The 57,671-nt window shown below is 59.8% G+C and carries 48 protein-coding genes, 1 tRNA gene and 1 pseudogene (1 of these 50 running past the window's edge); 28 read left to right on the top strand and 22 right to left on the bottom strand.

Going from position 1 to position 57,671, the window contains the following annotated elements:
* The first annotated feature begins 106 nt into the window (after positions 1–106).
* From rpsU to rpoD, 4 genes and pseudogenes are all read left to right on the top strand, one after another.
* Positions 107–322, top strand: a complete 216-nt coding sequence (rpsU, locus tag J2T60_RS12190) for a 30S ribosomal protein S21 (RefSeq protein ID WP_253450665.1) — start codon at positions 107–109, stop codon at positions 320–322.
* 59 nt (positions 323–381) lie between these two features.
* Positions 382–825: a GatB/YqeY domain-containing protein gene (locus J2T60_RS12185; RefSeq protein ID WP_253450662.1), complete on the top strand. Its 444-nt coding sequence runs from the start codon at positions 382–384 to the stop codon at positions 823–825.
* A gap of 151 nt (positions 826–976) precedes the next feature.
* Positions 977–2,779: a DNA primase gene (gene dnaG / locus J2T60_RS12180; protein ID WP_253450659.1), complete on the top strand. Its 1,803-nt coding sequence runs from the start codon at positions 977–979 to the stop codon at positions 2,777–2,779.
* 161 nt (positions 2,780–2,940) lie between these two features.
* Positions 2,941–4,731 (top strand): annotated as a pseudogene (gene rpoD, locus J2T60_RS12175) (RNA polymerase sigma factor RpoD); the annotation flags it as partial.
* 214 nt (positions 4,732–4,945) lie between these two features.
* On the opposite strand, the gene J2T60_RS12170 reads toward rpoD, so the two are convergent.
* Positions 4,946–6,541: an FMN-binding glutamate synthase family protein gene (locus tag J2T60_RS12170; protein WP_253450653.1), complete on the bottom strand. Its 1,596-nt coding sequence runs from the start codon at positions 6,539–6,541 to the stop codon at positions 4,946–4,948.
* A gap of 154 nt (positions 6,542–6,695) precedes the next feature.
* Positions 6,696–7,394 (bottom strand): energy transducer TonB, encoded by a 699-nt coding sequence (locus J2T60_RS12165; protein WP_253450650.1) that lies wholly within the window; start codon positions 7,392–7,394, stop codon positions 6,696–6,698.
* A gap of 176 nt (positions 7,395–7,570) precedes the next feature.
* Here J2T60_RS12165 and J2T60_RS12160 point away from each other — a divergent pair, with 176 nt between their 5' ends.
* From J2T60_RS12160 to J2T60_RS12145, 4 genes are all read left to right on the top strand, one after another.
* Positions 7,571–9,349 (top strand): M28 family metallopeptidase, encoded by a 1,779-nt coding sequence (locus J2T60_RS12160; protein ID WP_253450647.1) that lies wholly within the window; start codon positions 7,571–7,573, stop codon positions 9,347–9,349.
* Between the two features lie 205 nt (positions 9,350–9,554).
* On the top strand, positions 9,555–10,862 hold the full coding sequence (locus tag J2T60_RS12155) for a diguanylate cyclase (RefSeq protein ID WP_253450644.1): 1,308 nt from the start codon (positions 9,555–9,557) through the stop codon (positions 10,860–10,862).
* A gap of 77 nt (positions 10,863–10,939) precedes the next feature.
* Positions 10,940–12,085, top strand: coding sequence for a trans-sulfuration enzyme family protein (locus J2T60_RS12150; protein ID WP_253450641.1), 1,146 nt, complete (start codon positions 10,940–10,942; stop codon positions 12,083–12,085).
* 24 nt (positions 12,086–12,109) lie between these two features.
* Positions 12,110–14,542 (top strand): S9 family peptidase, encoded by a 2,433-nt coding sequence (locus tag J2T60_RS12145; RefSeq protein ID WP_253450638.1) that lies wholly within the window; start codon positions 12,110–12,112, stop codon positions 14,540–14,542.
* A 146-nt stretch (positions 14,543–14,688) separates the two neighbouring features.
* Here J2T60_RS12145 and J2T60_RS12140 read toward each other — a convergent pair whose 3' ends face one another.
* Genes J2T60_RS12140 through J2T60_RS12130 form a run of 3 tightly spaced genes read right to left on the bottom strand, consistent with a single transcriptional unit; the run spans position 14,689 to position 18,352 of the window.
* Entirely contained in the window at positions 14,689–15,909 is a 1,221-nt protein-coding gene (locus tag J2T60_RS12140; RefSeq protein ID WP_253450635.1) for a hypothetical protein, read from the bottom strand.
* Positions 15,906–17,141 carry a multifunctional CCA addition/repair protein gene (locus J2T60_RS12135; RefSeq protein ID WP_253450858.1) on the bottom strand — a complete coding sequence of 412 codons (1,236 nt, stop codon included), beginning with the start codon at positions 17,139–17,141 and terminating at the stop codon, positions 15,906–15,908. The genes J2T60_RS12140 and J2T60_RS12135 overlap by 4 nt, the downstream gene beginning before the upstream one ends.
* A gap of 8 nt (positions 17,142–17,149) precedes the next feature.
* The gene (locus tag J2T60_RS12130; RefSeq protein ID WP_253450632.1) at positions 17,150–18,352 is read right to left on the bottom strand and encodes a class I SAM-dependent methyltransferase; all 1,203 of its coding nucleotides are present in this window, start codon (positions 18,350–18,352) and stop codon (positions 17,150–17,152) included.
* Between the two features lie 45 nt (positions 18,353–18,397).
* Between J2T60_RS12130 and J2T60_RS12125 the strand changes: the two genes are divergently transcribed.
* The 7 genes from J2T60_RS12125 to J2T60_RS12095 all read left to right on the top strand — a co-directional run bounded on the left by J2T60_RS12125 (position 18,398) and on the right by J2T60_RS12095 (position 23,650).
* The gene (locus J2T60_RS12125; RefSeq protein WP_253450629.1) at positions 18,398–19,150 is read left to right on the top strand and encodes a pteridine reductase; all 753 of its coding nucleotides are present in this window, start codon (positions 18,398–18,400) and stop codon (positions 19,148–19,150) included.
* Between the two features lie 89 nt (positions 19,151–19,239).
* Positions 19,240–19,863 carry a DUF4136 domain-containing protein gene (locus tag J2T60_RS12120; RefSeq protein ID WP_253450626.1) on the top strand — a complete coding sequence of 208 codons (624 nt, stop codon included), beginning with the start codon at positions 19,240–19,242 and terminating at the stop codon, positions 19,861–19,863.
* Between the two features lie 80 nt (positions 19,864–19,943).
* Positions 19,944–20,462: a DUF4136 domain-containing protein gene (locus J2T60_RS12115; RefSeq protein WP_253450623.1), complete on the top strand. Its 519-nt coding sequence runs from the start codon at positions 19,944–19,946 to the stop codon at positions 20,460–20,462.
* Positions 20,462–20,734, top strand: coding sequence for a hypothetical protein (locus tag J2T60_RS12110; protein WP_253450620.1), 273 nt, complete (start codon positions 20,462–20,464; stop codon positions 20,732–20,734). The genes J2T60_RS12115 and J2T60_RS12110 overlap by 1 nt, the downstream gene beginning before the upstream one ends.
* Positions 20,731–21,951: a DNA polymerase IV gene (gene dinB / locus J2T60_RS12105; RefSeq protein ID WP_253450616.1), complete on the top strand. Its 1,221-nt coding sequence runs from the start codon at positions 20,731–20,733 to the stop codon at positions 21,949–21,951. The genes J2T60_RS12110 and dinB overlap by 4 nt, the downstream gene beginning before the upstream one ends.
* 4 nt (positions 21,952–21,955) lie before the next feature.
* Entirely contained in the window at positions 21,956–23,485 is a 1,530-nt protein-coding gene (locus J2T60_RS12100) for a M61 metallopeptidase family protein (protein WP_253450600.1), read from the top strand.
* 88 nt (positions 23,486–23,573) lie between these two features.
* Positions 23,574–23,650, top strand: a tRNA-Ile gene (locus J2T60_RS12095).
* A gap of 411 nt (positions 23,651–24,061) precedes the next feature.
* Here J2T60_RS12095 and J2T60_RS12090 read toward each other — a convergent pair.
* The 11 genes from J2T60_RS12090 to J2T60_RS12040 all read right to left on the bottom strand — a co-directional run bounded on the left by J2T60_RS12090 (position 24,062) and on the right by J2T60_RS12040 (position 37,022).
* A complete protein-coding gene (locus J2T60_RS12090; protein ID WP_253450597.1) occupies positions 24,062–24,922 on the bottom strand; it encodes a hypothetical protein in 861 nt (286 codons plus the stop codon).
* Positions 24,923–25,381: 459 nt separating this feature from the next.
* On the bottom strand, positions 25,382–26,140 hold the full coding sequence (locus J2T60_RS12085) for a M48 family metallopeptidase (RefSeq protein ID WP_253450594.1): 759 nt from the start codon (positions 26,138–26,140) through the stop codon (positions 25,382–25,384).
* A complete protein-coding gene (locus J2T60_RS12080; protein WP_253450591.1) occupies positions 26,133–29,420 on the bottom strand; it encodes a type I restriction endonuclease subunit R in 3,288 nt (1,095 codons plus the stop codon). The genes J2T60_RS12085 and J2T60_RS12080 overlap by 8 nt, the downstream gene beginning before the upstream one ends.
* Before the next feature lie 29 nt (positions 29,421–29,449).
* Positions 29,450–30,691 carry a restriction endonuclease subunit S gene (locus J2T60_RS12075; RefSeq protein WP_253450588.1) on the bottom strand — a complete coding sequence of 414 codons (1,242 nt, stop codon included), beginning with the start codon at positions 30,689–30,691 and terminating at the stop codon, positions 29,450–29,452.
* Positions 30,681–32,195, bottom strand: a complete 1,515-nt coding sequence (locus J2T60_RS12070; protein ID WP_253450585.1) for a type I restriction-modification system subunit M — start codon at positions 32,193–32,195, stop codon at positions 30,681–30,683. Before J2T60_RS12070 ends, J2T60_RS12075 begins: the two co-directional genes overlap by 11 nt.
* A gap of 13 nt (positions 32,196–32,208) precedes the next feature.
* Positions 32,209–32,832: a restriction endonuclease subunit S domain-containing protein gene (locus J2T60_RS12065; protein WP_253450582.1), complete on the bottom strand. Its 624-nt coding sequence runs from the start codon at positions 32,830–32,832 to the stop codon at positions 32,209–32,211.
* A gap of 189 nt (positions 32,833–33,021) precedes the next feature.
* Positions 33,022–33,177 (bottom strand): hypothetical protein, encoded by a 156-nt coding sequence (locus J2T60_RS12060; protein WP_253450579.1) that lies wholly within the window; start codon positions 33,175–33,177, stop codon positions 33,022–33,024.
* 10 nt (positions 33,178–33,187) lie between these two features.
* Positions 33,188–33,904, bottom strand: coding sequence for a zeta toxin family protein (locus J2T60_RS12055; RefSeq protein WP_253450576.1), 717 nt, complete (start codon positions 33,902–33,904; stop codon positions 33,188–33,190).
* 28 nt (positions 33,905–33,932) lie between these two features.
* Complete coding sequence (locus J2T60_RS12050) at positions 33,933–35,369, bottom strand: FGGY family carbohydrate kinase (RefSeq protein WP_253450573.1); 1,437 nt, start codon at positions 35,367–35,369, stop codon at positions 33,933–33,935.
* Positions 35,356–36,102 (bottom strand): glycerophosphodiester phosphodiesterase family protein, encoded by a 747-nt coding sequence (locus J2T60_RS12045; RefSeq protein ID WP_253450570.1) that lies wholly within the window; start codon positions 36,100–36,102, stop codon positions 35,356–35,358. Before J2T60_RS12045 ends, J2T60_RS12050 begins: the two co-directional genes overlap by 14 nt.
* On the bottom strand, positions 36,099–37,022 hold the full coding sequence (locus J2T60_RS12040; protein ID WP_253450567.1) for an NAD(P)H-dependent glycerol-3-phosphate dehydrogenase: 924 nt from the start codon (positions 37,020–37,022) through the stop codon (positions 36,099–36,101). The genes J2T60_RS12045 and J2T60_RS12040 overlap by 4 nt, the downstream gene beginning before the upstream one ends.
* A 134-nt stretch (positions 37,023–37,156) precedes the next feature.
* Here J2T60_RS12040 and J2T60_RS12035 point away from each other — a divergent pair, with 134 nt between their 5' ends.
* Positions 37,157–37,954 carry a hypothetical protein gene (locus J2T60_RS12035; protein ID WP_253450564.1) on the top strand — a complete coding sequence of 266 codons (798 nt, stop codon included), beginning with the start codon at positions 37,157–37,159 and terminating at the stop codon, positions 37,952–37,954.
* A gap of 19 nt (positions 37,955–37,973) precedes the next feature.
* On the opposite strand, the gene J2T60_RS12030 is transcribed toward J2T60_RS12035, so the two are convergent.
* Positions 37,974–38,153 (bottom strand): PLDc N-terminal domain-containing protein, encoded by a 180-nt coding sequence (locus J2T60_RS12030; RefSeq protein WP_253450561.1) that lies wholly within the window; start codon positions 38,151–38,153, stop codon positions 37,974–37,976.
* Between the two features lie 122 nt (positions 38,154–38,275).
* Between J2T60_RS12030 and J2T60_RS12025 the strand changes: the two genes are divergently transcribed.
* From J2T60_RS12025 to J2T60_RS12005, 5 genes are all read left to right on the top strand, one after another.
* On the top strand, positions 38,276–38,677 hold the full coding sequence (locus J2T60_RS12025; protein WP_253450558.1) for a DUF423 domain-containing protein: 402 nt from the start codon (positions 38,276–38,278) through the stop codon (positions 38,675–38,677).
* Positions 38,678–38,903: 226 nt separating this feature from the next.
* Complete coding sequence (locus tag J2T60_RS12020) at positions 38,904–39,314, top strand: OsmC family protein (protein ID WP_253450555.1); 411 nt, start codon at positions 38,904–38,906, stop codon at positions 39,312–39,314.
* A gap of 173 nt (positions 39,315–39,487) precedes the next feature.
* Positions 39,488–40,114, top strand: coding sequence for an energy transducer TonB (locus tag J2T60_RS12015; protein WP_253450552.1), 627 nt, complete (start codon positions 39,488–39,490; stop codon positions 40,112–40,114).
* 147 nt (positions 40,115–40,261) lie between these two features.
* Positions 40,262–42,241 (top strand): acetate--CoA ligase, encoded by a 1,980-nt coding sequence (acs, locus tag J2T60_RS12010; protein ID WP_253450549.1) that lies wholly within the window; start codon positions 40,262–40,264, stop codon positions 42,239–42,241.
* A 16-nt stretch (positions 42,242–42,257) separates the two neighbouring features.
* Positions 42,258–42,908, top strand: a complete 651-nt coding sequence (locus tag J2T60_RS12005) for a response regulator transcription factor (protein ID WP_253450546.1) — start codon at positions 42,258–42,260, stop codon at positions 42,906–42,908.
* A 6-nt stretch (positions 42,909–42,914) separates the two neighbouring features.
* On the opposite strand, the gene J2T60_RS12000 is transcribed toward J2T60_RS12005, so the two are convergent.
* Entirely contained in the window at positions 42,915–46,364 is a 3,450-nt protein-coding gene (locus J2T60_RS12000) for a hybrid sensor histidine kinase/response regulator (RefSeq protein WP_253450543.1), read from the bottom strand.
* Between the two features lie 212 nt (positions 46,365–46,576).
* Here J2T60_RS12000 and J2T60_RS11995 point away from each other — a divergent pair, with 212 nt between their 5' ends.
* Genes J2T60_RS11995 through J2T60_RS11980 form a run of 4 tightly spaced genes read left to right on the top strand, consistent with a single transcriptional unit; the run spans position 46,577 to position 51,095 of the window.
* Positions 46,577–46,843 (top strand): DUF4212 domain-containing protein, encoded by a 267-nt coding sequence (locus J2T60_RS11995; RefSeq protein WP_253450540.1) that lies wholly within the window; start codon positions 46,577–46,579, stop codon positions 46,841–46,843.
* Between the two features lie 3 nt (positions 46,844–46,846).
* The gene (locus tag J2T60_RS11990; protein ID WP_253450537.1) at positions 46,847–48,553 is read left to right on the top strand and encodes a sodium:solute symporter family protein; all 1,707 of its coding nucleotides are present in this window, start codon (positions 46,847–46,849) and stop codon (positions 48,551–48,553) included.
* Positions 48,554–48,580: 27 nt separating this feature from the next.
* Positions 48,581–50,422 (top strand): DUF294 nucleotidyltransferase-like domain-containing protein, encoded by a 1,842-nt coding sequence (locus J2T60_RS11985; protein ID WP_253450534.1) that lies wholly within the window; start codon positions 48,581–48,583, stop codon positions 50,420–50,422.
* Between the two features lie 19 nt (positions 50,423–50,441).
* Complete coding sequence (locus J2T60_RS11980) at positions 50,442–51,095, top strand: 3'-5' exonuclease (protein ID WP_253450531.1); 654 nt, start codon at positions 50,442–50,444, stop codon at positions 51,093–51,095.
* On the opposite strand, the gene J2T60_RS11975 is transcribed toward J2T60_RS11980, so the two are convergent.
* Positions 51,096–52,289 carry a DcaP family trimeric outer membrane transporter gene (locus J2T60_RS11975; protein ID WP_253450528.1) on the bottom strand — a complete coding sequence of 398 codons (1,194 nt, stop codon included), beginning with the start codon at positions 52,287–52,289 and terminating at the stop codon, positions 51,096–51,098.
* Positions 52,290–52,350: 61 nt separating this feature from the next.
* A complete protein-coding gene (locus J2T60_RS11970) occupies positions 52,351–52,515 on the bottom strand; it encodes a hypothetical protein (protein WP_253450526.1) in 165 nt (54 codons plus the stop codon).
* A 297-nt stretch (positions 52,516–52,812) separates the two neighbouring features.
* On the opposite strand from J2T60_RS11970, the gene J2T60_RS11965 reads away from it, so the two are divergent.
* The gene (locus tag J2T60_RS11965; RefSeq protein WP_253450523.1) at positions 52,813–53,373 is read left to right on the top strand and encodes a cob(I)yrinic acid a,c-diamide adenosyltransferase; all 561 of its coding nucleotides are present in this window, start codon (positions 52,813–52,815) and stop codon (positions 53,371–53,373) included.
* Between the two features lie 383 nt (positions 53,374–53,756).
* On the opposite strand, the gene ampE is transcribed toward J2T60_RS11965, so the two are convergent.
* The gene (gene ampE, locus J2T60_RS11960) at positions 53,757–54,647 is read right to left on the bottom strand and encodes a regulatory signaling modulator protein AmpE (RefSeq protein WP_253450520.1); all 891 of its coding nucleotides are present in this window, start codon (positions 54,645–54,647) and stop codon (positions 53,757–53,759) included.
* Positions 54,648–54,725: 78 nt separating this feature from the next.
* Entirely contained in the window at positions 54,726–55,325 is a 600-nt protein-coding gene (ampD, locus tag J2T60_RS11955) for a 1,6-anhydro-N-acetylmuramyl-L-alanine amidase AmpD (protein WP_445376062.1), read from the bottom strand.
* 66 nt (positions 55,326–55,391) lie between these two features.
* Between ampD and argE the strand changes: the two genes are divergently transcribed.
* Positions 55,392–56,549 (top strand): acetylornithine deacetylase, encoded by a 1,158-nt coding sequence (gene argE, locus J2T60_RS11950; protein WP_253450515.1) that lies wholly within the window; start codon positions 55,392–55,394, stop codon positions 56,547–56,549.
* Between the two features lie 97 nt (positions 56,550–56,646).
* Positions 56,647–57,671: the 5' portion of an adenosylmethionine--8-amino-7-oxononanoate transaminase gene (locus J2T60_RS11945; RefSeq protein ID WP_253450513.1), read on the top strand. The gene runs 328 nt beyond the window's last position; the window shows 1,025 of its 1,353 coding nt (coding positions 1–1,025); its start codon is at positions 56,647–56,649; its stop codon lies off the right edge, out of view.

The raw sequence follows: 57,671 nt of genomic DNA, 5'->3' as shown, positions 1-57,671 counted from the left end.
CCAATGGTTATAAAATTGCGCGCCTTTCCCCGGCGGCGTCCGGATTTTGCCCTGTGGGCAAATCAACGGCGAGCCAGGAAACTTCGAATCAGAGGTGAGAGTTTACATGCCCAGCGTACGCGTTAAAGAGAACGAACCCTTTGAGGTGGCCCTGCGCCGCTTCAAGCGCTCCTGTGAAAAGGCCGGTGTGCTGACTGAAGTGCGTCGTCGCGAGCACTATGAAAAGCCGACCCAGGAACGCAAGCGCAAGCGGGCGGCAGCGGTGAAACGGCATATGAAAAAGCTGTCCCGCGAAAAGACACGCCGTCAGCGTCCTTACTAAAGACGCGGCCTGACGGCCGGCCTGCTGCCCAGACCCTGCAATCACACGGCCCGGACATCATGAGTCTTCGCGAGCGCATCCAGGATGACATCAAGACCGCCATGCGGAACAAGGACCGTGAGCGGTTGACTCTGTTGCGCATGCTCTCCGCTGCCATCAAGCAGAAGGAAGTGGATGAGCGCGTGGACCTGGATGAAACCGGTGTCACGGCCGTGGTGGAAAAGATGGTCAAGCAGCGGCGGGATTCGGTAAAGCAGTACCGGGAAGGGGGCCGTGACGACCTGGCCGACCAGGAAGCCGCTGAAATCACGGTGCTGGAAGACTACCTTCCCGAGCAGCTCGGCGAGGCCGAGCTGGGCAAGCTGGTGGATCAGGCCATCAGCGAATCCGGCGCCGAGTCCATGAAGGACATGGGCAAGGTCATGGGCCTGCTCAAGCCCAAGATTCAGGGCCGTGCCGACATGGGTGCGGTCAGCCAGCAGGTGAAGGCCCGCCTGGCTTAAGCGTCTCCGCCTTGCCGGGCCCGGCGGATGGCATCCGCCCCGACTGCTCTCCCCCACCGGAAAATTTCGACTATCCTGTCTGTCTGGTAGCGGTGGCCTGGCCATTGGGCCTGTCTAAGGACCCGCCGCATGCAAAAGGTAACAAGGGCAGATGGCGAGGATTCCCCAGCAATTCATTGATGACCTTCTGGACCGGGTGGACATTGTCGATCTGATCGACAGCCGTGTGCCGCTCAAAAAAAAGGGGCGCGAATTTGCCGCCTGCTGCCCCTTTCACAGCGAAAAGACCCCCTCCTTCTATGTCTCCCCCGAGAAGCAGTTCTACCACTGCTTCGGTTGCGGCGCCCACGGCACCGCCATCAGCTTCTTGATGGAGTTCGAACACCAGGATTTTCGAGAGGCGGTGAAAGAATTAGCGGACCGGAGCGGCTTGGAGGTTCCCGATGACGGGCCCAGCCACCGCCCCGATCCGGATGGTGCCCTGCGCGATGCCTTGGACCATGCGGACCGCTATTTTCAGACCCAATTGCGTCAATCCGACAGCGCCAAGCAATACCTCAAGGGGCGGGGGCTTTCGGGCAAAACCGCGGCGGACTTCGGCCTGGGCTTTGCGCCCGATCAGTGGAGCGGTCTGATGGACAGCGCCCGGGATCAGGGCCAGCGGGATGCCCTGCTCAAAACGGGCATGTTCATCAAGAGTGACAAGGGCCGGATTTACGACCGCTTTCGCGGCCGGATCATGTTTCCCATCCGGGATAACCGCGGTCGCACCATCGCCTTCGGCGGACGGATCATCGGTAATGGCAAGCCCAAATACCTCAACAGCCCGGAACACCCGCTGTTCCACAAGGGCCATGAGCTATACGGGCTCTACGAGGCCCGCACCGCCCTGCGTCACATTCCGCGCCTGCTGGTGGTGGAAGGCTATATGGATGTCATCGCCCTGGCCGAGGCGGGGATTCGATGGGCCACCGCCACCCTGGGCACCGCCGCCACCCCGGATCACCTGAACAAGGCCTTTCGTGTGACCCGCGAGGTGGTCTGCTGCTTCGACGGGGACGATGCCGGTCGGCGGGCAGCCTGGCGGGCCCTGGAAAACGCCCTGCCCACCCTGCGATCGGGACGGGAAATGCGTTTTCTCTTCCTGCCCGAGGGGGAAGACCCGGATACCATGGTGCGCCAGGAAGGCGCGGAGGCCTTTACCCGCCGAGTGGAATCGGCCATGACCCTGTCACGCTTTCTGCGCCAGGGCCTGAGCGAGGGGCTGGATCTGGGCAGTGCCGAGGGGCGAGCGGGCCTGGTGGCCCGGGCTCGGCCACTGCTGAGCAAGGTGGAAGACGGTGTCTATCGAACCCTGCTCTCGGATGAACTGGCCGATGCCGCCGGCCTGGATCCGGTCCGCTGGACCGCCATGCTGGAGACAAGCAAACCGGCCCCCCAAGCCGGGACCGCGCGCGGCACCAGCCAGGCCGAAGCGGCACCCAAGCCCAAGGGGCCAAGGCGGACCCGGGCGCCGTCGCCCAAACCCCGGATGACACCGGTTCGAGAGGCCATTGCCCTGGTGTTGCAGCACCCCCGGCTGGCCGCGCATATCCCCCAGACCGGCGAGGTGGCGGCCCTGGACGTCAAGGGGGCGGAGACATTGGCGGCCTTGCTGGAAGCCGGCCAGAATGAACCGGACATCACCACGGCCACGCTACTGGAACGATGGCGAGATCAACCGGAACACCCCCACTTGGAACGCCTGGCGGGCAGTGAGATTCCCGGGGACCAGGAAACCCTGGGTCGGCATCTGGCGGAAATCATCCAGCGATTGACCGGCCCCCATGCCATTGAGGCCCGTTTGGACGCATTGAACCGCAAGGCAGCCGAAACCGAGCTGAACCAGGCCGAGAAGCAGGAAATGCGGGAATTACACCAAGCACGACTAAAACTGGAAAAACAGGAGGGATAGCGGGAACTTGCGGACTCGCTAGCTGCCTGAACCCCTGTCGGGAACAAAGCAGGAAGCCTGCTGAAACTGGAAAGATTCGGCATCCACCGATATACTGGTCTGTTTCACTGTCCGCGAAAAGCGCTCAGTGAGACTCCGTCCACGAACTCAAACAGTACCGGACTATGGCACAGGATCGCAAGAAGCAGCTCAAACGATTGATCGCCGTCGGCAAGGAAAAGGGGTTTCTGACCTATGCCGAAGTGAATGATGCACTGCCGGACGACATCGTCGATCCGGAGCAGGTGGAAGACATCATCAATATGATCAACGATATGGGCATCGCGGTGCACGAAGTGGCGCCCGACTCTGACCAGCTCCTGATGTCGGATGCGGCCGTGTCACCGGACGAGGATGCTGCCGAGGAGGCTGCTGCTGCCCTGGCCGCGGTGGACAATGAATTCGGTCGCACCACCGACCCGGTTCGCATGTACATGCGGGAAATGGGCTCGGTGGAATTGCTGACCCGTGAAGGCGAGATCAAGATCGCCAAGCGCATCGAAGAAGGCCTCAACGAGTCGCTGGAATCCCTGGCCCGCTTCCCCCGCTCGGCCGGCTTGCTGCTGGCGGAATTTGCGGCAGTTCAGGAAGGGGAAGTCCGCCTGCCGGACGTGCTCACCGGTTTCCGGGACCCGGAAACCATGGAAGAGGAAGTCCAGGCCCAGCCGGAAGAAGAAGACGATGAGGAGCCGCAGGACACCGGCCCCGACCCGGAAGAAGTCGAAAAGCGCATGACCGCCCTGCGACGGGCCCACGACAAGGCCCTGCGTGCCCTTAAGAAAAACGGCTTCGACGATGAAAAGAGCAAAGAGCTGGTCAATAAGGCCGCCCAGTGCTTTTTGTCCTTCAAGCTCAATGTCCGCTTCGTGAACCGGGCTTCCGCCGAGCTGCGGGAAGTGATGACCGCTATCCGCAAGCTGGAACGGGAAATCATGCGGATCTGCGTCAAACAGGCCGGCATGCCCCGCAAGGAGTTCATCAAGTGCTTCCCGGACAATGAAACCTCCAGCGAATGGCTGGATCGCCAGATCCGTGCCAAGCGCAAGTGGTCCTCCGGCCTGAATCGCCATCGGGATGAAATCATCCGGGTCAAGGACATGCTCAAGGAGTTGGAAACGGAAAACCACCTGCCCATCGCCGAGATCAAGGAAATCAATCGGCGCATGTCCATCGGCGAGGCCAAAGCCCGCCGGGCCAAGAAGGAAATGGTGGAGGCCAATCTGCGGCTGGTGATTTCCATTGCCAAGAAGTACACCAACCGGGGCCTACAGTTCCTGGACCTGATCCAGGAAGGCAATATCGGCCTGATGAAGGCCGTGGACAAGTTCGAATACCGCCGGGGCTACAAGTTCTCCACCTATGCCACCTGGTGGATCCGCCAGGCCATCACCCGCTCCATCGCGGACCAGGCCCGGACCATCCGGATCCCGGTGCATATGATCGAGACCATCAACAAGCTCAACCGCATCTCCCGGCAAATGCTGCAGGAGATGGGCCGTGAGCCCCAGCCGGATGAGCTGGCCGAACGCATGGAAATGCCGGAGGAGAAGGTCCGCAAGGTGATGAAGATCGCCAAGGAACCCATCTCCATGGAAACTCCCATTGGCGATGATGAAGACTCCCATCTGGGCGACTTCATTGAGGACATCACCGTGATCAGCCCGGTGGATTCAGCCACCGCTTTCGGTCTGCGCCAGGCCACCGGCAATGTGCTGGCGGGTCTGACGCCACGGGAAGCCAAGGTCCTGCGGATGCGCTTCGGCATCGACATGAACACCGACCACACCCTCGAGGAAGTGGGCAAGCAGTTCGATGTCACCCGGGAGCGGATTCGTCAGATCGAGGCCAAGGCCCTGCGCAAGCTGCGCCATCCCACCCGCTCGGAACAGCTGCGTTCCTTCCTGGACGAATAAGATCCCGGCCCAATGTGGCCTGACTCAATGCCCTCCCCGGCCCTGCCGGTGAGGGCATTTTTTTGGTTTTCATGGGGTTGGCCAGGGCTGGGCGCGACATCCATGTCAGGGCCACTCGCCAAGGTCCCTACGCACTCGATCCTCCTGAATTAAAACAGTGGTGGTGAGCTGGCTTTGGCTTCGTTCGGGCTGCCCATATATCGATGGCCGTGAATCAGAAACAGACGAAGCTATCCGCTTTCGCCCGCTGCCAGGGCTCGGCATACCACTCCGGGACATCGGCTGCACCATTACATAGAGCCTCCGGTTCCAGCCAGGGATAAAAATCCTGATAGCTGATGACCTGACGTTCGTTCAAGCGATGATGGAACAGCTCGGGACGGAAATCACCCGGATGTTCCAGGCCCGTCACCGCCATCAACTCCATCAAATGCTTGATGGTGTTTTGATGATAGCGATACACCCGCTCGGCCTTGTCGGGCACCGAAATACCATTCACCCGCATGGGATCCTGGGTGGCCACCCCGGTGGGACAGCGATTGGTTTCGCACTTGCGGGCCTGAATGCAGCCCAGGGCGAACATCATGCCGCGGGCCGAATTGCAAAGATCCGCCCCCAGGGCCAGGTTGCGGGCAATATCGAAGGCCGAGATCACCTTGCCGCTGGCGACCAAGCGGATCTCATCTCGCAGACCCGCGCCCACCAAGGTGTTATGGACAAATACCAGGGCATCCCGCAGGGGCACACCCACCGAATTGGATAGCTCCAGTGAGGCTGCGCCGGTGCCGCCTTCGCTGCCGTCGATGGTGATGAAATCCGGCTTTATGCCGGTTTCGATCATGGCCTTGACCACGGCCATGAACTCCACCCGACGCCCCAGGCAAAGCTTCATGCCCACCGGGCGGCCATCGCTCAGCTCCCGCAGGCGGGCAATGAATTCCAGCAGGCCCACGGGGCTGGAAAATTCAGAATGGGCCGCCGGCGACAACACATCCTCCCCCATGGGCACACCTCGGGTCTCGGCCAACTCCCGGGTCAGCTTGGAGGCCGGCAGAATGCCACCACCACCAGGTTTGGCGCCCTGGGAAAGCTTGAGCTCGATCATGCGCACCTGCTCGGTGCAGGCCTTATCCCGAAACTGATCCGGATCGAAGCGGCCATCCTCGCGGCGGCAGGAAAAATAGCCACTGCCGATATTCCAGACCAGATCACCGTCGCCTTTCCGATGGTGAGGGCTCAAGCCGCCCTCGCCGGTGTTGTGGTAAAAGCCGCCCTTGGCCGCCCCCCGATTGAGGGCAATGATGGCGCGGTCGGACAGACTGCCGAAACTCAAGGCGGAGATATTCAAGTGGGAGGCCTCATAAGGCCGCAAACAATCTACCCCGCCAATACGCACACGCGGCTCGGTATGCTGAACCGGCTTGGGCTGCATGGAATGATTTAGCCAGTCGTAGTCGGAGCCATAAACGTTCTGAATGGTGCCGAAGGGCAGTACATCATTGACGTCCTTGGCACGGCGATAGACCAGAGCCCGCTGCTCATGGGTGAAGGGATGGCCATCCCGATCCGATTCAATCAGGTACTGGCGAAAATGATGCCGGAAGTCTTCGATCAGGTATCGGCCATGACCCAGTATGGGGAAATTGCGCAATAGTGTCTTGCGGCGCTGGTACAAGTCGTGAATGGCAATCAGATAGAGGGGAATCAGGGCCAACGTGGCCCACCACCAAGCTGGATTGGCAAGCCCCAGAGTGAGAAACAGGAGCGTCACAGCCAACAGGGTTGCGAGTATCAGGGTCTTTGCCGACATGAACGATGCGCCCTTCTTGTCATGAACTTCGGATTACTGCCCAACCAATGTAGCAGAGGCCTGCAAGCAAGTCCGACAATAAAAAAAACCGGAGCGGGAAAGCCCGCTCCGGCATCAAGGTTGAATATCTGGCAGGCGTAAACCGCCGGCGCGGTCAACGATCCATTTCGAAATCGATCACTTCCGTCACTTCGGTGGACACCGGACGCCCGTCCACCACACGCGGCTCAAAGCGCCAGCTTTCCACGGCTTCCTTGGCGCTGCGATCAAAGATGTCACCTGGACTGGAATCCACCACCCGTACCTCTCGGGTCTCGCCATACTCATCCACAACGAAACTCACCAAGGCAAAGCCTTCGATATTGGAACGATAGGCCCGAGTAGGATAACGGGGTGCTTCAATGCGCAGCGGCTTGAGATCCTGATTCTCAACCAGACCACGGCGGATATCGTCAGCCGTGGACGAAGGCTCTTCATCGATCACCCGGCGATCGGAACGATCTTCCTCCCGCGTGGGCCGGATATCCAATTCCATGGTCATGCCGGAAGAGCCGAATTCGGGTTCCAGGGAAAAACCGCTTCGATCGAAACCACCGCCCTCGAACTCCATATCTTCCATCTGCATCTGTTCGCGGTCCATCCGCCCAAGGCTGGAGGAGGAACCGGGGGAACCGACGCGATAGCTACCCAGATCGGTACCGGAACTGGGTGGTGGACGCTGCCCCTCTTCCTGTTCCTCTTCATCCGGCTCCGCGGAGACCGTCATGGGGAAGCTCAGCATGGACAAGCTAAAGGCAGCGGCCAGCGCAATCAGCAAGGCTGATGGGGAAAACGTATCGGTCTGAATGTGCATGGCAACCCCCAGGGATTGGTAGCAGGATAAAGAGACTGGCCCAATATCACCATGCCGCATAAAAACGTTAACGGTCAAGCCCCGGGCCCCATCAATGATCAGCGGTATCAAAACCCGGACTGATGGACAGCCTGCAATCGCCATTCACGTATCGGGGAGATAGACTGGAAGTCTTTTTGGAACAAACCATTACCCGGCATGGCATCTCCATCGTCGCCGGACCATTGAAGGGGGCCCGCATGACGCAGCAAGCCACTACATCCGCCACCGCATCCCGCAATTCCCACGGCAGGCCTCCGGGGCGCCTGACGCCATTGCTGATAATGGCGGCCCTGTCGGTCATTTCAGCCTGCCAGAGCCAGGAAGCGGGGCCGGAAACGCCCATCATCTCCGAAGAGGCACTCCATGAACACATCCGGATACTTTCTTCGGATGACTTTCAGGGGCGTGCACCCGGCACCGAAGGCGGTCAGAATACGGTGGCCTATCTGACCCGCGAACTGGAAGGCCTGCTGCTATCCCCCGGAAACCAGGGTCGCTACACCCAGACTGTCCCCATGGTGGAGACCACTCTGACTCAACAACCCCGACTGGACATCAGGCTGGACCAAGCGGCCGAGGAGAAAAGCCTGGAATACGGCCAGGACATGATGGCCTGGAGCCCCCGTCAGGAAGAGACGGTCCGCCTGGAAGACAGCGATCTGATCTTCGTGGGTTATGGCATCGTGGCCCCGGAATATGACTGGAATGATTACGAAGATATGGATGTCACGGGCAAGACCGTGGTGATGCTGGTCAACGATCCGGGTTTTGCCACCGGCGATGAGGCCCTGTTTGATGGCAACACCATGACTTATTACGGGCGCTGGACCTACAAATTCGAAGAGGCGGCCCGGCAAGGTGCCGAAGGTGCCCTACTGATTCACGAAGACGATGCCGCCGGATACGGCTGGTCAGTGGTCAGCGGCAGCTGGTCCGGGCCGCAGCTTTACCTGGCCCAGGAAGACGATCAGCCAACTCTGAAAATGGAAGGCTGGATCAGCCAGGGCAGTGCCGAATCCCTTTTTAACGCCCAGGGTCTGGATCTGGACACCATGAAGGCCGCTTCCCTGGAACCGGAATTCGCCGGCCATTCCTTGGATGGCTGGGCCAGCATCGAATTGAACAACCGCTTCCAGCACTCCGAATCCGAGAATGTGATTGCCTACCTGCCCGGCGAGAAGCGCCCCGAGGAAACCATCATCTATACCGCCCACTGGGATCATCTGGGTGTGGACCCCGACGACGAGGATGTGATCTATAACGGCGCGGTTGACAATGCCAGCGGCTCCGCCGCCGTACTGGAACTGGCCCGGGCGTTCTCGGAAATGGAGCAGGCCCCCGACCGAAGCATTGTCTTCCTGTGGGTCACCGCCGAGGAGCAGGGCCTGCTGGGCTCCCGTTATTATGCCGAGAACCCGGTCTTCCCCCTGGAAAGCACCGTCGCGGGAATCAACCTGGACAGCATGAACTTCTATGGCCCGACCCGGGACGTCACCGTGGTGGGGTATGGCAATTCGGAGCTGGATCAATGGCTGGCGGCGACAGCCGAGGAACAAGACCGCCATCTACGCCCGGAGCCCCATCCGGAACGGGGTTATTTCTTCCGTTCGGACCACTTCAATCTGGCCCGCAAAGGAGTGCCGGTGCTATATCCCAACCCGGGCATCGACCATGTGGAAGGCGGTGAGGAATACGGGCGTGCCAGGCAAGCCGATTACCAGGAAAACCGCTATCACCAACCGGCGGATGAATACGACCCGGACTGGGATCTCTCCGGCCTAGCCCAGGACACCCGGCTGCTGTGGCGAGTGGGCTACGAACTGGCCAACAGTGAGACCTTTCCCAACTGGGCAGAAGACAACGAATTTCGACGCATTCGGGATGAAAGCCGGCGAAATGCCGACGGTTCATGATTCACGCTTTCAGAGCCGTTACAATGCGTAGGAACCCAAATATGTTGAATCATTACTGCTCGTCGGGCACGGGAGGGGACTGGCGAGCACTGAACGGCCATGATAGCGGGATCAACGGCAACGATAGCAGGTCGGATCGGCGTATTATGGGTCAATCCATGCACGGTATTTCATTAATGTGGCAAGTTTCGGGGGGAACGGCAGGATGAACATCCTAGTGGTGGACCATTCCAAGGTCTTCCGGGCACTGTGGCATAAGCTGGTGCTCAAGGCCGGCCATGAACCCATCATGGTGGCCACGGGCGAGGAAGGCCTGGAAGAGCTCAAACGCCGCCGGGTGGATCTGGTCTGCGTCTCCCTGACCTTGCCCGACACGGATGGTATCGAATTCTGCCGCCTGGCCCGCAAGACCCGTCGTGGGCGGCATGTCCCCCTGATTCTTCTGACCTCCACCGAGGACAAGGCCGCCCGCATGAAGGCCTTCGAGGCCGGCGCCACGGATATTCACTCCAAAACCGATATTGAAGAACTGTTCAATCAGGCCGCCCGCTTCGTGGAGGAAGATGAGCAAAGGATCTCCGGGCGGGTTCTCTACGTTGAAGACAGTTCCGTGGTAGCCCATGTGATGCTCAAGATCCTCGAGCGGCTGGGCCTGGAAGTGGACCATTACACCAGTGCCACGGATGCCTACGAGGCCTTTGGACGGCATGCCTATGACTTGGTGATCAGCGACATCCTGGTGGAAGGCGAGATGAGCGGGATGGGGCTGGTCAGCCGTATCCGGGAAAAATTCCCCGACAAGGCCCGTGTTCCCATCCTGGCAGTCTCCGGCATGGACGACATCACCCGCCGTATGGAATTGTTCCGCCTGGGAGTCAACGACTTCATCTCCAAACCGGTCATCGAGGAAGAGGTGGTGGCCCGGGTAAGCAACCTGATTTCCAACAAACAGCTTTTTGACCAGGTCCGGGCTCAGCGTCGTCATCTCTATGAACTGGCCATGATCGACCAGCTCACCGGCCTGTATAACCGCAACTCCCTGTCCGAGTTCGCCAAGAAGGCCTTCAGTGAAGCCAATCGCCACGACTTCCCCCTAAGCCTGATTCTTATTGATCTGGATCACTTCAAGGAGATCAACGACACCCATGGTCACCTGACCGGTGACGAGGTCTTGGCCTCGATAGGGGAAATGCTCAAGAATAACTGCCGGGACGAGGATTTCGCGGTTCGCTTTGGCGGTGAGGAATTGATGCTGATCCTGCCCCACTGTACCCATGAGGATGCCGTGCAGCGAGCCGAGGAACTGCGCCAGGCCGTGGAGACCCTGAAGCCCTCCGGGATTCCCATGACCGCCAGCCTGGGGGTCACCTCCCGGCCCCACGGCCGGGAAGTTTCCATGGAAGACCTTTTCCGCATCGCGGACAAGGCTGTCTACCAGGCCAAGGAGAAGGGCCGAAACCAAGTGATAGCCCTCACCGCCCAGGACTACCAGAAGCAACTGGCAGCTGGATAAGGGCACTATCCCGGCATCCCCCTGAACTTCATGATAGATTGAGGCGCTTCGATTTCTGGCTGAGGAGTCCCTCCGGCATGTCCCACGCGCCCCTGCATCCAGACACCCTGGCCATTCACCAGGGCCGTTCGGTGGACCCAGCCACCGGCGCCATTACACCTCCGATTCATACCAGCACCACCTTCCAGCGGGATGCGGACGGGGAATACCGTCGCGGCCACGTCTACAGCCGCCAGTCCAATCCCACCCGCCAGTCCCTGGAAAGTTGCCTGGCCGCCCTGGAAGGCGGCAGTGAAGCCCTGGCCTTCGCCTCCGGCAGTGCCGCCACCATGTCGGTGTTGCAATGCCTTAAGCCGGGGGACCATGTGCTGGTCACTGACGATGCCTATCACGGCACCCGCCATCAACTGGAACAGCTATTCACTCGCTGGCAGCTGAACCACAGCCGGGTGAACAGCTGCGATGCTGCAGCCGTTGAGGCCGCCATCCAGGACAACACCCGCATGATCTGGATCGAGTCCCCTTCCAACCCCCTCCAGGGGGTCAGCGACCTGGCCGAATTGTCCCGAATGGCCAAGTCGAGGGGCCTAATCACCGTCTGCGACAACACCCTGGCCACCCCAGTCTTTCAGCAACCCCTCAAACACGGCATCGACCTGGTGGTTCACAGCACCACCAAGTTCTTGGGCGGGCACAGTGATCTGCTGGGCGGTGCGGTAATTCACGGGCGGGATTTTTCACTGGCGGAGGTGCTCCGAGACATTCAAACCGCCGGGGGTGCCGTGCCCTCACCCTTCGATTGCTGGCTGCTGCTGCGCAGCCTGTCCAGTCTCGGGGTACGGGTACGGGCCCAGGCGGCGTCGGCGGTGACCTTGAGCGAGCGCCTGGCCGAGCATCCTGCAGTGGAGCAGGTTTTTCACCCCATGCATCCCGGCCACCGGGACCATGAACGGGCCAAGCACTATCTGCCCGGCGGCAGCGGTCTGCTATCGTTTACCGTCAATGGCGACAGCGACAAGGCCCTGGCCGTGGTCAGCCGCACGGAACTGTTTACCCGGGGCACCAGCCTGGGCGGTGTGGAGAGCCTGATTGAACATCGGGCCTCCATTGAAGGTCCGGGTAGCCATACCCCGGACAATCTGATTCGTTTATCCATTGGCCTGGAACAGGTGAACGACCTTTGGCGTGACCTGGAACAGGCCCTGTCCATCGCATCATCCTGATTCAAGAGAAAACGAGGACACAGCATGTCAATACGTCGAAACCCACGACCCTGGACCCGGGGCACGGCCGCCCTGATCCTTTTCCTGCTCTGCTTTGCCCCCCTTCAGGCCATGGCCGATGAGGAGATCACCCTGGAACGGATCATGGCCCATCCGGATTGGCTGGGAAATCCGCCGGAATCCCCCTATTGGCGAGAAGACAATCAGACCGTGATCTTCCAGCAAAAACGGGAAGACGAGGAGATTCGTGACTACTATCGTCTCGATGTGGACAGTGGCGAGATCAGCCAGGTACCGGCCGAACGGCTGAGCCGAATCGGCGCCCCGGAAGGGGACCTGGACCGAAATCAACGCCGCATGGCCTATGCCCGGGATGGCAATGTTTTCGTCAAGCAACTGGACGACGGCACCACTCGGCAGCTGACCCGTAGCAGCGAACCGGCGGTGGATGTCCGTTTTCTGGCCGACGATTTCCGCGTGACCTGGCGCACGGGCCAGACCTACCACGCCTACGACCTGGAAAGCGGCCTGGTGGAACAACTGGCGGAGCTGCGCCTGGAGAAAGATCCGCTTGAAGAGGAAAAGGAATTCGATTTCCTCAAGGATCAACAGGCCCGTCTGTTCATCACCCTTGATCGGGAACGGGAAACCGAACAGGCCGTGAAACGACACGAGCGGGAAGTGGCCGAACGTGACCAGGGTCGCCAGCACCGGATTCACTACCTGGGTGACGACATCCAAACGCCCATGCAAAGCCTGGCCCCTAGCGGTGACCAGATGCTGCTGGTGGTGGAACCCGCCCAGCAGGACCCGGGCCGCAGCGGCACCATGCCCGCCTATGTCAGCGAAAGCGGTTATGTGGAAACCCATGATGTACGCACCCGCGTGGGCAGCAATCCGCCGGTGGGCCAGAAGCTGTGGCTGTTGGACCTGGAAAACGGCGAGCGTCACAGCCTGGACCTGAGCGAACTGCCGGGCATCCAGGACGATCCCCTGGCGGACCTTCGCCCCGAGGCCATTGACTGGCATGTGGAGCATGGCGCGCCCCGCGATGAAGTGGAGGAGGCCCTTGAAGCACCGGAACAGCGGGATGTCCGGGTCATCGGTCTGGAATGGGATCGAGCCAATAACCGGGCCGCGGTGATGCTGCGGGCCGTGGACAACAAGGATCGCTGGATCGCGGTGGTGGATGCCGCCAGCGGTGAGATGGAAACCTGGCATCGGCTCACCGACCCGGCCTGGATCAACTGGAGCTTCAATGAGTTCGGTTGGCTGCCCGAGGGTGAAGGCCTCTGGTATGTCTCCGAGGAAAGCGGCTTCGGCCATCTCTATGTGGCCCGCTCGCCCATGGAGGGCCAGGCCATCACCGAAGGCAACTACAAGGTCAACAACATCCAGCTGGGCCGGGACGGTGACTGGTTCTACTTCCGTGCCAACGCCCCTCACCCGGGCATCTATGAGATCTTTAGGGCGCCGGTGAACGGTGGCGACATGGAGCAGCTCACCGACTTGGGTGGCCAGAACGACTATGCCCTGTCCGCCGATGGCGAACGGCTGGCGGTGCTGCATGACAATGCCATGCGTCCGCCCGAATTATATGCCGTGGAGGTGGGTGACAAGGCCAGCGCCCATCAGCTTACCGAAACCGTTTCCGATGCCTTCCTGGAAAAGGACTGGGTGGAACCGAAGTTCGTGGAGGTGCCTTCCTCCCATGTGGATGAGCCCATCCATACTCGCCTGTATCTGCCGCCGGATTATGATCCGGAAAAGGAATACCCGGCGGTCTTCTTCGTCCACGGTGCCGGCTATCTGCAAAACGCCCACCAGGGCTGGTCCAATTATTTCCGGGAGTTCATGTTCCACAGCAAGCTGGCCCATGAAGGCTATGTGGTGATGGACATGGATTACCGCGCCTCCGCCGGCTACGGTCGGGACTGGCGCACCGACATCTATCGCCAGATGGGCCACCCGGAACTGGAAGACCATGTGGATGGCTTAAACTGGGTGGTGGATGAATACAATGTGGACCCGGACCGGGTGGGTATCTATGGCGGTTCCTACGGCGGCTTCATGACCTTCATGGCCCTGTTCCGGGAGCCCACCCTGTTCGCCGCCGGCGCCGCCTTGCGTCCGGTGAGTGATTGGGCGGCCTATAACCACCCCTACACGTCCAACATCCTGAACACGCCCCAGGTGGATCCCATGGCCTATGAGAAGAGCTCGCCCATCGAGTTCGCCGAGGGTCTGGAGCGGCCCTTGCTGATTACCAGCGGGATGCTGGATGACAATGTCTTCTACCAGGATGTGGTCCGCCTGACCCAGCGCCTGCTGGAGCTGGAGAAGGAAGACTTCGAGAATGCCATGTATCCCCTGGAGCCCCATGGCTTCGAGCATCCGGAAGCCTGGCTGGACCAGTACCGTCGGATCTACAAGCTGTTCGACCAGCACGTGAAATAAACCGAAGGTATCGCGCATGAAAAAAGCCGGGGTACAGCCCCGGCTTTTTTTGGTCTTCAATAACCGCCACCCAATCTACTTTATGTTGCCACGTTACTGTGTGGCTTAGAGGCAGCTCCGGATCGGCTGCTTCTGGTCGAAGGACGCTAGAAGGTCAGGCCCAACATGCCATCGCCCATGGTCTCCGCATTGCCCTGGATGCGGCGGGGCTCATCCCCGCTCGCCCCCATGACCACCACGTGAACACCGTCTTCATCATAGCCACTGCGGGCGATCACCATACCGTTATCGGAAATGGCTGCGGTGGGCTGGATATCCGCCTCCGCCTCAACTTCAAAGACCTCGATCTCGGTCGTCGCCCCGGGGCTGACCAGATTCACCGTACGGAGGGAGTATTGCTGCAGGTCTTCCGATGGGTCCTCGCCGCGGAACAAAAGCACCCCCTGGTTGCCATTGCCCGCCATTTGCCAATCCACCAACTCCATTTCCACCGGCTCAGCCACCCGCAAGGTCTGGCCACTGTCCAGGTCGTGTACAAATGCCGCAGGCTCACCGGAATCTTCAAGCTGCCCGATAAAGGACAGGCGATTGCCATCGTTGGCCAACTTGAAGGCACAGCGGCCACCGACCACCGGCTCAGTCTCGATGACCTCCAGGCTGGGGTGGTTGATGGCCAGAGCTTGGGGGTTACCACCGGTGGTGGCCACCCGGTAAAGGCCATCACCCGCATTGAAAATCATCAACGCCGCATCAGGGTCCATCTGGGTGCAATACACCGGCGCATTGCTTTCAGCCAGGGAGTCGGCATTGGCATCACCCACCACCCAGACCCCCGCACCATAACGTTCCAGCTCGCCGGAGGCCTCGTCATATACTCGCTCGGCAAAAGACACCACGCTGGCGAAGTAATCCATATCACTGCCGAGACTGGCCCGTACCCGGCCTTGGCCCATTTCCCAGGGCACCCCCACCAGCTCACCGCTTTGCAGTTCCAGATATTGGGCCTGACTCAATTCATGGGGCCCCAGGGCTTCCGCCTCACTGGTATAGCTCAGCGCCCCTTCGTCACTACTGAGTGCGGGGGCAAGGTGATCGCCGTTCTCGTTCTGAGTGACCGAAGCCATATATTCACTGTCGTCCAGGCTCCAGACGCGGATGCCGCTGCCTTCACCGCCATCGTCATGGCTCCAGGCCAGTTGGCCGCTGTAGGCACTGGTATCGCCGCCAGGGTCCCGGCCGTCATCGTCATCACCTTCATCCAGGCCGTCATCATCGCCACAGGCGGTAAGCACCATGCCGGCGAGCACTAACAAGACGGCCACGCTAATCCAGCGTTTGTTCTCGGGTTTTCTGTCAATAAGACTCATGATGCTCCCTCCCTCGCACTCAAAACCTGTTCAATGGCCTTGATGCGCATTCGCCTCAAGGCCTCTCCAAAACGGGGCCCCTGATAGCGCTCCGGGTCCACATCCTTGCCGGTGATGGCCGCAGCCGCCGACCAGCAGTCGCGTATCCAATCCGCCTGGGGATAGGCACGACCTTCCAGACCTGCCCGCCCCCGGGCATCCGCCTCACAGGCGATGAGGAAGCGCTCGAAATCCTCGGGCCGGCGAAAGGCGTCACAACCCTCCAGCAATTTCATCACTGTGGCCGGCTTCAGTTCCAAGGCCCGATGGACGTGAGCGTGCCAGCGGGCACTCATCCGTCCCAGACGTTCATAGGCCCGGGGCACCCGCAGGCGTTTGGCCAGACTCCGGACCTGCTCTTCCCCGGCCGCTTCATGGCCGTGATGCGCGGGCCATTGATCCCTGGGTGTCAGCCCCTTGCCCAGATCATGGACCAGGGCGGCAAAACGTACCCGTGGGTCCTCGCTCAGCTGTGCCGACTGGGCCAGCACCATCAGCACATGGTCGCCGGTATCCACCTCCGGATGATGGGCTTCGGGCTGGGGCACGCCAAACAGGCGGTCCAGCTCCGGGAACAGCACGGCCAGGGCCCCACTCTGTCTGAGAATTTGGACATAAACCTGGGGGGAGGGTTCGCCCAAGGCGCGTTCCGTCTCGGCCCAGACACGCTCAGCGCTGAGCGCGCCCAGCTCCTCAGGGGAAGACATAGACTGCATCAGACTCAGGGTCTCCGGGGCCACCTCAAAGCCCAAATGGTGGAAACGGGCGGCAAAACGGGCCACGCGCAATACCCGCAGGGGGTCTTCGCGGAAGGCCTCGGAGACATGGCGCAGCTGACGTTCCGCCAGGTCAGCCTGTCCCTGGTAGGGGTCCACCAGCATCCCGTCCGGGCGCTGGGCCATGGCGTTGATGGTAAGATCCCGCCGGGCCAGGTCTTCTTCCAGGCTCACCGTGGGACTGGCATGAAACTGAAAGCCCTGGTGCCCCCGGCCCACCTTGCGCTCGGTGCGGGCCAGGGCGTACTCCTCCCGGGTTTCTGGATGCAGAAAGACAGGGAAATCCCGGCCCACGGGCTTGAAGCCACGGGCCTGCATGGACTCGGGCGTCTCGCCCACCACCACCCAGTCGCGGTCCCCCGCTGGCAGCCCCAGCAAGTGATCCCGAACTGCCCCGCCCACCAGATAGGCTTCCAGCTCCTTCATCAGAGACGAACCCGCAAATCTCGAAAATGAAAGCCGCTCATGTCCAGATCATCCCCCCGGGCAAAGCCCATCACCTTGAAACGCTCCCCCATCTCACCGGGCAGGGTCAATAATTTCACTTCTTGAGCCAGCTTGAGCTGGACCAGGGTATCTTCCGGACTCACCCCGCCGATATGACGATCAATGCCCGCGCCCAGAAGAAAATGAGCCTGGGTACTGAACCCCAACAGCTGACATCCCGAGGCCAGGGCGGCCTCGCCCACGGTGGTGAAATCCACCCAGGCGGTAATGTCCTGAATGCCGGGATAGAGGAAAGGATCCTGGTGGGCGCGGTGCCGGTAATGGCACATCAGGGTGCCCTGATGGCGCTCCGGCATGTAAAACTCCCGCCGGGGCAGGCCATAGTCGATGAAAACCGCCGCGCCGCGTGTGAGACAGCGGCCCACATCCTCAACCAGGGCCTGCAGGGAAACGGCCAGCTCGGACTCATAGCCTTCCGGTAGCTTGCGGCCCAATTCTGATTCCACAGCACGCACCCGGTCGGACAGGTCACGGTCATGAGACATCTCCCGCCAGCCAAGCCCCTGCCCCCGACGGGCCACGCCCAGACGGCGCACAGCACCGCCTCGAATCCGAAACCGCTCCACCGGCAAGGCATCCAGGACCTCATTGCCCAGCACCACACCGCGCAAGCGCTCGGGCAGGGCCTCGATCCACTCCACCCGTTCCAGCAGGTCCGGGGCCCGTTCCTCGATGGTGCGGGCCTGGCGCTCACGCAAATCGGCGCTGACCTCCAGGATCAGGTAGCGATCCGGCAATTTCCCTTCCGCAGCGAGATGATCCAGAATAGCCGCCGCCATGGCCCCGGAACCGGCTCCCATCTCCAGAATGTCACCGCCGCCCAGCCGGTCCAGTACTTCGGCGGCCTGATCGGCCAGACACAGGCTGAACAGGGATGACATCTCGGGTGCGGTGATAAAATCCCCGGCCTCGCCGAACTTCTGGGCCCCGGCGCTGTAATAGCCCAACCCCGGCTCATACAGGGCCATTTCCATATAGCGATGGAAGGAAATCACGCCCCCTTCGGCGTCGATGGTCTCCAGGATTTTCCGGCGCAGGGTTTCGCTGTGCTTGAGGGCCTCGGGCGGCGGCTCCGGCAGACTGCCGGGATCCCCTCCGGATGAATTGCGGTGTTGAGTCATGGGCTTGTAGGCTGCCTTGAACGTGTGCGCGGGAGAAAAAGAATCATGCAGGATAATACACCCTCATTGAGCGGGAAAACGGCTCTGGTCACCGGCGCCGCCCGACGTATTGGCGCCACCATTGCCGAAACCCTGCATCAGGCCGGTATGAACGTGGTGATCCACTACCGCCATTCGGCCACCGAAGCCGAAACCCTGGCCGATACCCTCAATACCCGCCGCCGGGATTCCGCCGTCACCGCCCAGGCCGATCTGCTGGCGCCCGATGGCTTCCCGTCTCTGATCAAGACGGCCGAACAATGGGGCGGGTTGGACCTGCTGGTGAATAACGCCTCCAGCTTCTATGCCACGCCGGTGGGAGAAGCCGAGGAGAGCCATTGGGATGAATTGATTGGCAGCAACCTTAAGGGCCCCTTTTTCCTGAGTCAGGCTGCTACGCCCTCGCTCACGGCACGCCAGGGCCAGATCATCAATATTGTCGACATCCATGGCTATCGCCCCCTGGCCCGGCACCCCATCTATAGCGTTGCCAAAGCCGGCCTGCTGATGCTGACCCGCAGCCTGGCCGGCGAGCTGGCCCCGGCAGTTCGGGTCAACGGTATCGCCCCCGGTGCCATCCTGTGGCCGGAGCAGCCCATGGATGCCGCCACACAGAACACCATCCTGGACCGCATCCCCCTGGCCCGCAGTGGCCACCCCCAGGACATCGCAAACGCGGTTTTATTCCTGGTCCGGGATGGGTCTTACATCAATGGCCAGGTGATACCGGTGGATGGCGGGCGAAGCGCCGTGGAATAAAGCATGAATAGCCCCCTATTTGGAACCCGGCAGGCTAAACTTGGGTCTTATCAACCAGACTCTCTGGAATCCCGCAGATGGGGGATCGAATGAATACTACCTTCAGCCATTCCATAAAACAGCCTGTATCCCAAGCCCGGGGCAAGCACCATCTCGGTATCTGGCTGCTGGTATGCACGGCCATGCTACTGACCGCCTGTGCCGGTACCGGCCCGGTGGAATATGACCAATCCGTGGATTTCGAGCGTTATCAAACCTTTGCCTGGGCCAATCCCGACCGGCGTCAAGTCAAAGACCCGGTGCTGGACAGTGAACTGCTGGACCGGCGGATGGCCAATGCCATTCGCCAAACTCTCACAGCCAAGGGCCTGGAAGAAGTGGCGGCGGAAGACGCCGATCTACTGGTGACCTATCACACCATTTCGCGGGAACGGCTTAGCAACCCCCATGTCCGCGTTCACCTGAGTTATGGGCCGGGCTACCCCTACTATCCCCATTGGCATGCCAGGCGACATCATCCGGGGCCGATCTATTACCATGATCAGCGCAGTTATCAGGAAGGCACCCTGATTATCGATGTGGTGGATCGCCAGCAGAATGAGCTGGTCTGGCGGGGGTGGCGTGCCGGCGAGGTCCGGCCCTCGCGCTTCCGGGATGACCAGCTGCGGCAACAGGTGGATCGTATTCTGCACCACTTTCCGCCCGACTCATGATGTCTGCGGACCGTTACACACTCCGGGAGGAGACTATGCCATTGCGCCCAAGAGATATTCCCAACCGCGCGAGCCAAATCATGGCCTTGCTCTTGCTGGTGGGCCTGACCGCCTGTGCTACCCCGATCCAGACCGAATATGACCGGGACATCGCCTTCTCCGATTACCAGACCTTCGCCTGGAAGGTACCCTCACGGGAAGGAGTGGAAGACCCGGCGGGTGACAGTGAAATCCTGGATCGCCGCATGGCGAGACTGATCAGTGATGCACTGGAAGCCCGTGGTTATGAGTCCGTGCCGGCCGAAGAGGCTGACTTCCTCATCACCTATCGTACCACCACACGCCGAGGTGACCGCAGCTCCGGCTCAAGCATCAGCATCGGCATGGGCAGCGGTAATGTGGGCGGCGGTGTCCGACTGGGTGGTGGCGGCAGCCAGACCCAAAGCGTGCTGATGCTGGATATCATCGATCGATCCGATGACACGCTGGTCTGGCGGGGTTGGGAGGAAAGCCAGCAGGGCCAGAGCCGCTGGTCTGAGGATCGTCTGAAACGACTGGTGAACCGTTTGCTGAATGAGTTCCCGCCCAGCAATCAATAATGGGGGACCCAAGCCAACAGATGGTCACCTTCCGGGAACTGGATGAAGCCGCTCACTGCCCCAAGGGAACCACCTTCCGGGCCTTCAAGGCCCTGAGTGATCAGTTGCGGGAAGGCGTAGATTATGTGCTTCTGCGTGCCGATAGCGATGGGGCCCGAATCGAGTCCTTGCGGGCCCAGGGCCGCATCTACAACAGCAGCGTCAATGTGGTGCTGTTGCAGCACCAGGCCGCGGATCGGGTCCGTGACAACATAATGAAAGCCCCACAATGAGCACCACCCCCGCCCGGATACCGCAACGGCTGATCTTCCATGTGGACCTGGATGCCTTCTATGCCTCGGTGGAAGAACTGGATTTTCCCGAGTTGCGAGGCGAGCCGGTTATTGTGGGCGGCCTGGGCGGGCGAGGCGTGGTCTCGGCGGCCAACTACCCGGCCCGCCGCTTTGGGGTACATTCGGCCATGCCCATGCATCGGGCTCGCCAGCTCTGTCCCCGGGGGCACTACCGCAATGGCCGCATGGAGCGCTATCGTGCCCTCTCCCAGCAGGTGTTCGATTGCTTCCGGGCCCTGACCCCGGATGTGGAAGGGCTGTCCCTGGATGAAGCCTTTCTGGATCTCAGCGCCGACCCGGATGCCCGGGACAATCCCGAGGCCATCGCCCGGGCCCTGAAAGACCGGATCCGGGAGCAGATTGGCCTGATTGCCTCGGTGGGGATCGCCCCCAACAAGTTTCTGGCCAAACTGGCCTCGGATATCGGCAAGCCGGATGGGCTGGTCCAGGTCAGCGAGGCCGGTCGGCAGGCCTTTCTGGATCCATTGCCGGTGGAACGTCTTTGGGGCGTGGGCGAGACCACCACCCAGCGTCTGCGCCGGGCCGGGCTGAGCACCTTTGGCAGTCTGCGGCGAGTCCCGGAACCCCAGCTGCGGGGACTGCTGGGCCGTTCGGCCAGCCGCATCAAGGCCCTGGCCGAAGGCAAGGATGATCGTCCGGTGGAAGCCCACCACGTGACCCGCTCCATCAGTGCCGAACAAACCTATGGCCGGGACCTGAATCAACTCCCCCGACTGCAGGAAGAGCTGTCACGCATGGCCGAGGAGGTGGCGGCCCGCCTGCGTGGAAAGTCACTGGAAACCGCCAGTGTGGCCATCAAGCTGCGAACCCCGGACTTTCACACCATGAGCCGTCAGCGCAAGCTCAACCGGCCCAGCGCCCAAGGCGCGGAACTGCGCGATGTGGCCCAGGCACTGGCTACCGAATGGTGGCAAGCCGAAACCGCGCGGCTGAATCGATCGCCCCGCCTTCGCCTGGCCGGCCTGGCCGCCCGTGAACTGGTGGCGGCTACTGGGCAACTGGGCCTGTTTGGCAACCAGGCCCGGGGGGCATCCACCGACGCACTGCTGGACCAGGCCCGGTCCCGTTTTGGCGACGGTGTCTTGCAGCGGGGCATCAGGCGGGACAAGCTAGGGACGGATTCAACGCAAGAGTGACACCATGGTTGCCAATGGTCATCCCTCATCGCAGCCATCACGATGGGGAATCAACAGCCTGCGCTTATACCTGCTCATTGCCTGCCTGCTGGGGGGGCCTGCAGCCAGTGCCAGCATCCAGCAGATTCATGATTACACAGTACGCCTGAATGACGGCTTCTCCTCCCTGTCGGTGAGCGCCTGCTTCGATGGCCCCTTCCCCGACAGCCTGTTTGCCGGCAGCAGCCAGGCCCGCCCCCTGCTCAGAAATGCCCATATCCGCCAGTCCGGCGAGCGGCGTCGGGTAGAAGTCAGCGGCAGCCAGATGCGGCTACCCGATCGGGCCGACGATGACTGCGTTCATTACCAGGTAGATCTCGGCAAGGCCGCCCGTGCCCGCAGTATCGGCATCGCGGCCAGAACCGGGGATGCCCTGGTGCTCTCCCCACAAATCTGGCTCTGGCGGCCCCGCAGCCTGAATCCCTACATCGATATTCGGCTGCATTTCGAACGGGAAGAAGGCATGGACATCCAGGGCCCCTGGCAAGCCGACCCGGACTGGCTGGACGCCTCATCTGAATCCGAGGCGGAAGATCAAGGCCCGGTATTTCGACTAGGCTACCCGCCGCTGGGCTGGGATTCGGATTTCATCATGGGGCGCTTCGAACGCTTCCAGCTGGACTCCGAACAAACCCGGGTCACGGTCGCAAAGGCGGACGGGCCTGGCGAGCGGGCCGATATGACACTCACCCGGCAATGGCTTCAGGCCGGCCTGGAAGCTGCCGAAAGCATCTTTGGTCAATTACCCAGCGAGCGGGGACAGGTCATTATCGTCCCCCTGGACAGCGGTGACCGGCCGGTTGCCCGAGGCCGGGTCAGTCGGGCCGGCGGGCTGAGCATGTCCCTGGGCATGAACGGGCACCAGCCCGAATCGGATTATCAAGCCGATGGCCTGATTGCCCATGAGTTCATCCATTGGCTACACCCCCCGGTGGCCAGCGACCACCGCTGGCTGCCGGAAGGACTGGCCACCTATTACCAGTACATCGGCCTGGCCCGGGCCGGACACCTGAGCCCCGCCGAAGCCTGGCAACGTTTCATGGAGGATATGGATGACGGCATCTGGGATCGGCGCCCGGGAACCGTCCTGGATATTGCCCGGCGCATGAACCGGGAAGGTGGCGCCGATTATGTCTACTGGGCCAGTGCGGCCATGATGCTGATCGCCGATGTGGAACTGCGGCGCCGCAGCGACAAACAGCAAAGCCTGGACCATATCCTGGCCCAATGGGTGGACTGCTGTTTCGATCAACGCCGCAGTGCCGATGGCCGCGATGTCATGGACCGCCTGGACGAACTGGCCGGTGGCGAGCCCATCTTTCGCCCCCTCTATGACGACCATGTGCTGTCGGTGGGTTTTCCCGATATCGAGCAGCTGCTTGAGTCACTGGGCCTGCCCCAGGCTGGAGAAACGTTCGAGCTGAACGAAGAAGCGCCCCTGGCCCCCATCCGCCGGGCCATCATGCAGCCCCACGAGGAGCCCCTGCTACCCTAGCAAGACAAGGTTCGTGACCCGAAGCCGCCGGGGAGGCTATAATCCACGCCCTGTGGTCATCCCTTCAAGGTGGTCATATCGCTTCAATGGGCCTGTAGCTCAGTTGGTTAGAGCAGGGGACTCATAATCCCTTGGTCGCTGGTTCGAGTCCAGCCGGGCCCACCATTTTTGCCTCACGGGCAACACTCAATGTGCGGGAAAGCATAAGTTGGCCGTTCCGGCCACTTTATGCTGACATGACACCATAAGGTGGCCGTTTTGGGCGATTTCGGCCAATTTAAGCCGCCATCTAACTTCTTGCCGGTCATATCGATCCCTTTTTGGGCAATGGTGTAGATAGAAAGCCAGCTATGGGCTCCAGATTTTCCCATTGATACCCGAATGTAAGCCGTGCGGCGTGTAAGAGATCATATTTCTGTGGTTAGAAGACTAACTAGGCAGGTTATTTCTCAATTGTGACGATGAACGCCCCCGTCTGACACCTCGGTCACACTACATCTGCTGCTCCGGAGCGATTGTAATCCGCTCACATGAGAGAAAAGGATGCATTGCTTTAACTGAAGACTTTAGTACCACTTAAAGCGCGCTCTGTCGGCGGGTTTTCGAAGTTTTGAATCGTTTATAGCACCACCATATAAACAGAACAAAAGTACCGCCCAGTATTACCCCGATAATTTGCACCAGTCTCACATCTGCATAATTGCCGCCCAGCGGCCAAACCCTTTGGGAAATGTCTGTTACATTCTGCCCAAGTTTATGGAGTGGGCCTTCCGTGACAGATCTCTCAATGTCATACCCCATATGACCAAACATAGTATCTAACTGATCCTGCGAGAAACAGAGTGTGGCACCAAGAAAAACACCGATACCACGCGGCACCGACTTCCCGCCCTCCCACAGATATCCATGCCATGTTCTATGTTTAGCACGAGCCTGGGCAGCTTCACGTGCGTCTAGTTCTGCTTCTAGCATCTTTTGGTAAGCGGCAATCGGGTCCTCGCCCAGCTCTTCCGGTCCTGGCTGATAACGTTCTCCAAGAGTTTCCCGCTCCTCTGCAGTTAATGGTCTCGTCTCGACAATCTCCCAGTCGCCTTCACTGGTTTCTTGCGCCTCGTTACTGTGTTGTGCCTTGTGCTGATCTTCTTTTTCCTCGTATGTATGCCCTGTGTACGCCAGATACATATGAATAACTATTATTGGTACGGCCGCCCATATATGCCAATCTGGCCAGAATCCATTCTTGTAACGAGACACTGCCGCAGGAAGTGTTACGATTACCAAACCGGTGATTACGAACCCCAGCGTTGCTCCGAATACACTTGCAAGGTAAACAGGGGCGGCTTGATTATAATCGGGTCCAATGAGAAACCAGACGGCCATCGATGCAAAGAAAAGAACCACTACTTGCGATAGCTTTCGCTTTTTATTCCGTTTCATGAGATGTGTGCCTCTATCACATTATTCATGCATATGCTTGGATACGCCTTCACTCTGCTATTTCGTGTTATAGAGACCGAAGTTTTGAAGCTCCCCCGCAATCTCCGTGTATAGTTTAGCGAATTAATGATCGGCGCTTCCTATTCTCCGTAACTCTTGATTAAAGCACCCAGGCGCGAGTGGCCTATGACCTAAGGCGAGCCGAGCGAAGTGCCTCACCGATCGACATACCGGATTCGTCGCTACCGCGCAAACTTCCAGTACGTTTACGATCTCCGGACCAATCGATTTGCCGTCGAGTAGGAGTAGCTCATTGTAAAGGGCGCGTCTACCGAGAAGAGTAAAGCTCGCCGCTAAGAGTATAGGGCTCAGCCTAGGTCGTGAAACTCCAAAGCCTGATTGCAGAGGAAGTAGCGAAGAGTGACGCTGAAACTCATTCCGCAAACTCTCTTTTTGAGCTTAGCAGCTCAAGTAAAGCTCCGACATCCCATCGAGTCGGTCCTTGATCTCCCGCCAATCGGGCATGGCGATATCTAAGAGCTGATAAAAGCGCCCACTGTGGTTGTGCTCCTTCAGGTGGCATAGCTCGTGGAGAATGACGTAGTCAATGCAGCGAATCGGAGTTTTGACCAAATGTGGGTTTAGCAGGATGCTGCCAGTCCGTGAGCAGCTACCCCACTGGGTCTTCATGGCGCGGATGGTCCAGGGTGGGGCTTCGCTCACCCAGGGTAGGCGCTCAGCGATGGTTTCCAGGCGGCGGGCGAATACGGCTTTTGCGTGTTCGCGGTACCACTGCTCGAGGGCAGCCTTAACGGCCTTTCGGGAGGTGTCTGGCGTGCTAACGCGAAGTTGGCCGCGGAGGAGTTTGACCCGGGTAGCACCCTCGGCCTGAATAAGCTTGAGGGGGTGGCGGCGGCCCAGGTAGAACAGGGTTTCACCGCTGACATATTCGCGGGCGAGGGCATCGTGGCGGCGAGCCTGGATCTCCTGCAGGTGGCGGGTCACCCAGCGGGCGCGCTTCAGGAGGGCCTGCTTGGTTTCGACAAGGGAGGTGTCGGGCGGGGTTTCCACCTCCACGAGGCCATCGGGATGCACATGGATGCGGGCTCGGCGGCCGTCATTGGGGCGTTTGTCCCCGCGACGCCAGAAAAAACGGAGCTCACCTTCGCCGTAGGGGACGCTGTGGGTCGGTTCCTGTCGGGTACCGATGTCAGTCATGGCGGCTCCCCACCCGAACCACATGGACCACTTCATCCAGTATCGCTTTGGCCTGGTCCAAGCCAAATCGATCGAACAGTGTCGGCAGCAGTTGTTTGCGGATGCCGGTTTCGATGCCGGCCGGGTTCAGGCTGTTTTCCGCCACCACCCGCTTGACGGTCCGCTCGATCTCCAGCGCCAGGTCCACCAGCTCGTCGCCGGATTTTTCCAGCTCGCGATCAATGGCCTCGTCGCCGATGACGAGCCGGAATATGCCGAAATAGGCCCGCGCCTGGGGCTTGTCCTGTAGAGCGTCTGGAATGCCTGGCAGTTTCCGTCCCCTGACCTGCTCCTCCAGTTCTTGGAACAGGGCGTACTGCTTGGTGGGGTGGTCAAACAGCGCCTCGGCTTCCTCGATGGCCTGTTTCAGCAGTGCCGAGAACACCTTCTTGGCATAGGGGTCATCGTCCAGGTCCTGCTCGATGGTTTTCTTGGTGCGGGTACGGATCTTGTCGGCTTCGTTCCGGGTTTTCTGCTCATCCCAGTTCTCCGGATCGGTGCCGAGCTTGCCAACATCGTAGGTCTCATCGCTGGCGACGATCTCTTCGCCCACCACATCGCGATCCACCAGTTTCCGAATCTGTTTCTCGTAGGCGCTGTAGTCCACGGTTTCCTGGGCATCCTGGCGTACCGTCTTGCGCAGCTCGACAAACCATTTTAGATCACGCTTGTAGGTGCGGATCATGTCCTCGGTGAAGCGCTTGTCCTCGAAGAATGAGCGAGAGCTACGAGCCACCTGCAGGCACATACCGAACTCGGTCAGGGCTTCGTAGAATTCCTCGCGGAGCTTCTGGCGGGCGTCGTATTCCACCCCATCAGCGTCCATCAGGTAGCGCGGCATCAGTACCTGGCGGTAAGCTTCCTGGTCCTGGGTATTTTCCACCTCGCTGAAGAAGGACCAGAGGCGCTGGTGGTACTCAGGCAGGCGCTTGTACTCGGTGTCGACATTGCGATACAGCCCGTCAATATCGTCGATGTCAAAGCCGCCCTGGGTGTGCTCTTCCAGGTCCTGGTATTTCTGGATGGCGGTATCCAGCTCGGCGAGGATGCCCCGGTAGTCGATCAGCAGGCCATAGTGCTTTTCCTCGTGCAGGCGGTTCACCCGGGCGATGGCCTGGATGAGGTTATGGCCCTTCAGAGGCTTGTCGATGTAGAGCACGGCATTGCGGGGCTCATCGAAGCCGGTGAGGAGCTTGTCTACCACGATCAGCAGATCCGGGTCGCCTTCCATGCCGAAGTGCTCAATGGTCTCGCGCTCATAGGCGTAGGGGTCGGTCTTGATGTTGTTCGCCCACCATTGCTGAACCTCCGGGAGTTCGGCCTCATCCACCTCGCTGTGGCCTTCGCGGGTGTCAGGCGGGGAAATCACAATCCGGGAGGAGACCAGGCCCGTGTCGTCGAGATGGCGCTTGTATCGGATGGCAGACAGCTTGCTATCACAAGCCACCTGCCCCTTTAGGGTCTTACCCAGGTTCTTGAAGTTCTCGCTGAAATGCAGGGCGATGTCCCAGGCGATCAGGCGAATGCGGTTGTCGGCGCCGTAGACGGCACCCCGCTTGGCGTATTTGCGCTTGAGATCCGATTTCTGCTCGTCGCTCAGGCCCTGGGTGATGGTCTCAAACCAGTTGTCGATGGCCTTCTGGTTCACATCCAGCGCCGGGCGGCGCTCTTCGTAGAGCAGCGGGGAGACGGTGCCGTCTTCCACCGCCCGCCGCATGGTGTAGGCGTGGACGATGGGGCCGAAGGTTTCTTCCGTCTCCCGGCGGTCCTTTTTCATCAAGGGGGTGCCGGTAAAGGCGATATAAGCGGCGTTGGGCAGAGCCATGCGCATGCGCTGGTGATTTTCGCCCCCATGGCTGCGGTGGCCTTCGTCCACCAGCACCAGCAGGTTCTCGCTGGGGTTATGGCACTCCTTGTGCTTGATGGCCGACAAGAACTTCTGAACCAGAGTGAAGATCACCCGTTGCTCGCCCTGGCCGATCTGCCGGGCCAAATCCCGGCCGGAGCCCATGCGGGCCTTGCCCGCCTCACCGCGACTCGCGGACTTAAGCCCCAATGCGCCGGAAGCGGCAAAGGTGCGTGAAAGTTGTTTTTCCAGATCCACCCGGTCGGTGACCACGACCACCCGGCACTGTTTGAGGGCCTCGTGCAGCACCAGCAGCTTGCTGAGAAAGACCATGGTGAAGGACTTGCCCGAGCCCGTGGTATGCCAGATCACGCCGCCCCGGCGGGCACCCTGCTTGTCCAAGCCGGTAATCTGGCGCAGCAATGACTCAATGCTGAAAAACTGTTGGTGGCGGGCAATGATCTTGTCGTGCTTGTAGTAGAGTATGTAATACCGCAGCAGCGACAGCAGCCGCTCCGGGCTCAAGATGCCGATCAGTAGCTCGTCCTGCTCGGTGGGCAGCACCGGCTTCTCCCAAAGTTGCTCGAAATACTGGCGGACCCGGGGCTCCTTGCCGGCGAAAAGAGCCTCCTTCGCCTCTTTGTCCAGCTTCCGGTTCTTGATGGCCTTGCGTTCCTCGCGGCTGATCTCTTCCTCTTCCCACTTCGACCAGAACTTGCGCGGCGTCTTGGTGGTCCCGTATCGGGCATCGGTCTGGCTCACGGCCACCAGCACCTGGGCAAAGGCGAAGAGAGTCGGTATCTCCTGCACCCCCTGGTTACGGATCATCTGGCTGATACTTTCCTCGATCATCGATTTGTTCGGGTTGCCAGACGCCGCCCGCTTGGCCTCAATCACGACCACCGGGATGCCATTCAGAAAGCCCACCAGATCCGGGCGCCGATGGCCGGTGGCGGAGGCGTTCTGCACCTCCATTTCCTCGGTGACGATGAAGCTGTTCTGTTCAATAGCCTGCCAGTTGACCAGTGGCACCGTGGTGGGATGGCGCTTGCCGTCGGGCATGAACTCATTGACGGTGATGCCAAGCGTGAGCATGTCATGCACGGCCTCATTGGCCGGCATCAGCCCCTCGACCAGGCCGGGCGAGGACAGGGTGTTGAGAATCTGCTGGATGCCTTCGCTGGAGAGCGGGTATTCCTTTCCCTTGTACTCGAAGCGGTGCTGGCGCAGGAAATCGATCAGCTTCGGGCGCAGCAGGACATCACGGGTGGAGTCACCGCGAAGTTCCATCACCGCCGACGGCGAGCGATATTCCCAGCCCAGGCGTATCAGCATGGCCAGGGCGGGGATATGCGAGGCGTAGAGCTCGCTGGTGTTGGGGGTGACGGTGCCCATTGGGTCTCCTTCCGTGATCTTTGCCAGTCCTAGGCTGTGGCGGATTCGGCCTCGGCTTCATTGACCCTGACGCGGCGTTTGCCTGTCAGGAGTTGCTGCATAAGCGCCTTTTTTTCTGCCTTTAACGCTTCTAAGCGACGCAGCACCAATAGAACTTCCGTATCCGCCCTGGACAATACTGCTGCGATTCGCTTTTGCTCATCTATGTCAGGGGCATGAACTTTCAGGTTAAAGAAGTCAGAAGGTTTAACGTTCAAGAGGCCATGCGCTCGACCACCTTCATTCGCAATCTTAGATAACCCATTGTTCAACAACCCTGCCTCGAAATATTGCTCAAAATAGTCACCATCAGCTTCCTCTTCGTCTGCGACCTCAAAACATATGTAAAGGGTAGTAACTACGCCCTTACTGTATCGATTCAGGCGCTTGATCGCGCCCATCGGATAACCATTGGAGTAACTCTTGTTGTATGCGAACTGTCCATTTCTCAAAAGGTAATAGTCATCCAGGATCTCTGATGCGACAGATTTTTTGAAGTAATCTCCTTGCTTAACTAGGCCATCACGCCCGGAAATAGTTACAACATTTTCGCTTTGCCCTGCATTCTTTTCTCGCACACGGTGAAATAATGTTCCAAGTCGAAATTCATTCCACTCGCCCTCAAACCCCGGCAAGCGCTTCTTTCCCGTCAGCAACTGCTGCATCAGGGCTTTTTTCTGCTGCTCGCTGTTGGCCAGAAGCTGCTCAGTGGTGGCAATGGCTTCGTCCCAGGTGGAGAGAATTTTGGCGATTTTTCGTTGTTCAGGGACCGGCGGAAGCCAGGTTTTGGTTTTACGCAGCTCAGCAAGCGATATCTCCTGAAGCGCCGAACCACCCACTCTGCGAATCAAATCAGCCCTAAAGCGCGGGGACCGAAGCTCCCAAAGCAGATATTCAGAAATCACATCTTCTCCATCCGCGGAGATTCTTGCCAATCCTCTCGTGATATTGGAGCCGGCAACCGTCTCATCAATAAGCCTTACTAAACCCACCTCGCCACGCAAAGCCATAACAATGTCGCCGACTTCCAGAGAAGTTCGCTTGTATGAATAGTGAATTTCAGATGATGTCGTAATCATCTCTTCGAGATCCATCTGGGCCTTCGTAAGATCCACAACCCTCAAACAAGGGATACCATTCTCTTGCGGCGTTCCGGTTTGCACGATTCCGTATGAAACTGGCTTCCGGCATACTTGCGCAAGAGGCTTTTCTTTCCACCCTTCAGGCACCATAACCCAGCTCCTTCAGATACCCGTCCATCTCTGTTTCCAGCGTTTCCAGCTTCGCCTTGAGCTCCTTCCGCTCGGCGCGCACCGCCATGAGGTCGATTTCTTCCTCTTCCTCGAAGGTGTCCACATAGCGGGGGATATTCAGGTTGAAGTCGTTTTCCCGTATCTCATCGACGGTGGCGAGGTAGGCGTACTTGTCCACCGTCTCGCGGGCCTGATAGGTCTCGACGATCTTTCGGATATTGTCTTCCGACAGGGCATTCTGGTTCTTGCCGGCCTGAAATTCGCGGCTGGCGTCGATGAACATCACCTTGTCGTCCTGCCTGTCCTGGCGAAACACCAGAATGGCGGCGGGGATGCCGGTGCCGAAGAAGAGCTTTTCCGGCAGGCCGATCACGGCATCCAGCAGGCCTTCCTCGATCAGCTGCTTGCGGATCTTGCCCTCGGATGAGCCGCGGAAGAGCACGCCGTGGGGGACCACGACGCCCATACGCCCGGTTTTCGGCTTGAGGGTCTCAACCATGTGCTGAATGAAGGCGTAGTCACCCTTGGTCTTGGGTGGGATGCCACGGCGGAAACGGTTGTGCGGGTCATTTTCGGCGGAGTCATGGCCCCACTTGTCGAGCGAGAAGGGCGGATTGGCCGCCACCACATCGAACTGCTGTAGCCGGCCCTTGTTGTCCAGCAGCTTGGGGTTGCGGATGGTGTCGCCCCACTCGATGCGGTGATTGTCCACGCCGTGCAGGAACATATTCATCTTGGCCAGGGCCCAGGTGCTGCCGATGGCTTCCTGCCCATGGAGGGCGAACTTCTTCGAGCCGTTAAAAGCGTTCTTGATCTGGTTGGCACATTTGAGCAGCAGGGAGCCGGAGCCGCAGGCCGGGTCGCAAATCTCGTCGCCTTCTTCCGGGCTCAGCAGCTCGGCGATTAGCTCGGACACCTCGGCGGGGGTATAGAACTCCCCGGCCTTCTTGCCGGAGCTCGCAGCAAACTGGGCGATCAGGAACTCGTAGGCGTTGCCGATGATGTCCAGCCGACCAATGCGGCTGGGCCGCAGGTTCAGCTCGGGGCGGTGGAAGTCCTCCAGCAGGGCCTTGAGGATCTCATTTTTCGATTTCTCATCGCCGAGCTTGTTGGAGTTGAAACTAATGTCCTGGAAGACATCGGCCAGCTTCTGGCTGTTGGTTTCCTCGATGGCGTGCAGGGCCTTATCGATGCGCTCGCCGTTGCCGGGCTCATGCCGGTGCTCGTAGAGGTCATAGAAGTTGGCCGCCGGTGGCAACACGAAGCGCTCATTCTTCATCAGCTCCCGAATCAGCTCCGGGTGGTCGCCGTGCTCGGACTGGTACTGCTCCCAGTGGTCCTGCCAGACATCGGACAGGTATTTCACAAAGAGCATGGTGAGCACGAAATCCTTGTAGATGCTCGCGTCCACAGTCCCGCGAAAGGTGTCACAGGCGTTCCAGACCGCCTTGTTGATCTGCGCCTGGCTGACGGGGGTGTTCATGGTGTTCTCCCTGTTATCCATTACGGACGGTATCCAGCATGGCCCGGCCAATGGCCGTGACCTCCCGATGTCGGTTATCGATAAGCGCCTGCATCAGCTCAGCTTCGCGGTCCGCCCCCCGAAACAGTGCCACCAGGTGGCGCTGTCGGGCCAGGGGCGGCAGGTGCAGGCGGATAGCGGCCAGCTCGGTCTTAGGCACACTGGGCATCAGCGAGCCCTGCCGACCCGCGGCAATGGCCGCCCGCCCCTCGCCGTGATTGAGCTGCCAGACGAGAAAGCCCGGATCAACGATGTCATCCGATCCTGGCTTCAGGCGGATGAGAAAGAAATGCGGAGTGCAGACCGTCGCCTCGGGGACCTCCTCAATCAGAACAGCCCCATTGCGAGGGCCACGCGCCATAAAGAGCACATCCCCCGGCTGCAGGTAATCCGGCCGCCGGCGGCCACCCAACTGCACCCGATCCAGCGCCTCCCCACCCACAACCCGGGCCGCAGAATCCATGCTGACCCACTCCCGCGACGAGACATGTCGCACCTGAACCGCCCAGGCATTGCCATCCGCCTGCGCCTTCAGCGCCCCGCGAAACGGGTAGCCGGGCAGGATTTCTGCGATCTGGTTAAGAGGTGTTGCGGCCATGGGCGCTACGGTCTCATCTGCATCATCGATTATGATGCAGAGTAGTCGCTCCCAACGGACCGTGCAAGTTTATCTGCTCAACGAGTAGGGAATTTCACCGCACGCGGCCTGCAGCGCTCGGATAGGACGTGGGGTAAGACAGACAGAGGTGAGCAGAGTGTGACCAAGGGACCAAGAGGGCAACAGGAGCTAGCCCTCTGAAGCGCCCTCGATTACACGGCGCTGGCGCTCTGAAGCCCGCTCCAGCACTTTCTCATAGAGCTTTTTCTTCTCGCGCGCCGAGGCGTTCCGGATGAAATCCGAAAAACGGGTGGATCCGACGGCTTTTTTCTTTGTTCCGAACATACTGTTGACTCTAGCGGAGGCCGAGAAGCTTTTCCAAGGATTCGGGATCATATTTTTCAGGGAGGTGGTTGTCAATCTTGTCGATCCCGGCCTTGTACGCCTTGTGAGACCCGTCATGGTCCTTGACCAGCAAATCGACTCGCAGTTCCTTTCCCAGCTCGCCTTTGAGGCGATTTACGACCTCCCGTGCCGCAAAATACTGGCGGACGAAATCCTCAGGACGTATATTTCGCCCTTCCTTTTGCTCCCGGGCTTTCACAAACTCCCAGGCGAGCTTCGGCTCCTGGTAGACATAAAGGATCTGTACGAACCGCCCCTTCTTCAAAGAGCGTTTCACGTTCTGCTCCGCTATCCTATAGTTGGTCAATGTGCCATCGAGAAGAAAACTCTGCTTCTGCTTCAAGGCGAGGTCATGGATCTTCTCAACAAGAATTGAGACCCCTGCCTGGAAAAGCCACGAGTTACCTCCCGTATAGCCCGGAAACTCATCCCGTAGCTCGTCGGGGTCGATCCGAATGATGGGGCTTCCATTCCCGTCCAAGCTTTCAAGTAGCTCTATCGAGGCCTCGGTTTTCCCGGCACCAGGACAGCCAGCCATGAAGACAGATACCGGCTCTTCCTCAGGTGGAAACCGCTCGGGATCGGTCCATTTCCTGGCGATCTCTTTTTTCCTAGCCCGAGCGAGCTCTATGGCCTGCTTTTCAATGATTTTCTCATTCTGCTCCACGCTCTAGGCTCCTACATAATCAAAAAATTCATTTCCTGCCAGACAAGACCGACTCCAGGGCTTGATGCCAATGCTGAAAGCGTGCCTGCAAGTGGGGATCCGGACGATCACTTTCCACGCGCTCACCCGTTCGAGGCTGCTCGGGGCCGGCCAGCTGGGACCATAGACCCACCAGGGTGGCTTCCGGGTTCTCCAGACGATAGAGGGGGCGGTCCATCAACTGGCCCAGGCGTTGGCAGAGGGGGCGGCTACGGCTCAGGCCACCGGCCACAATCAGCTTCTCAATCGGCCCGGCCAGGGTCTCCATGGTGTCCAGATTCACCTTGATCAGAAAACAGAGGCTTTCCAGGATAGCGGCCAGCTGGGCCGGATCATCACCATCGACTGCCACGGACTGTCCGGCCGTATCCAGAAACTGGGGCGAAGGCCCCGGCTGCCACCAGGGCGACCCCAGTCCGCCCACGGTATTGAGGAAAATGGATGGTGTCCGCTCACCATCCAGACTGACCTGAATCTCCTCGGGCGCCACCGCCCTGCCCCGCGTATTGGCAAACCATTGCAGGGCCGCGCCGGCGCCATGGACGCTGGCCTCCAGGGCGTAATGGGGTGCCTGGCCGGGGTCGAGCAGACTGAACTGGAAGGGACCGGGATACTGCTCGCCATCCACCGGGCGCAGGATGAAAGCGCCGGTGCCCAGATTGATATAGGCCGTGTCGCCCGCCGGCGGGCCGGCGACCCAGGGAACGGCGTTCTGGTCGCCCTGCAGGAGGGTCAGCGGACAATCCACCGGGCCGTCCCGGAGATAACCATAGGGATGATGACTGGGCACGACGCGGGGCAGATGATCCCGCTCAATACCCAGTTGCGCCAGAGTTGGCTCGCTCCAATCCATGGTCCGGCGATCGTAGAGCAGGGTCCGCTGGGCCAGGGTGGGGTCCACCAGTGCGGGTTGCTCTCGCAACAAGCCCTGAATCAAATAACTGCCCAGAGGACCCATCACCAGGTCATTGTCCAATCGGGCCTGTTGAACCGCGGGCAGTTCATCCAGACACCAGCGCAGCTTGGGGGCACCGCCATAGGGAGAAAAGCGGAGCCCACTTCGCTGCCGGATATCGGCGGGGTCGAGGCCTGATTCAGCCGGCGCCCGCCGGTCCCGCCAGGACAGCACCGGCGACAGGGCCTCGCCGTTGCTGCGTCGCCAACAAAGCACACTGCCCCGCTGCACGCCCAAACCGGCCGCCACCAGATGATGCGCATCCTGAGCCAGTGATTGCATCACCGTGCCAATAGCCTGGCGCAGGCTGTCGAGAATCGCCGGCCCATCCTGCTCCACCCGATCCCCGCTTTCCCGAGTCTCCACCGAATACTTTGCCTCGGCCCGGATCACACCCTGGCCATCCAGCACCATGGCCCGGGAACTGTGCCCGCCTTGGTCCAACAACAAGTAAAACTCAGGTTCTGCCATGGGCAAGCCCCGCCAACTCCGGCAGATAATCGGTTTCGATGAGATCGGCCCCGCGCGTCAGCAGGGCTTCGGCGGATGCCCGTTCATTCACATCATAGATGACCCACTGCCAGGACCCGGGCCAAAAAGGTGCCTCGCCGGCCGGCACCCGGTCTTTGCGTACAAAGAGATAATCCGGACTCAGGCGGGCCGCCTCGATCCGGGCCCGCTCGTTCCAGGGTTTAAACACCCAGCCGATGGATTTCGCACCGCGGGCCCGGGCCCGCTCCAGCACCTGGCTATCAAAGGAAATCAGTACCACCGGATTGGTCACACCATGGAGGGCCGCCAATACCGACTCCAGCAGGGCATCCCGGCCATAACGGCGCATGCTGGCCCGCTTGAGCTCGATGAAGACGGTCACCGTCGGCCAATCCGAGAGCAGCGCCAGCATGGCTTGCAAGGAGGGTGGGCCTTCCTCGACAAAGCCATCCCCCTCGGGCTGACGCAGGGGGGCCGCCAGCAGTTCTTTCAGGTCCAGATCACCCACCCGGCCCGGCAGGCCCATCAGACGGTAGAGCTGATCATCATGAAAAACCAGGGCCTGGCGATCCGCCGTCAATTGCACATCGAACTCCACAAAACGGGCACCGGCTTCCAGTACCGCCCGCATGCCCGAGCGGCTGTTCTCCGGGTAACGCCCTGGCCACCCACGATGGGCCACCAGTCGATCCGGCCAGCCCTGCCCGCTCATTCCAGCTGCCCCAGCATGGATAAAATCCGTGATTCCATATCGCTGGAATCCTCGAACAAGGCATGGGTCAGCGCGAACAGGGGGTAATCATCCAGGGGCAACAAACCATGCTTGGCTACCATGGCCGCGGTATGCACGCCTTCGCTGCGGATGTAACCGTTCTTGTCGGCCAGCATGCTGCGATCACCTTGCGCCATGTCTTCGCCCAGGGAGCGATGATGCGAAGATAAGCTGGTGGCGGTGGTCACCAGATCCCCCAGCCCGGCCAGGCTATAGGCGGTGGCCGCATCACCCCCCATTCTTTCCACGATTCGGGCCAACTCGGCCAGGGCCGCGGTGACCAGATAGCCTCGCACGTTATCGCCCATACCCAGGCCTTGGGCCATGCCGATCAAGGGCACATACACATTCTTCAGGATGGCCGCCCAGGCCGCCCCATGGGTATCCCGGCTGGCCTGTACATGTAGACGTGTCTTGGCGAACAGCGACTGAATGCGCTCGCCGGCCACATCACCATTGGCCGCCCCCAGGGCAAAACCCGGGCGCCCTTCACTGAGATCCCGGGCGATCATCGGGCCGTACAGGGCGCCCCAATCGCAAGCCTCTCCCAGGTGTTCGGCCATTCGCTGAACCGGCGTACGCCCCTCACCATCCAGCCCCTTGGCAATGGTCAGACAAAGAAGCCCCTCGGGCAGGGCCGCCGCCACCCGCCTGAGCAGTTCATCATGCGGCTTGGCCGGCACGGCCAGTATCAGCACTTGCGCATCGGCTAGCTGGTTTTCCAATGGCGCGGTTTCCGTCCCGCTGTCCGGATCCCGATCCCATGTCTCCACATGGAGGCGATGACGAAGCAGTCCCTCGAACATCCGCCCCATGGCACCACGGCCCAGAATCAGACAGCGCTCATCACGAGTGACCATGCACACTCCTTATTTGTGCGTTAACGCATGGTCAACAACATAGCATGCCCAGCGGAGCCGCGGCTGCCGGCAAAGCTCCCCCTTTACCAGCCGACCTGCTAGTCTGAAAAATCAAACAGGAAAGGAATATCGCCATGAGAACAAGAATCGGCTTCTGCCTTGCCGCCTACCTGTCGTTGGCCGGCTGCACCGCCCTGGATGTACTGGCCGATCCGGAAAAGGCAGCCCGCCGTGCCGCACAGGATGTGGCCCAGGAAGCCGCCAGCCAGGCCATGGCAGAAGTCAGCGCGCAGATGGCCCAGGCTGTGGCCGATGCCATCCTGGCCCGCTTCCAGCCGGAAGTCATGAGCTGGCTAGGCCAGGTGGCACTGCATAATCCCACTATGAATCTGGCCCAGGCCGATGATGACTACCGGGCCGGGGAATATACCGAATGGGAATGGCTGGACGCGGACGGTGAGCCCGCGGGTGTCTGGATGCGCCGTGCTTATTTGGGCGAGACGGACGAAGGTCAGTGGTGGCAGCTTCGCTGGGGTGATCCTGAGGGCAGCGATGAGATGATCATGGAAAGCCTGCTGGATCCGGAGATCGGCCAAACCCGCCGCATGCTGCTGAAACCGGGCAAGGACGAAGCGGTTCAGGAAGTCTCACTGGAGGAATCTCAGGCCCAGGGGCCCCGCCGACTGGACGCCGATGCTCTGGCCGAGCAGGCCCGGGAAAGCCACGAAACCATTGCGGTGCCGGCCGGCCGTTTCGATACCCGCCGCCTGGCATTGGGGGAAGATGGAGAGGGATTCCAGACCTGGTGGCTGAACGATTCAGTCCCCGGCCAAGTGGTGCAGTTTCAATGGCAGGACCCGGAAGGCGAGGAAGCGACCTTGCAGTTGCGGGACTACGGCAGCGGGGCGAGCACTGAACTGAGAGATCGCTAACCCCGCTGTTCCAGCGTCTTCAGCGTGGCCCCAGCAAGAGCCAGAGAATGAGCCCAAGTACCGGCAGGACCAGCAACACCACGATCCAGATGGCCTTGACCAGTGGATCAGCCGCCCGACTCTGGGCAGTGCGAATAATGGCCCAGACCACAATAATGAGCCAGATTAAACCCAGCAGACCACCAACTTCCAGTCCCATGGTACGACTCCTTCTCTCAACCCCCGTGGGGCTATGATTGGGTCCTGCCACCGTGTGGGCTGGACGCTGTCTTGAGCCTAGTGCACCCTTGCCTCCCTGGCAATGCGGGATGAGGTTTGAACATGTCACTGTTTTCACTTTGGATGATGGCCCTCTCCGGGCTAAACATGGCCCTGGCGGTAACCCTGGGGGCCTTCGGGGCCCATGCCCTGCGGGCCCGGGCGGATACCCTGCCCCTGGAACGGGGATTGGCGGTTTGGGAGACGGCCGTGCAGTACCACCTCATTCATGGCCTGGCCCTGCTAGCGGTGGGCGTGGCATTGCATTTCATGGATAGCAGCTGGCTACGCTGGTCCGGCGGACTCATGCTGGCCGGCATTGTCCTCTTTTCCGGTTCCCTGTACCTGATGACCCTGACAGGCTGGCGAATGCTGGGGCCGGTCACCCCGATTGGCGGCCTGTGTTTCATTCTCGCCTGGCTGGCCTTGGCCATGGCAGCGCTACGGGCCATCAGCAACCATTAGGGGACAAAAAGAACCCCGCCGGAGCGGGGTGAGGACGACTTCTGCTTGGGGATTTCTTCTTATAACGCCCGGGGGCGGGCTTCGATGACCGTGCCAAACACGGAACATGCCAAAAAGCATAGTTCGCCCTTGTACGGCAAACCATCCCCCTTTTGGGGCCCCCTCCCATGCTTGACAGCCAAGGGGCCGCCTTTCAATCTGAACGTTTTTTCACGGGAGCAGCAACATGAAAGCCAGTATCGAATGGGATGGGGAACAGCGGTTTCGAGCCCGCTCGGAAAGCGGTCACGAGATCCTCATGGATGGCGATCGTGGCAAGACCGGGCCGAGCCCCATGGAAACGGTACTGATGGCGGCAGGCAGCTGCTCTTCGGTGGATGTGGTAGGTATTCTGGAAAAGGCCCGCCAGGCAGTGACCGGCTGCCGGGTGGAGTTGAGTGCCAAGCGGGCGGAGGGGCCGCCGTCGGTGTTCACCGAAATCCATATGCACTTCATCGTCACCGGCGAGGACGTGGGCGAACATCATGTGGAACGAGCAGTTCGACTCTCTGCTGACAAGTACTGCTCGGTATCTATCATGCTGGGGCATTCGGTCAAGGTCAGCCACAGCTCCGAGGTCCGGGCGACAGGGCCATGAAAATAGTTTGAAAATAATCGCACTTTCCAAGAACCCGGAGCCCAGAAACCGGTCTTAATCTGTGAACGACAATCAACCGGCCGGGCCATCGAAGAAATGGACGAAGTTCCGGAGAAGGGCGTTCGCTACTGCCACCCCAGGTCAGCAAGCCCTGAGGGGTAGGGAGGTGCGCTATGAAAATAATCCTTGCCAGCGTAGGCGGTGCGATTGTCGCCGTTCTGCTTTTCATTACCATGAACACGATGATCGGTGTCGACGATGCCACCGGTATGGAAAAGCTGGATGCCCAACGGATTGATTTCATCCGGGTGGAGCGGGACGAAAGGGTGCGGGAACGGACTCGTCACCTCCCCGAACCGCTGATGGAGGTGGAACCCCCACCCCCGCAAATGATGCAGCACCGGCAACAGATGGAAATGAGCCATCGGCCACAGCTGCAGTTTGACCGCCCTAACCTGGGTATTGCCGGTGGCGTCCCAATCGGCCCCTACCTGGGCCGGATGGATCAAGCTGGCAACCGGGACGGTGATGTCATGCCCCTTGTCCGCATCGAGCCGCAATGGCCCCGGGAGGCACTGATTCAGGGTGTGGAAGGCTGGGTCCGGGTGAGCTTTACCATCACGCCGGAAGGCCGGGTGGTAAATGCCCGGGTGGTCGATTCCCAACCCCGACGGATGTTTGACCGCTCGGCATTGCGCGCGGTGGAGCAATGGCGCTTCCAGCCCCGGATCGTCGATGGACGGCCGGTGGAGCGCCAAGCCACTCAGATCATCGATTTCAGGCTGGCCGACCAGAACTGATCCAAATTTTGTCGCTACATTGACGGCCGGGGTGTGAAAGCACCCCGGCCTTCTTTTTTGGGCACTTTGCGACCATGGTCTAATTGGCCGGGATGCATTCCCCTCGTACAACGGTAGGCAAACCATTCGACTCAATGGAGCCTGATCATGTCGACCGTGAGCACCCAGGCCGCCACCCGGTTGGCGGAACCTGCCCAAGCGGGCCTCAGTTTCGAGGCCTATCAATCACTGTATCGCTGGTCCATGGAGGATCCGGAAGGATTCTGGCGGGAACAGGGTCGGCGGCTGCACTGGTTTCAGCCCTATACCCGTATTGAACAATGTGATTTCAATGCGGAGAACCCCAGGATTGCCTGGTATGAAGATGGCAGCCTGAATGCCGCCTATAACTGCCTGGATAGACACCTCAAGCAACGAGCTGACAAGACCGCCATCCTTTGGGAACCGGATGACCCAAGCCTGCCCACCCGCAGACTCAGTTATCGGGACCTGCATACGGCGGTTTGTCGCTTTGCCAATGGCTTGAAGCAACGGGGCATTGGCAAGGGTGATCGAGTGGCCATTTACATGCCCATGGTGCCGGAAGCGGCGGTGGCCATGCTGGCCTGCGCTCGCATCGGGGCCATCCATACCGTGATTTTCGGCGGGTTCTCACCGCAGGCCATCGCCGACCGGATTCAGGACTGCCAGGCCAAGGCCATCATTACCGCGGATGAGAGTCGACGTGGTGGTCAGGGCGTGGCACTCAAAGGTAATGTGGACAAGGCCCTGGCTGATAATGACTGCAGCTCACTGGAGACAGTCGTTGTACTTGAGACGGGAGATCGGACGCTGGACTGGCACGGTGCCCGAGATGTTTCCTGGTCCAATCTGACGCGGGATGTGAGCGATGACTGTCCGGCCGAGGAAATGAGCGCTGAGGATCCACTTTTCATCCTCTACACCTCCGGTTCAACGGGTAAACCGAAAGGGGTGTTGCACACCACTGGTGGCTACCTGGTTCATGCATCGCTGAGCCATGAAGTGATCTTCGACCTGCAAGAGGATGATGTTTACTGGTGCGCGGCCGATGTGGGCTGGATCACCGGCCACAGTTACATCGTCTATGGTCCCTTGGCCAATGGCGCCACGACGGTCATGTTCGAGGGCGTACCGACCTGGCCGGATGCCGGACGTATTGGCGAGATCATCGACAAACACCAGGTTTCCATCCTCTATACCGCCCCGACTCTGGTTCGCGCCCTCATGGCCAAGGGAAGTCAGGCGACTGAAGCCAGTGAGCGAAAATCCCTACGGTTGCTGGGCAGCGTGGGTGAGCCCATCAACCCGGAAGCCTGGCAGTGGTATCACGATGAAATTGGTTGTGGAGACTGTCCTATCGTAGATACCTGGTGGCAGACCGAAACGGGAGGGGTGTTGATCAGCCCCTTGCCTTCCACCCCGGATCTCAAACCTGGCTCGGCCATGCTGCCATTCTTCGGTGTGGAACCTGCCCTGATGGATCAGTCCGGACGGGAACTGACGGCCGAAGCCCCCAGCGGACAAGCGCTGGAAGGCAATCTGGTCATCAAGCGCAGCTGGCCAGGGCAGGCGCGCACCCTGTGGGGCAATCATCAGCGCTTTGCCGAAACCTATTTTAGTGCCTATCCAGGCTGCTATTTCCCGGGCGATGGCGCACGGCGTGACGAAGACGGTCACTGGTGGATCACCGGACGGGTGGATGATGTGCTTAATGTATCAGGCCACCGCTTGGGCACGGCGGAAATCGAATCCGCCCTGGTGGCTCATGCGGCGGTGGCTGAAGCGGCGGTTGTGGGGTATCCCCATGACATCAAGGGCCAGGGCATCTATGTCTATGTCACCCTGAGTGAGGATGCCGGCCAAGGTTCGGATCAACTCCGTCGGGTACTCAAGGATCAGGTGCGAAAGGAGTTGAGCCCCATTGCGACACCGGATGTGATCCAGTGGGCCGATGGCCTGCCCAAGACCCGCTCCGGGAAGATCATGCGCCGGATTCTCAGAAAGATTGCCGCCGCCGAGTATGATCAGCTCGGGGACACCTCCACCCTGGCTGACCCGGCCGTGGTAGAGTCACTCATCCAGGAGCACAAGCATCTGATGAGTTGATGTCAACGGGTAGCCGATGAGCAAAATCCTGATCGCCGACGATCACCCACTATTCCGGGAAGCCTTGCAAGGTGCGCTTTCAGGTCGTCTGGATTCCGTGAGTCTGCTGGAATCCGACAGCCTGGAAAGCACCCTGCAGGTACTGAATAGCGATGACGAGATTGACCTGCTGTTGCTGGATCTTCGCATGCCGGGCAGTGGGGATTTGTATGGGCTGATCCGGATCCGGGAAGATTTCCCCCTGCTGCCCGTGGTGATCATTTCCGGTAGCGAGGAACCGGCCATCATTGCCCGCTGCATGGGTTTCGGGGCCCTTGGTTTCATCCCAAAATCCCTGTCTTCAGCCGACATCGCCCAGGCTGTGGAGCATGCCCTGTCGGGTGACAGCTGGGTACCGGAATCCGTTCGTGGTCAGCTTCAGGGGCTCTCCGAGGAAGACCATGACCTGGCACGCCGAGTGGCGGAACTCACGCCTCAGCAGCACCGGGTCATGCTCCTTATGCATGAAGGCTTGCTCAACAAGCAGATTGCCTATCAACTGGACATTACCGAAGCCACCGTCAAAGCCCATATAACGGCGATCTTTCGAAAGCTGGGTATCAACAACCGGACCCAGGCCGTGCTGCTGGCCGAGAAACTCCAGCTACGCACGGATGACTCACTATAGACGCCGTCAACGGACTCGCTTGCTTCCCGCATAATTGATCAAAGCCCTTAGCCGGGCCGGTTTGACCGGCTTGGCCAGCAACTGGGCCCCGGTCTTCTGGCACCGCTGTTTGAGATCCGCATCCCGCATGGCGGTCACGATTGCCACCGGCACCGGCCCCCAGACAGAGCGCAGAGCCTCAGCCAGGGCCAGACCATTCATCCCTGCCCCCAGCTGATAATCCAGCAGCAGCAAGTCCGGAACTTGATGGGGCTCGGTCTGGGTCTCGGCATGGGCCAATGCTTCCTTGGCAGTCAGAAAACACTCCACCTTGCAGCCCCAGCGTTCCAGCAGTGCCTGCAAGGCAGTGAGGTTTTCCCCGTCGTCATCTACGCACAGCACCGTCAATGAGGGTCCAGGCTGATCCACATCAGCCAGACGATGGCTCCGGCTGACCTGCGTTTCATCCCCCTGTGGCAGGTCCACGGCAAATTGGCTACCCCGGCCCTGCCGGGAACGAAGGTAAATCCCGGAGTCCAGCTGCTCACCCATACGCTGGGCCACACTGAGACCCAGACCCACTCCACTCTCCCCATCCTCATTCAGCCGAATAAAGGCGTCGAAAACCCGCTGGTGCTGGGCCTGGGCAATACCCGGCCCGGTATCCCATACGGACACGCGAATCGTCTCACCCCGCTGACGAACGCCCAGCAACACGCCCCCTGTCTGGGTATATTTCACCGCATTGGAAAGAAAATTCTGAACAATCCGGCGCAGATACAGGGGATCGGTATGTACCACGCAATCCTTGAGCCGGGTGCGAAGTATCAATCCCTTATTCTCTGCCATTGCGCCGTATTCCTGGATCAGGGGCTCAAGCACCGAAGGTAAACGCACATGGCGAAAATTCGGACGCATGGCGCCCTGCTCCATCTTGGCAATAGCCAATAGCGTGGAGAGCAAATCCTCGGTTGAGCCCAGCGCGGTGTCCAGGCGAGACAGCAAGCGATGATTATCTTCTGACATGCCGGACTGATCCACCGCCGAGAGATACAGCTTGGCGGCATTCAGGGGTTGGAGAATGTCGTGGCTGGCCAGTGCCAAAAAGCGGGTTTTCGAGGCATTGGCTTCTTCCGCCTCGGCCTTGGCCTGTTGTAGTGCCTGCTCCGTCTCCCGACGACGCTCAATCTCCTCGGTGAGCTCACGGTTGATATCACGAACCTGCTCACTGCGGGTATCAATACGCGCCTTGAGATCAATATTGGCCTCTTCCAGGGCCTGTTGGGTTTCAATATGTTCGGTGACATCGGAGAAGCTGGTCACAAAGCCGCCATTGGGCAGTGGATTGCCGACCATTTCAATGACCCGTCCATCCGAACGACGCCGGATGAAGCGATGGGGCGAGCCGTCCTGCATATGCTGAAGCCGGCGATTCACCAGTTCGTCCAGATCACCGGGACCGCACTCTCCCCTTTCGGCATTAAAGCGGATCAGCTCTGAAATATGGCGTCCGGGCTGGACCAGGTCCGGTGGATAATCAAAGAGATCCAGATAGGCCTTGTTCCATGCCACCAACCGCAGCTCGGCATCCACCACGCTGATGCCATGCTGAAGGTTTTCCAGGGAATTGAAGAGAATCGACTGCTGGTTCTGCAGTGCCTGGGTTGTGTCATCAAAAAAGCTGACCACCTGTTCCAGCTTGAGGTTTTCATCGGTCAGGGCCGCCCGGATCAGAGAGCGGGCGGTGGCAGCGCCAAGTACCCCGGCAATGGCCCGCTCCACAAAATCCACAAAGGCGGTACTGGCCTGCTCCCCGGGCCGCAAGCGACGGCCATGGCTGCGCTCATGCATTTGCAGTAGCTCATCGGCTCGCTCGCCACCAAGGAAGGTAATCAGGAGCAGTTGAAGGTCCTCATTTCGCAAACCACGACCGTCAATGGCAGGATCCTTCTCCGTCAGATCATGGGCCTGGACAAAGGCCGTCGCCTGAACCCGATCCGTCAATGAAGGGACACGACGTCGAGAAACCAGGACGTAAGCCACGCCATTGAGCAGGATGCTGAGCATGGTGCCTGCGGTAATCACCTCGGTGGGATCATTGCTGCCCTGAACCAGGGGCCATGCCACGGCAAGAACCCAGACCAGAACCCCAACCGCCAGCCCGGCATAGACACCATGGGCATGGCCCCGCTGCCAATAGATGCCACCAATGACCGCCGGAAACAGGAGCAAGACCAGGGAAAAGGCCAACAGACCGATGCTGACCAAATCCATCTGGGCAGCCCAGAGGTGGTAGCAAAGCCAAGCCAGAAGCAAGATGCCCACAATGGCCAGGCGGCGAATCAACAACAGACGCTGATAGAAACGATGCGCTCTGGGCATGCGGCGACTGCCACGCTTGAGCAGCATGGGCATGATCACATCATTGCTGATCATGGTGGACAAGGTAATGGTGGCCACAATGACCATGGCCGTGGCAGCAGAGATGCCCCCCAGATACACCAGCAACATCAACCAGGTCTGCCCCTGCTCAAGGGGCAGCTGAAGGGCAACGGTAGTCATGTCACGGGCATCGGGCAGCAGGGCGGGCCCAAGCAGACCCAGGACGGCGATGGCCAGCGCGGTCAAGGCCAGGTATAGGGGAAAAAGCCAGCGGGCGGTGACAAGATGTCGACTGTCCACATTGTCCACCACCATCACATGGAACTGGCGTGGCAGACAGATAATGGCACCAGCGGCCATGAACATCTGAGCCAGGAAAGGCCAGCCCAGGCTCTGGGCCGGTGACCATATTGCCGCGTCCACCACGGGCCCGGAATCGGAGCCCCGTCCGGCGTCCATGAACAGCCAAAAAGCGAAAGCGGCCGCCAGCAGCAGGGCCGTGAGCTTGAGTGTGGACTCAAAGGCAATGGCCAGCATCATGCCGCCACGATGCTGGGTCACATCCACTCGCCGGGTACCAAAGAAGATGGCAAAGGCCGCCATGAGCAGCGCCACCACCAGCTCAAATCGTGATTCCTCCGTACCCAGAATCGGTTCGCCGGTTGCCGCCGTGAAACTGATGGCCAGGGCTTTAAGCTGCAAGGCCACATAGGGAATGATTGCAGCGGCGGCAATCAAGGTGACCACCAGGGCCAGGCTGTGGCGCTTGCCGTAGCGGGAAGCAATGAAATCGGCAATGGAGTTGACATTCTGGCGACGGCTTACCGACACCAGTTTCTGCAACAGGGGTAGACCCAGGAGAAAAAGCAGCATGGGACCGAGCAGGATCGGCAGAAAGGCCCAGCCTTGCTGAGAGGCATTCTCCACGGCGCCATAGTAGGTCCAGGACGTGCAATAGATCGCAATCGCCAGGCCATAAACCCAGGGGCCACGACTTAAATGCTGGCCGAGAGAGCCTGAGCGCTCACCCCAGGCGGCCACCAGGAATAGCAAGGCAATATAGGCCAAAGCGGCCATGATGAGCAGCAGCGTCATGGACTCTCCAGTCGGCACCGGGCGATGCGCCTGACTCTAGCACACCCTTCTACAGGCAAGACTTAGACCAAAGTCGTAACCAGAAAAACCCGGGTGTGCCGGCTGGTTAAGGCTGCTGCGACCAAGGTCGTATACCTGGATCCGCTTTCAGACGCTAGTTTGAATCCATATTCCACATTTGTGCCGGATTTATCCATCCACGGGAGTGACTGATGGCATTCGAATCGGAAAAACATGCACAGGCGTACTGGAAGGAAAACCTTCGTCTGATGCTGACCCTACTGACAGTCTGGGCTGCGGTTTCCTATGGAGCCGGCATTGTCTTCGCCGACTTTCTCAATCAGATCCAGTTCTTTGGTTTCAAATTGGGCTTCTGGTTCGCCCAACAGGGCTCCATCTATACCTTTATCTGCTTGATCTTCATTTACACCTGGCGAATGAATCGCCTGGATAAAAAATACGGCGTGGACGAGGAGTAATTCATGGATATTCAAACACTCACTTTCATTATCGTCGGCGCCACTTTTGCCCTTTATATCGGAATCGCCATCTGGTCTCGGGCCGGTTCCACCAATGATTTCTATGTGGCCGGGGGTGGCGTGCACCCGGTGGCCAACGGCATGGCCACGGCAGCCGATTGGATGTCGGCGGCCTCCTTCATTTCCATGGCCGGCATTATCGCCTTCATGGGCTACGATGGGTCTGTCTATCTGATGGGCTGGACCGGTGGCTTCGTACTGCTGGCTTTGTGCCTGGCGCCGTATTTGCGCAAATTCGGGAAATTCACGGTTCCGGACTTCATTGGTGACCGTTACTACTCCCAGACCGCCCGCACGGTCGCTGTTTTCTGCGCCATCATTGTGTCCTTTGTCTACATCGCCGGACAGATGCGGGGGGTAGGTGTGGTGTTCAGCCGGTTCCTGGAGGTGGACATCACCCTGGGCGTAATCATCGGCATGGCCATGGTCTTTTTCTACACCCTGCTGGGGGGCATGAAGGGCATTACCTACACCCAGGTTGCTCAATACTGTGTCCTGGTGTTCGCCTATACTGTACCGGCCGTCTTTGTTTCCATCCAGATGACCGGCCATTTCCTCCCACAGCTTGGCTTTGGCGCCACCATGGCGGACGGTTCGGGACAGTTTTTGCTGGACCGCCTGGATGGACTCACTACGGAGCTTGGCTTTCACAAGTACACCGAGGGCATCCGGAATAATCTGGATATCATGGCCATTACCCTGGCATTGATGGTCGGTACGGCCGGCCTGCCCCATGTGATTATTCGCTTTTTCACGGTCCCAAAGGTGCGGGATGCTCGACGGTCCGCTGGCTGGGCTCTGCTTTTCATTGCCATTGTCTATACCACGGCACCGGCCATTGCTGCCTTTGCCAAGGTGAATATCTTCGACACCATCAATGGCCCCGAGATGGAGGGTGTGGCTGCTGAAGAGGCCCCGCAATGGTATGAGAGCTGGGAGTCCACTGGCCTGGTGGAGTGGAATGACAAGGATGGCGATGGCCGTATGTTCTTCTCCAACGATGAACGCAATGAGATGGACATTGACCGAGACATCGTGGTGCTTGCCAGTCCCGAAATGGCCAGCCTGCCGGCCTGGGTGGTGGCCTTGCTGGCGGCCGGGGGCGTGGCTGCGGCCCTGTCCACCTCGGCAGGCCTGTTGCTGGTGATCTCCTCTGCCGTCTCCCATGACCTGCTCAAGCGCAACTTGATGCCCAATATCAGCGACCGCCGCGAGCTCTTGTTCGCCCGGCTGGCAGCGGGGGTTGCGGTGGCGATAGCCGGCTATTTTGGTATCAATCCACCGGGTTTTGTGGCTGAAGTGGTGGCATTTGCCTTCGGGCTGGCGGCAGCGAGCTTCTTCCCCGCCATCATCATGGGAATTTTCTACAAGCGCATGAACAGTCACGGGGCAGTAGCCGGCATGCTGGCCGGCATTGTCTTCACCCTGAGCTACATCATCTACTTCAAGTTCATCAATCCGGCTGCCAGTAGCGAAGAGAATTGGCTGTTTGGTATTTCTCCTGAAGGTATCGGGAGCGTTGGGATGATGATCAACTTTGCCGTCGCTCTCACGGTGCTTCGTTTTACCAAGGACGCGCCAGAAGATATTCAGGCCATGGTGGAGTCCATTCGCTTTCCCCAGGGTGCGGGTGCGGCGACCCATGAATGATGATCAATTGCTGGAGAGGTATAGACGATGAGCGCAGACCTCAAGGACCTGAGGGCCTTTCTGGCCGAGCTTCACCCCTTTGACGGGCTACCCGAGGCAGTCCGGGAAGGGGTGATTCCTCACCTGGAGAGTCTATATATCTGTGAGGACAACCGGGACGCCTTGATTCGGCAGAAACCGGCTGCCCTCTATCTGGTGCGCTCAGCCACCCTGGACCGCCTGGATCACCGGGGAGAAGCCATTGAACGTCTGGAAGGCGGGGATCTTTTTGGTGACGACTGCCTGGAGCCTGAGTTTGAGGGTGGACCCCGGGTTTCTGTGATCCAGGATGGCATTGTCTACCGCTTGTCCGCTGATCACTTTCAACGCCTAGTCCAGTCTCATCCCGATTTCGCGTCCTATTTTCGGGACAAGGAGCAGGGTGGACTGATCCGGCTCGGACGCTACTCAAACCAGCAGACGGACTGGGCGGAACGAGCGATCAAGGACATTCTGGCTCGCCCTCCCATCTCCGCCCATGGCGAAGAAAGCATCCGTACGGCGGCTGAACGTATGGCGTCTGCCGGTGTTTCCAGTCTGCCGGTACTGGATGATGAGCGGCTGGAAGGCATCCTCACCGACCGTGATCTGCGTAACCGTGTGGTGGCAACAGGCCTGTCACCATCACAGCCCATCCATACCGTCATGAGCCGGGACCCAAGCACCATCGGCCACCGCCAATCGGTCTTTGATGCACTCAATCTGATGAGCCGGGACAACATCCACCATCTGCCGGTGCTGGATGAGCAGGGCCGACTTGTCGGGCTGGTAACCAGCAGCGACCTGATGCGTCAGCAGCAAAGTGAGCCGGTGTTATTGATCAATCGGCTGCACAAGGCCGCGGATCGAGCCAGCCTGGTTCATGAGGCCGGAGATATTCCGGCGCATGTCCGCAACTTTGCCCGGCGCACGGAGGATGCCGACAAGACCAGCCAGTTACTGGCTTCGCTCACGGACACCATGACCCGTCGCCTGATTGAGCTGTGGATCGACAAGGCCGGCCCTGCGCCGGCGGATTATGCCTGGGTCGCCTTTGGCTCCCAGGCCCGGGAAGATCAGAACCTGCATTCCGATCAGGATAACGGTCTGATCATCGCGGATGGTGCGCCGGACGACGCAGCACCCTGGTTTGCCGGACTGGCCGATACAGTCTGTTCCGGGCTGGCGGAATGCGGTATCCGGCTCTGTCCAGGCGAGGTGATGGCACGCAATCCGGAATGGCGTCTTGGCCTGTCGGAGTGGACTGCCCGCTTCCGTAGCTGGACCAATGAGCCAACCCCAAAGGGGGTCATGCAGAGCATGATCTTCTTTGATAGCCGGATGATCGCTGGTGAAAAGATGATTTATCAGGAGCACCGGGAAGCGGTCGCCCGTCTGGGTCGCAACCAGATTTTCCTGGCACATATGGCTCAGCGCATCGGCGAACTGCCCATTCCCCTGGGATTGTTTGACCGCCTGCGGACTCGCAGTCATCAGGGATTGCACGGCATTGATATCAAACGCAATGGCATCGCCGTGCTGAATGACATTGTCCGCATCCACAGCCTACAGGCCGGTCTTACAGAACCACGAACACCTCTGAGACTGGACACCCTGGGCGAGCAAGGGGAAATCAACCGAAGTGATGCCCAGGATCTTCGCGAGGCCTGGCATCTGCTGATCAACCTGCGTTTGCAGGCACAGATCGATGAAAAGACCGTGCCTGGCGAGCCCAACACCCTGGTACCCGCCCGTCTCAACACCCTGGAGCGCCGACAACTCAAGGCGGCTTTCCGGATCATCAAATCGGCCCAACAAACCCTGGCATTCAAATTCCGTTCCGGCTACTAGACCGGGGAGGCAGGCTGGCATGCGCATACTGAAACGAATGTGGCAACAATACCGGCAGCTGCGGTTGGATTGGCGGCAGCTGGAATATCTGTCGGTGGACCTGGAGAGCAACGGCATGTCGCCGGAGCGAGACCACATCCTGTCTTTGGGTTGGGTCCCGCTGACCGCTGATGGTCTGCCCCTGGGCCAGTCGGCCTATCATGTCCTGGAAAGCGAGCAGGGTCTGAATCAAAGTGCGGTTATTCACGGCCTGCAGCAGAAGGCAGTGGCTAATGGGGAATCCCTTGAGAAAGTCATTCGCCAGTTCGCCAAGGCCCTGGAAGGCCGGGTGCTGGTGGCTCACAACGCACGGTTTGACTGGCGCTTTCTCCGCTTGGCGGCCAGCCGCCTGGGTATAGAACTCAAACCGCTGGCGGTGCTGGACACCCTCGGTCTGGAACGCAGCCGCCTCATGCGACAGGGAGAAGGCCTGTTGGCCCTGGCACCGGGGACGCTGGCCCTGGCCCACTGCCGGGAACGGTATGCCCTGCCGGCCATGGACGCCCACCATGCCCTGAGCGATGCCATTGCCTGTGCCGAGCTTTTCCTGGCACAGGCCTGGAAGATCAGTGCCGGGCAACCCACATCGGCGGCCAGCCTGGTGCATCGAGCCGGTTGCCGCTTCCTGGCCTGATCAGAAGTCGTATCGGATGGAGAATTGCAGGCGGTCCATGCTGCCGCGCTCCCCCGTTTCAAGCGTCCGGCGGGCGTGACTATATTCCACCCCCGCAAAAAGGTCTTCCGCCAGATTATGGATCAGATTGATGTTCAGGCTGGCGACTCGGCGGCTGATATTGTTATCAGCACCGGTGAGGTCCGTGTCGTTGTCGATCCATTGGCCGGAAAGGGTCAGATTGCTTCGCCAATCCTGATGCCAGTGGTGACGATAGGATAGAAAGGCCGCCGAGACGGGAATAGTCTGCAAACGGCCTTGTGCATCCAGTACCGCATCATTACTGGCATTCAAACCCAAATAGCGGCCGATGCCATCACCATGGCTGGCCATGAAACGCAGGTCATTGTCCCCGGAGAGGGTCACTCGACTCCCTACAGAGACCCCCCATGCCGCTTGGCGTTCCCGCTCACCGTCCGTATCAATGGCCAGGTCCCGCAGCAAGGCCGATAGGCTGAGACTGCCCCAGTCGGCGGAATGATTGTAGCGGGCCACCATATCCGGAAATACGCCGGTATCGGTTACCAGACGATCTCCGCCTTCATGGGGCGTGACCGTGGTTTCGGGGTTCTCCATGGAAAACTGCCAGGGGCCATTCTGATATCGAATCTGCGGCTGGCGGACAAAGACCGTCCCTTCAGTCGGACCAATGAAATCCAGGTTCTCGGCCAAGGCCTCCACCTTGAAGAAACTCGTCCAGGTCTGGCCGATCAGCCAATTGCCGGTGGTGGCATAGGCATGGCGGATGCCGGGACTATAGGCATTGCTGATCCGCTCATCACCCCCCGGTGCCCCGGAGGTAAAGTCGAACTCCAGATAGGTCGCCACTGACGGACCATCGGCCCGCTGGGAATCGGTGGCCAGCCAGAAGCGGGTTTCCTTGATATGCATGTCAGTGTCCACACCGGCACTCTCACCCCCCACCGGAATGGTTGCCGGCACATAGAAATCGCGCCCTACACTGCGGGCAGGCAGGCGACCTTCGCTATAACGACTGGCAATCACATCCAGTTTGAGATAGCCGCCATAGCTCAGCTGATGAGCATTGGCCAAATGAAGCGTGGCTTCATCGTCAGCAGCAAGCAGGGGGGAATGCCATCCAGCCAGGAATAGCAGGCACAACAGGGAATAACTCGCAGAACGAACCGAAGGCATGACGGACTCCTGAGGCAGAGTGCTTGAGAAGCTTCAGGATTTCATGCCCGGCGGTTCAAACCTATTCGCCTTTGGTCGTAGCCTGTTCAATGACGCCCTTTGCCGCCAGCGCTTGGCGCTGATCGTCATGCACCCCCAGCTGTGCTGACAAGACAGCCCGGGTATGCTTGCCCAGGGCAGACGGTGCACTGGCCTCGGCGGTGCTTCGCTGGATGGGATTGGCCACTGTGGGCAATAGCTACCCACTCGGGTCCATGATTGTCTGTTCCAGGCCCCGGCTTTGCACCTGGGGGTCGGCAAAGACCTGCGCCATTTCGCACCCGAATCCCCTTCAAGGCCTGCTTCACATTTCACTCCCCGAGATTCCATCCAGCTGAAGATCGACTAGCTTAACAGCCACTCGGAGACAGACGGCGCGGACCAAGCCGGGATCACAAGCCCCTGTCGATGATTGCGCCTTGACAGCCCCGGGGGTGAAGCCGAAGATTAGCCCCCTTTGCATGGGGCGGACAGGAGAGATGGCATGGGCAAGCGCTTGAGCAAAATCTATACCCGAACGGGTGATGAAGGCACCACCGGCCTGGGGGATGGCAGCCGGGTGGACAAGAATCATCCCCGGGTGGTGGCCTATGGCACCACCGATGAGCTCAATTCAGTGGTGGGCATGGTATTGGCTGAATCCCTGCCGGAAAATCTGAAAGAGATCCTGATCCGAATCCAGCACGATCTATTCGATCTGGGGGGCGAGTTATGCGTGCCCGGCTGGACCGCCATCACGCCGGCCTATACCGAGCGCCTGGAAACCACCCTGGATGCCCTGAATGAAGCCTTGCCGCCACTGGAGGATTTCATTCTGCCGGGCGGCGGCCGGGCCACGTCGGCCTGTCACCTGGCCCGCACCATTTGTCGGCGGGCCGAGCGGGAAGTGTGGACGCTCAAGGAAGCAGAAGACATCAATCTGGAAGTAGCCCGCTACCTCAACCGATTGTCGGACCTCTTCTTCGTGATTGCCCGGGTCCTGGCCCGGCATGAAAACGGCGAGGAAGTGATCTGGAAAAAAGGCTACAGCCAACAGAGCCAGTAGGACACACTTATTAGACGGAAACTGAGTTCTTCATAGACTTTTCCGAAAGGAAAACAGAGCGTGCGATTTCTAGCTATCTACCTCGGCAATTCGAGCGAAGCCCAAGCCAACTAACCCCATCCACTGTTTTCAATCTGGAGGATCGAGTGCAGGGTGGGGCTGGCCAGGGCTGTGCGCGACAGGGATGTCGCGCCCAGAGCCCCAGGGATGGGTCCACGCGTCCCTGGACAGTTCCACCCTGCGCTCGAGCCGTGAAGCACTGAAAACAGTCCACTCCCTAAGGCTGCCAAACCTGAATCACCTCGTTGGGTTTTGACCAGAGCGTGTTTTAGCCTAGAGTCATTAAAACCCTGGTCTGTCTCCATACTGGGCCTGTTCTAAGCTTAGGCCAGGCCCACCAGGGTGAGTACGGCCAAGACGGCCAGCCAAAGGATCAAGGCCCGCAGGATCAGGGAGCGGGCACTGCGCACCACCGCCAGACCGGATTCCCGGGTCCCGGCGGAAATCCGCAGAGCGCCGCAGCCGGTGCAGGACAGCACCCCCTCGCTGGTTTCGAAGAAAGCTTCGGTGCATTCCTCGTAATAGGCCTTCCAGTCAGCCACCGCCTCCTCGAAACTGCCGGTTAGTGCATAGCTAATCGCCAGCAAACGGGCCGGCAACCAGGACAGAATACCGTCGAAGATCACCGCGTACTGGGCCAGGCCGGTGGCCGGGGTTTGGCCCGGGCTGACTTCACTACGGCGCAGCAAATCGGCACTGCGGTAGAGAATCGCCCCGGCAGGACCCAGGATAGCGAACCAGAAGATTACCGCGAACAGGCGATCATTGGCGCGCACCAGGGCCGACTCGGTGACCGCCCGGTGGGCATCATCCTCCGGTGTCAGTTCAGTTTCGGATTCCATGACCTGGGCCGCGATGCGAGCCGGCTCCTCCGCTTCCGTGTTTTCCGGATCATGAGCATCGATATAGCGCCGCAGCTGACCCAGTAATTCCCCCGGCCCCAGACAATACAGCAACACCACGATGCTGAAGCCGAAGGCCAGCAATACCGACCATTGAGCCAGCAGCCAGACCAGACCCAAAATGATCAGGGTGGGGATCAGGCAAAGAATGGCCACACCCAGCGGACCACTGGCCCCCGGCAAGGCCGAAATCGGTTTGAGCACCTGGTCCCGGTAATGGCCAAACCAACCCACCTGGCGGAAGTGTTCCAGATGGGCCGCCTGTAGCGCCCGCTCCAGTGCGAGTGCCGCGATAATGGCAAGAAATGTCATGGTGTCTGCCCCCGTTTTGTTGGGTAAGGCCTTGATACCCCATATTATGCAACGCCCATCCGGGCCCTGACTCTCGTCTTAGGATACTGACTTGCCGCGCCGGTCTCCAGACAGAGAACGCCCGTTCAAGTATTGGATAACGCCGTTGCGAAACCGAAACCAGGCAAAACCCGGCCCCGGGTCGCTCTTTCTTCCAGGCGCGATATGCTCATGACCGGTCATGCGTTCCGGCGTGATGGCCGGATAGCGGCGCACAATGGCGGCCGTAGCTTGGGCCAACTGCTGGTACTGGGCATCGGTATAGCCACTATCGTCGCAACCCTCCAACTCAATACCAATGCCGATATCGTTGCAGGCACGGCGACCGTAAAAGGCGCTTCGCCCGGCATGCCAAGCCCGTCCATGGAAGGGCACATACTGCACCACACCACCATCCCGGCGAATTAGCAAATGACTGGAGACCCGCATATGCTGTATCTCGGCAAAATAAGGATGCTCATCCGGCGGCAGGGTGTTGGTGAACAGATGATCAATCCAGGGGCCGCCAAATTCCCCGGGGGGGAGGCTGATGCAATGGATCACCAGCAGGGAGGGCTCGCAATCGGGCGGACGGGCATCCCAGTTCGGAGACGGTTGCCTGCGCGCCCCGTCCAGCCAGCCGGCCTGGATGGAGGGAATGAATTTCACCTGCAGCATCCTCCTGAGCTATCGTGGAACTGACTATACCATTCAAGGAGTGCGGCCATGCGACCCAGTCTGGATCAAATGCTCAGCGAACTCATCAGTGCGCCTTCCATGAGCAGTGTCAGCCCGGCGTTCGACACCGGCAATCGACTGGTTTCGGAACGCCTGGCGGGGTGGCTGGAAGACCTGGGCTTTGAGGTGAAGCTGCAGGCCGTGGAAGGTAAGGACAAATTCAACGTAATCGCCACCCTGGGCCGGGGCAATGGCGGCCTGGTCCTGTCCGGGCATACCGATACCGTGCCCTATGACGAGGATCGCTGGAATACCGACCCCTTCCAGCTGACCGAAAAGGATGGCCGGCTCTACGGGCTTGGCACCTGTGACATGAAGGCCTTTCTCGGCATTGCCATTGAAGCGGCCAGCCGCTACCGCAGCGAGGACCTGGCCGAACCCATCATCATCCTGGGCACGGCGGATGAGGAATCCAGCATGGCCGGCGGAAAGGCCCTGGTGGCAGAACACAGCCTACGAGCCCGTTGCGCCATCATCGGCGAACCCACCCGGCTGCGCCCCGTTCATCTGCACAAGGGCATCTATATGGAAGGGGTGCGACTCAAAGGCCGCTCCGGCCACTCCAGCGATCCCAGCCTGGGCAATAACGCCCTGGACGGCATGCACCGGGTACTGGGGGAGCTGCTGGCCTTCCGGGATCAGATGAGCCGAGATCACCACAATGCCGCCTTTCATGTGCCCAACCCAACCCTCAACCTGGGGCATATCCATGGGGGCGACAATCCCAATCGAATCTGTCCCGAGGCTGAGGTGCACTACGACCTTCGCACCTTGCCGGAACAGGATATGGATGCCACCCGACAGACACTGCAGGGCCGGGTTCGGGAGGTGTTAAAGGACAGCGGACTGGAAATCGAGTTTCTGCCCCTGTTTGACGGAGTGGGGGGACTCGACACCCCGGAAGAGGCGGCCATCGTACAGGCGGTCACCGAACTCACCGGACGTGAGCCCGAGGCGGTAGCCTTCTCCACCGAGGGGCCTTTTCTTCAGGAACTCGGGATCGACACGGTGATCATCGGCCCCGGGGACATCGCCCAGGCCCATCAGCCGGACGAATTTCTCGACACCCATACGATCCAGCCCACGCTAGACTTGGTGGATGGCCTGATCCAGCGGTTCTGCGTCAAGAAAGACACACCGGCCTAGACAGCCTGGATCGTGCAATGCCCTGCGCCTGCATTGCAGTTCGCTGACTTGTAAACCACAATAAGCCATTTTTGGTTTACGGTCAGCGAGACGAATCATGGCAGACAATGCATCCTTGGTGGCCCGGGATCTCAAAGCCCTGTGGCACCCCTGTACCCAGATGAAAGACCACGAATGGCTGCCCTTGGTGCCGGTAAAACGGGGCAAGGGAGTCTGGCTGGAGGATTTCGAGGGTCGGCGCTATATCGACGCAGTGAGCTCCTGGTGGGTCAATCTCTTCGGCCATGCCAACCCGCGTATCAATGCCGCCCTGCGAGATCAGATGGAGGAACTGGAGCACGTAATCCTGGCCGGCTTCAGCCATGAACCGGCGGTGGCCCTGGCGGAGAAGCTGGTGGAAGTTACACCACCGGGACTGAGCCGCTGCTTCTACGCGGACAATGGCTCTGGAGCGGTGGAAGTGGCAGTCAAGATGAGCTTCCATTACTGGCGCAATGTGGGCCGGCCGGAAAAACAACGCTTCATCACCCTGTCCAACAGCTATCATGGCGAAACCCTGGGTGCCTTGGCAGTGGGCAATGTAGCCCTCTACAAGGAAACCTACGGCCCGATGCTGATGGAGACCATCACCGCACCGTCACCCGATTGCTTCGAACGGGAAGAAGGGGAATCCTGGGAGGCCTTCTCCCGCCGCCAGTTCGAACCCATGCGTCGACTCATGGAGCAACATCACCATGAGGTCAGTGCGGTGATACTCGAGCCCCTGGTTCAATGCGCCGGGGGCATGCGCATGTATCACCCCATCTATCTGGAGCTCGTCCGGGAAGCCTGCGATGAATTCGGAATTCATCTGATTGCGGATGAAATCGCGGTGGGCTTTGGTCGTACCGGCACCTTGTTCGCCTGTGAACAAGCCGAGATCACACCGGATTTCATGTGCCTGTCCAAGGGCTTGACCGCAGGCTATCTGCCCTTATCGGCAGTGATGACCACCGAAGACATCTATGAGGCCTTCTACGACGAGTACGAAAATCTCACCGCATTCCTCCACTCCCACAGCTATACCGGCAATCCACTGGCCTGCCGGGTGGCCCTGGAAACTCTGAAAATCTTTGAGGACGA

Origin of the sequence: Natronospira proteinivora, from assembly GCF_024170465.1 — a bacterium.
Classification (GTDB): Bacteria; Pseudomonadota; Gammaproteobacteria; order Natronospirales; family Natronospiraceae; genus Natronospira; species Natronospira proteinivora.
Note: the sequence above shows the minus strand (reverse complement) of the source record. Positions and strands in the feature narration are given on the sequence as shown.

What these genes read in the sequence shown, in the direction of transcription:
- rpsU (WP_253450665.1), top strand. Translation starts at nt 107, where the DNA reads ATGCCCAGCGTACGCGTTAAAGAGAACGAACCCTTTGAGGTGGCCCTG.
- J2T60_RS12185 (WP_253450662.1), top strand. Translation starts at nt 382, where the DNA reads ATGAGTCTTCGCGAGCGCATCCAGGATGACATCAAGACCGCCATGCGG.
- dnaG (WP_253450659.1), top strand. Translation starts at nt 977, where the DNA reads ATGGCGAGGATTCCCCAGCAATTCATTGATGACCTTCTGGACCGGGTG.
- J2T60_RS12170 (WP_253450653.1), bottom strand. Translation starts at nt 6,541, where the DNA reads ATGTCGGCAAAGACCCTGATACTCGCAACCCTGTTGGCTGTGACGCTC.
- J2T60_RS12165 (WP_253450650.1), bottom strand. Translation starts at nt 7,394, where the DNA reads ATGCACATTCAGACCGATACGTTTTCCCCATCAGCCTTGCTGATTGCG.
- J2T60_RS12155 (WP_253450644.1), top strand. Translation starts at nt 9,555, where the DNA reads ATGAACATCCTAGTGGTGGACCATTCCAAGGTCTTCCGGGCACTGTGG.
- J2T60_RS12150 (WP_253450641.1), top strand. Translation starts at nt 10,940, where the DNA reads ATGTCCCACGCGCCCCTGCATCCAGACACCCTGGCCATTCACCAGGGC.
- J2T60_RS12145 (WP_253450638.1), top strand. Translation starts at nt 12,110, where the DNA reads ATGTCAATACGTCGAAACCCACGACCCTGGACCCGGGGCACGGCCGCC.
- J2T60_RS12140 (WP_253450635.1), bottom strand. Translation starts at nt 15,909, where the DNA reads ATGAGTCTTATTGACAGAAAACCCGAGAACAAACGCTGGATTAGCGTG.
- J2T60_RS12130 (WP_253450632.1), bottom strand. Translation starts at nt 18,352, where the DNA reads ATGACTCAACACCGCAATTCATCCGGAGGGGATCCCGGCAGTCTGCCG.
- J2T60_RS12125 (WP_253450629.1), top strand. Translation starts at nt 18,398, where the DNA reads ATGCAGGATAATACACCCTCATTGAGCGGGAAAACGGCTCTGGTCACC.
- J2T60_RS12120 (WP_253450626.1), top strand. Translation starts at nt 19,240, where the DNA reads ATGAATACTACCTTCAGCCATTCCATAAAACAGCCTGTATCCCAAGCC.
- J2T60_RS12115 (WP_253450623.1), top strand. Translation starts at nt 19,944, where the DNA reads ATGGCCTTGCTCTTGCTGGTGGGCCTGACCGCCTGTGCTACCCCGATC.
- J2T60_RS12110 (WP_253450620.1), top strand. Translation starts at nt 20,462, where the DNA reads ATGGGGGACCCAAGCCAACAGATGGTCACCTTCCGGGAACTGGATGAA.
- dinB (WP_253450616.1), top strand. Translation starts at nt 20,731, where the DNA reads ATGAGCACCACCCCCGCCCGGATACCGCAACGGCTGATCTTCCATGTG.
- J2T60_RS12100 (WP_253450600.1), top strand. Translation starts at nt 21,956, where the DNA reads ATGGTTGCCAATGGTCATCCCTCATCGCAGCCATCACGATGGGGAATC.
- J2T60_RS12090 (WP_253450597.1), bottom strand. Translation starts at nt 24,922, where the DNA reads ATGAAACGGAATAAAAAGCGAAAGCTATCGCAAGTAGTGGTTCTTTTC.
- J2T60_RS12085 (WP_253450594.1), bottom strand. Translation starts at nt 26,140, where the DNA reads ATGACTGACATCGGTACCCGACAGGAACCGACCCACAGCGTCCCCTAC.
- J2T60_RS12080 (WP_253450591.1), bottom strand. Translation starts at nt 29,420, where the DNA reads ATGGGCACCGTCACCCCCAACACCAGCGAGCTCTACGCCTCGCATATC.
- J2T60_RS12075 (WP_253450588.1), bottom strand. Translation starts at nt 30,691, where the DNA reads ATGGTGCCTGAAGGGTGGAAAGAAAAGCCTCTTGCGCAAGTATGCCGG.
- J2T60_RS12070 (WP_253450585.1), bottom strand. Translation starts at nt 32,195, where the DNA reads ATGAACACCCCCGTCAGCCAGGCGCAGATCAACAAGGCGGTCTGGAAC.
- J2T60_RS12065 (WP_253450582.1), bottom strand. Translation starts at nt 32,832, where the DNA reads ATGGCCGCAACACCTCTTAACCAGATCGCAGAAATCCTGCCCGGCTAC.
- J2T60_RS12060 (WP_253450579.1), bottom strand. Translation starts at nt 33,177, where the DNA reads ATGTTCGGAACAAAGAAAAAAGCCGTCGGATCCACCCGTTTTTCGGAT.
- J2T60_RS12050 (WP_253450573.1), bottom strand. Translation starts at nt 35,369, where the DNA reads ATGGCAGAACCTGAGTTTTACTTGTTGTTGGACCAAGGCGGGCACAGT.
- J2T60_RS12045 (WP_253450570.1), bottom strand. Translation starts at nt 36,102, where the DNA reads ATGAGCGGGCAGGGCTGGCCGGATCGACTGGTGGCCCATCGTGGGTGG.
- J2T60_RS12040 (WP_253450567.1), bottom strand. Translation starts at nt 37,022, where the DNA reads ATGGTCACTCGTGATGAGCGCTGTCTGATTCTGGGCCGTGGTGCCATG.
- J2T60_RS12035 (WP_253450564.1), top strand. Translation starts at nt 37,157, where the DNA reads ATGAGAACAAGAATCGGCTTCTGCCTTGCCGCCTACCTGTCGTTGGCC.
- J2T60_RS12030 (WP_253450561.1), bottom strand. Translation starts at nt 38,153, where the DNA reads ATGGGACTGGAAGTTGGTGGTCTGCTGGGTTTAATCTGGCTCATTATT.
- J2T60_RS12025 (WP_253450558.1), top strand. Translation starts at nt 38,276, where the DNA reads ATGTCACTGTTTTCACTTTGGATGATGGCCCTCTCCGGGCTAAACATG.
- J2T60_RS12020 (WP_253450555.1), top strand. Translation starts at nt 38,904, where the DNA reads ATGAAAGCCAGTATCGAATGGGATGGGGAACAGCGGTTTCGAGCCCGC.
- J2T60_RS12015 (WP_253450552.1), top strand. Translation starts at nt 39,488, where the DNA reads ATGAAAATAATCCTTGCCAGCGTAGGCGGTGCGATTGTCGCCGTTCTG.
- acs (WP_253450549.1), top strand. Translation starts at nt 40,262, where the DNA reads ATGTCGACCGTGAGCACCCAGGCCGCCACCCGGTTGGCGGAACCTGCC.
- J2T60_RS12005 (WP_253450546.1), top strand. Translation starts at nt 42,258, where the DNA reads ATGAGCAAAATCCTGATCGCCGACGATCACCCACTATTCCGGGAAGCC.
- J2T60_RS12000 (WP_253450543.1), bottom strand. Translation starts at nt 46,364, where the DNA reads ATGACGCTGCTGCTCATCATGGCCGCTTTGGCCTATATTGCCTTGCTA.
- J2T60_RS11995 (WP_253450540.1), top strand. Translation starts at nt 46,577, where the DNA reads ATGGCATTCGAATCGGAAAAACATGCACAGGCGTACTGGAAGGAAAAC.
- J2T60_RS11990 (WP_253450537.1), top strand. Translation starts at nt 46,847, where the DNA reads ATGGATATTCAAACACTCACTTTCATTATCGTCGGCGCCACTTTTGCC.
- J2T60_RS11985 (WP_253450534.1), top strand. Translation starts at nt 48,581, where the DNA reads ATGAGCGCAGACCTCAAGGACCTGAGGGCCTTTCTGGCCGAGCTTCAC.
- J2T60_RS11980 (WP_253450531.1), top strand. Translation starts at nt 50,442, where the DNA reads ATGCGCATACTGAAACGAATGTGGCAACAATACCGGCAGCTGCGGTTG.
- J2T60_RS11975 (WP_253450528.1), bottom strand. Translation starts at nt 52,289, where the DNA reads ATGCCTTCGGTTCGTTCTGCGAGTTATTCCCTGTTGTGCCTGCTATTC.
- J2T60_RS11965 (WP_253450523.1), top strand. Translation starts at nt 52,813, where the DNA reads ATGGGCAAGCGCTTGAGCAAAATCTATACCCGAACGGGTGATGAAGGC.
- ampE (WP_253450520.1), bottom strand. Translation starts at nt 54,647, where the DNA reads ATGACATTTCTTGCCATTATCGCGGCACTCGCACTGGAGCGGGCGCTA.
- argE (WP_253450515.1), top strand. Translation starts at nt 55,392, where the DNA reads ATGCGACCCAGTCTGGATCAAATGCTCAGCGAACTCATCAGTGCGCCT.